This window comes from Alistipes sp. DJF_B185 (assembly GCF_964250025.1).
GTDB classification, from domain to species: domain Bacteria; phylum Bacteroidota; class Bacteroidia; order Bacteroidales; family Rikenellaceae; genus Alistipes; species Alistipes finegoldii.
On record NZ_CAXUDY010000013.1, the window covers coordinates 1 to 57,671 of the forward strand.

The 57,671-nt window shown below is 59.6% G+C and carries 40 protein-coding genes and 1 pseudogene (1 of these 41 running past the window's edge); 20 read left to right on the plus strand and 21 right to left on the minus strand.

What is annotated here, in order from left to right; genetic code table 11:
* Window positions 1-67 precede the first annotated feature (67 nt).
* The 7 genes from ACESTR_RS12940 (at window position 68) to ACESTR_RS12970 (ending at window position 10,282) form a co-directional block, all read left to right on the plus strand.
* Entirely contained in the window at window positions 68-574 is a 507-nt protein-coding gene (locus ACESTR_RS12940) for a mobilization protein (protein ID WP_337754440.1), read from the plus strand.
* Between the two features lie 100 nt (window positions 575-674).
* Window positions 675-1,877 carry a site-specific integrase gene (locus ACESTR_RS12945; RefSeq protein ID WP_026318416.1) on the plus strand — a complete coding sequence of 401 codons (1,203 nt, stop codon included), beginning with the start codon at window positions 675-677 and terminating at the stop codon, window positions 1,875-1,877.
* Window positions 1,878-2,952: 1,075 nt separating this feature from the next.
* Window positions 2,953-4,248, plus strand: a complete 1,296-nt coding sequence (locus ACESTR_RS12950) for a DUF3575 domain-containing protein (protein WP_373179355.1) — start codon at window positions 2,953-2,955, stop codon at window positions 4,246-4,248.
* Window positions 4,245-5,234, plus strand: coding sequence for a DUF5119 domain-containing protein (locus ACESTR_RS12955; protein WP_276770607.1), 990 nt, complete (start codon window positions 4,245-4,247; stop codon window positions 5,232-5,234). The genes ACESTR_RS12950 and ACESTR_RS12955 overlap by 4 nt, the downstream gene beginning before the upstream one ends.
* 44 nt (window positions 5,235-5,278) lie before the next feature.
* Window positions 5,279-6,361: a fimbrillin family protein gene (locus ACESTR_RS12960; RefSeq protein ID WP_015546456.1), complete on the plus strand. Its 1,083-nt coding sequence runs from the start codon at window positions 5,279-5,281 to the stop codon at window positions 6,359-6,361.
* Window positions 6,362-6,476: 115 nt separating this feature from the next.
* Entirely contained in the window at window positions 6,477-7,502 is a 1,026-nt protein-coding gene (locus tag ACESTR_RS12965) for a fimbrillin family protein (RefSeq protein WP_015546455.1), read from the plus strand.
* A gap of 5 nt (window positions 7,503-7,507) precedes the next feature.
* Window positions 7,508-10,282 carry a fimbrial protein gene (locus ACESTR_RS12970; RefSeq protein WP_276770609.1) on the plus strand — a complete coding sequence of 925 codons (2,775 nt, stop codon included), beginning with the start codon at window positions 7,508-7,510 and terminating at the stop codon, window positions 10,280-10,282.
* Between the two features lie 63 nt (window positions 10,283-10,345).
* Here the strand turns inward: ACESTR_RS12970 and ACESTR_RS12975 are convergent, their stop codons facing one another.
* Genes ACESTR_RS12975 through ACESTR_RS12985 form a run of 3 tightly spaced genes read right to left on the minus strand, consistent with a single transcriptional unit; the run spans window position 10,346 to window position 12,876 of the window.
* Window positions 10,346-11,125, minus strand: coding sequence for a metal ABC transporter ATP-binding protein (locus tag ACESTR_RS12975; protein WP_195636871.1), 780 nt, complete (start codon window positions 11,123-11,125; stop codon window positions 10,346-10,348).
* On the minus strand, window positions 11,122-11,973 hold the full coding sequence (locus ACESTR_RS12980; RefSeq protein WP_276770612.1) for a metal ABC transporter solute-binding protein, Zn/Mn family: 852 nt from the start codon (window positions 11,971-11,973) through the stop codon (window positions 11,122-11,124). The genes ACESTR_RS12975 and ACESTR_RS12980 overlap by 4 nt, the downstream gene beginning before the upstream one ends.
* 27 nt (window positions 11,974-12,000) lie before the next feature.
* Entirely contained in the window at window positions 12,001-12,876 is an 876-nt protein-coding gene (locus tag ACESTR_RS12985) for an IS982 family transposase (RefSeq protein ID WP_276770614.1), read from the minus strand.
* Window positions 12,877-12,952: 76 nt separating this feature from the next.
* Between ACESTR_RS12985 and ACESTR_RS12990 the strand changes: the two are divergent.
* From ACESTR_RS12990 to ACESTR_RS13035, 10 genes and pseudogenes are all read left to right on the plus strand, one after another.
* Window positions 12,953-13,867, plus strand: a pseudogene (locus tag ACESTR_RS12990) (relaxase/mobilization nuclease domain-containing protein); the annotation flags it as partial.
* Window positions 13,868-13,905: 38 nt separating this feature from the next.
* On the plus strand, window positions 13,906-14,103 hold the full coding sequence (locus ACESTR_RS12995) for a hypothetical protein (RefSeq protein ID WP_276770620.1): 198 nt from the start codon (window positions 13,906-13,908) through the stop codon (window positions 14,101-14,103).
* 174 nt (window positions 14,104-14,277) lie between these two features.
* Window positions 14,278-15,930: a DUF6377 domain-containing protein gene (locus ACESTR_RS13000; protein WP_276770622.1), complete on the plus strand. Its 1,653-nt coding sequence runs from the start codon at window positions 14,278-14,280 to the stop codon at window positions 15,928-15,930.
* A gap of 250 nt (window positions 15,931-16,180) precedes the next feature.
* Window positions 16,181-19,201, plus strand: coding sequence for a SusC/RagA family TonB-linked outer membrane protein (locus ACESTR_RS13005; protein WP_276770624.1), 3,021 nt, complete (start codon window positions 16,181-16,183; stop codon window positions 19,199-19,201).
* Between the two features lie 12 nt (window positions 19,202-19,213).
* Entirely contained in the window at window positions 19,214-21,079 is a 1,866-nt protein-coding gene (locus ACESTR_RS13010; protein ID WP_276770626.1) for a RagB/SusD family nutrient uptake outer membrane protein, read from the plus strand.
* A 10-nt stretch (window positions 21,080-21,089) separates the two neighbouring features.
* Window positions 21,090-22,205: a SusE domain-containing protein gene (locus tag ACESTR_RS13015; protein ID WP_276770628.1), complete on the plus strand. Its 1,116-nt coding sequence runs from the start codon at window positions 21,090-21,092 to the stop codon at window positions 22,203-22,205.
* Window positions 22,206-22,223: 18 nt separating this feature from the next.
* Window positions 22,224-24,437 carry a SusF/SusE family outer membrane protein gene (locus ACESTR_RS13020; protein ID WP_276770630.1) on the plus strand — a complete coding sequence of 738 codons (2,214 nt, stop codon included), beginning with the start codon at window positions 22,224-22,226 and terminating at the stop codon, window positions 24,435-24,437.
* Between the two features lie 11 nt (window positions 24,438-24,448).
* Window positions 24,449-26,203, plus strand: a complete 1,755-nt coding sequence (locus ACESTR_RS13025) for a SusE domain-containing protein (protein WP_276770632.1) — start codon at window positions 24,449-24,451, stop codon at window positions 26,201-26,203.
* A gap of 6 nt (window positions 26,204-26,209) precedes the next feature.
* Entirely contained in the window at window positions 26,210-28,231 is a 2,022-nt protein-coding gene (locus tag ACESTR_RS13030; protein WP_276770634.1) for a glycosyl hydrolase family 95 catalytic domain-containing protein, read from the plus strand.
* A gap of 5 nt (window positions 28,232-28,236) precedes the next feature.
* On the plus strand, window positions 28,237-30,402 hold the full coding sequence (locus ACESTR_RS13035; protein ID WP_373179356.1) for a glycoside hydrolase family 97 protein: 2,166 nt from the start codon (window positions 28,237-28,239) through the stop codon (window positions 30,400-30,402).
* A gap of 1,116 nt (window positions 30,403-31,518) precedes the next feature.
* Here ACESTR_RS13035 and ACESTR_RS13040 read toward each other — a convergent pair.
* The 4 genes from ACESTR_RS13040 to dnaX all read right to left on the minus strand — a co-directional run bounded on the left by ACESTR_RS13040 (window position 31,519) and on the right by dnaX (window position 36,981).
* The gene (locus ACESTR_RS13040; protein ID WP_009596751.1) at window positions 31,519-32,868 is read right to left on the minus strand and encodes a sodium-dependent transporter; all 1,350 of its coding nucleotides are present in this window, start codon (window positions 32,866-32,868) and stop codon (window positions 31,519-31,521) included.
* Between the two features lie 52 nt (window positions 32,869-32,920).
* On the minus strand, window positions 32,921-33,274 hold the full coding sequence (folB, locus tag ACESTR_RS13045; protein WP_009596750.1) for a dihydroneopterin aldolase: 354 nt from the start codon (window positions 33,272-33,274) through the stop codon (window positions 32,921-32,923).
* Between the two features lies 1 nt (window position 33,275).
* Window positions 33,276-34,574, minus strand: a complete 1,299-nt coding sequence (gene tyrS / locus ACESTR_RS13050; RefSeq protein ID WP_288489715.1) for a tyrosine--tRNA ligase — start codon at window positions 34,572-34,574, stop codon at window positions 33,276-33,278.
* A 130-nt stretch (window positions 34,575-34,704) separates the two neighbouring features.
* Window positions 34,705-36,981: a DNA polymerase III subunit gamma/tau gene (gene dnaX / locus ACESTR_RS13055; protein ID WP_373179357.1), complete on the minus strand. Its 2,277-nt coding sequence runs from the start codon at window positions 36,979-36,981 to the stop codon at window positions 34,705-34,707.
* Between the two features lie 339 nt (window positions 36,982-37,320).
* On the opposite strand from dnaX, the gene clpB reads away from it, so the two are divergent.
* The gene (gene clpB, locus ACESTR_RS13060; protein ID WP_022043702.1) at window positions 37,321-39,918 is read left to right on the plus strand and encodes an ATP-dependent chaperone ClpB; all 2,598 of its coding nucleotides are present in this window, start codon (window positions 37,321-37,323) and stop codon (window positions 39,916-39,918) included.
* A 143-nt stretch (window positions 39,919-40,061) separates the two neighbouring features.
* Here clpB and ACESTR_RS13065 read toward each other — a convergent pair whose 3' ends face one another.
* Window positions 40,062-40,958, minus strand: a complete 897-nt coding sequence (locus tag ACESTR_RS13065) for an alpha/beta hydrolase family esterase (RefSeq protein ID WP_130062940.1) — start codon at window positions 40,956-40,958, stop codon at window positions 40,062-40,064.
* Between the two features lie 17 nt (window positions 40,959-40,975).
* Complete coding sequence (locus ACESTR_RS13070; RefSeq protein WP_009596739.1) at window positions 40,976-41,905, minus strand: glycosyltransferase family 2 protein; 930 nt, start codon at window positions 41,903-41,905, stop codon at window positions 40,976-40,978.
* Window positions 41,906-42,091: 186 nt separating this feature from the next.
* Between ACESTR_RS13070 and ACESTR_RS13075 the strand changes: the two genes are divergently transcribed.
* A complete protein-coding gene (locus ACESTR_RS13075; protein WP_014775109.1) occupies window positions 42,092-42,976 on the plus strand; it encodes a hypothetical protein in 885 nt (294 codons plus the stop codon).
* 82 nt (window positions 42,977-43,058) lie between these two features.
* Here the strand turns inward: ACESTR_RS13075 and ACESTR_RS13080 are convergent, their stop codons facing one another.
* The 5 genes from ACESTR_RS13080 to pdxA form a co-directional block, all read right to left on the minus strand.
* Window positions 43,059-43,712, minus strand: a complete 654-nt coding sequence (locus ACESTR_RS13080; protein ID WP_237958683.1) for a cytidylyltransferase domain-containing protein — start codon at window positions 43,710-43,712, stop codon at window positions 43,059-43,061.
* 53 nt (window positions 43,713-43,765) lie between these two features.
* Window positions 43,766-44,731, minus strand: coding sequence for an acyltransferase (locus ACESTR_RS13085; protein ID WP_373179358.1), 966 nt, complete (start codon window positions 44,729-44,731; stop codon window positions 43,766-43,768).
* A 314-nt stretch (window positions 44,732-45,045) separates the two neighbouring features.
* Complete coding sequence (infC, locus tag ACESTR_RS13090) at window positions 45,046-45,669, minus strand: translation initiation factor IF-3 (RefSeq protein ID WP_081488085.1); 624 nt, start codon at window positions 45,667-45,669, stop codon at window positions 45,046-45,048.
* A 138-nt stretch (window positions 45,670-45,807) separates the two neighbouring features.
* Window positions 45,808-47,760 (minus strand): threonine--tRNA ligase, encoded by a 1,953-nt coding sequence (thrS, locus tag ACESTR_RS13095; protein ID WP_009596765.1) that lies wholly within the window; start codon window positions 47,758-47,760, stop codon window positions 45,808-45,810.
* A 210-nt stretch (window positions 47,761-47,970) separates the two neighbouring features.
* A complete protein-coding gene (gene pdxA, locus ACESTR_RS13100) occupies window positions 47,971-49,065 on the minus strand; it encodes a 4-hydroxythreonine-4-phosphate dehydrogenase PdxA (RefSeq protein WP_009596720.1) in 1,095 nt (364 codons plus the stop codon).
* Between the two features lie 357 nt (window positions 49,066-49,422).
* Between pdxA and ACESTR_RS13105 the strand changes: the two genes are divergently transcribed.
* Window positions 49,423-49,785 carry a hypothetical protein gene (locus tag ACESTR_RS13105; protein ID WP_014775106.1) on the plus strand — a complete coding sequence of 121 codons (363 nt, stop codon included), beginning with the start codon at window positions 49,423-49,425 and terminating at the stop codon, window positions 49,783-49,785.
* 305 nt (window positions 49,786-50,090) lie between these two features.
* Here ACESTR_RS13105 and ACESTR_RS13110 read toward each other — a convergent pair whose 3' ends face one another.
* The 7 genes in view from ACESTR_RS13110 to ACESTR_RS13140 are tightly spaced (at most 40 nt apart) and all read right to left on the minus strand, a layout consistent with a single transcriptional unit that may run on beyond the window.
* Window positions 50,091-50,846, minus strand: a complete 756-nt coding sequence (locus tag ACESTR_RS13110) for an RNA methyltransferase (RefSeq protein ID WP_014775105.1) — start codon at window positions 50,844-50,846, stop codon at window positions 50,091-50,093.
* Window positions 50,843-51,766 carry a ribonuclease Z gene (locus ACESTR_RS13115; protein ID WP_014775104.1) on the minus strand — a complete coding sequence of 308 codons (924 nt, stop codon included), beginning with the start codon at window positions 51,764-51,766 and terminating at the stop codon, window positions 50,843-50,845. The genes ACESTR_RS13110 and ACESTR_RS13115 overlap by 4 nt, the downstream gene beginning before the upstream one ends.
* A 38-nt stretch (window positions 51,767-51,804) precedes the next feature.
* On the minus strand, window positions 51,805-52,737 hold the full coding sequence (gene trxB / locus ACESTR_RS13120) for a thioredoxin-disulfide reductase (RefSeq protein ID WP_014775103.1): 933 nt from the start codon (window positions 52,735-52,737) through the stop codon (window positions 51,805-51,807).
* A gap of 22 nt (window positions 52,738-52,759) precedes the next feature.
* Window positions 52,760-53,782, minus strand: coding sequence for a WG repeat-containing protein (locus ACESTR_RS13125; RefSeq protein ID WP_014775102.1), 1,023 nt, complete (start codon window positions 53,780-53,782; stop codon window positions 52,760-52,762).
* Window positions 53,783-53,784: 2 nt separating this feature from the next.
* Window positions 53,785-54,642, minus strand: a complete 858-nt coding sequence (locus ACESTR_RS13130; RefSeq protein ID WP_130062932.1) for a vWA domain-containing protein — start codon at window positions 54,640-54,642, stop codon at window positions 53,785-53,787.
* A gap of 7 nt (window positions 54,643-54,649) precedes the next feature.
* Window positions 54,650-56,380: a DUF4954 family protein gene (locus ACESTR_RS13135; protein ID WP_373179359.1), complete on the minus strand. Its 1,731-nt coding sequence runs from the start codon at window positions 56,378-56,380 to the stop codon at window positions 54,650-54,652.
* Between the two features lie 40 nt (window positions 56,381-56,420).
* Window positions 56,421-57,671, minus strand: partial view of a WG repeat-containing protein gene (locus ACESTR_RS13140; RefSeq protein ID WP_373179360.1) — the 3' portion only. 144 nt of this gene lie beyond the right edge of the window; the window shows 1,251 of its 1,395 coding nt (coding positions 145-1,395); its start codon lies off the right edge, out of view; it ends in the stop codon at window positions 56,421-56,423.

Sequence of the window (57,671 nt, forward strand, 5' to 3'; positions counted from 1 at the left end):
TTTTCAGAAAAAATTTTTCCGGCGCGGCTTTTTGTTGTCGCCAGACAACAGCGAGCTGTACCTTTGTATGCCGAAAATTTTTTCGGCATACGAAAGGAGCTCGCTCTGCGAGGCCGGGCGTTCTCCCGAGTCGAACGCCTTTTTAACCGATATCATGAATACCGACCCAAAACAGACAAACAGAAATGCCCGGAAATCTGAAACACCAAGCTACAAGTACTCTTTCTGGTTCAATGAAGAGCACATCCGCTTCAAGAAGCTACTCTGCAAGTCCGGATTGGAGCATAACAGGAGCCAGTTTATCGTAAAACGCATTTTCGGAGAAGAGTTCGTCGTCATCAAACGCGACCCGTCAAAGACGCAGTTTATCGCCCGGCTGAACGACTTTTATTTTCAGTTTCAGAAACTCGGCAATAACTATAATCAGATTGTAAAGGCTGTCAATTCGCACTTTTCCAACGTCGCTATCCCGCATCAGATCGCTATGCTGGAGCAACGGACCCGCGAGCTGAAAGCCCTCAGTATCGAGATTCTGAATCTTGCAAAACGAGCTGCGGAATGGTTGCGAATATAAGATCGGGAGCATCGTCCAACCGACAACGCTATCGGAATCAAATATAGAATTGTACGCTTGCTCGTTACCTTGACCCGGCAACTTTAACAACAACAAACGTATGGCAAGCGTAAAAGTAAAATTCCGGGCCTCGTCCGTTGCGGATCGTGAAGGCCGACTGTATTATCAGATCATGCATAACCGTGTAACCCGACAGATCAACAGCGGCCATAAACTGTTACCGTCGGAATGGGCCGCTCTGCGTGCAGGATTGCTCCGGCCGGATTGCAAACCCCGACACGCTTACCTTGTCGCATTGAAAAGCCGGATTGCAGAAGACATCGCCCGCCTGGAGTGCATTATCTCCCGGTTGGAGCATACGGGCGAAAGTTATACGGCCGGGGATGTGGTCGCACGCTATCTTACGCCTTCGGATGCCGGAGGCTTTTTCTCTTTCGCTCGGAGTCTTGTCGGGCAGTTGAGACAGATCGGGAAAATCCGCACGGGCGAACGTTATACGACCGTCTTGAACAGCTTCGGGCGTTTCCGCAGGAATACCGAGGTGTCTTGGGATGAGATGGACTCCGACCTGATGATCGAATACGAGACTTATCTCAAATCGAGAGGTGTATGCCCGAATACCTCCTCCTACTATATGAGGGGACTGCGTGCCATTTATAACCGGGCCGTCGAGAAGAAAATGACCGTGCAGCGCGATCCGTTCAAGTATGTCTACACGGGCATTGGCAAAACGGTCAAGCGGGCTGTACCCTTGAAAGTCATCCGCCAGATCCGGGATCTGGATTTGGCGCTGTTTTCGGCGATGGATTTCGCCCGCGACATTTTCATGTTCTCATTCTATACCCGTGGAATGTCGTTCATCGACATGGCTTACCTGAAGAAGAAAGACCTGCAAAACGGCATACTCTCTTACCGCAGGCAGAAAACGGGACAGCAGTTGTTCGTCAAATGGGAAAAACCCATGCAGGAGATCGTCGATAAATATGATACGAACGCCACTCCTTATCTGCTGCCGGTAATTCGGGACATGCATGCCGACGCTCGCCGGCAGTACAAGAATGCGGCGCATCTGGTCAATGACAAATTGAAAAAATTAGGCGAGCGGTTGGGACTGGACATACCCTTGACCAGCTACGTCGCCCGCCACGGGTGGGCTTCCATCGCCAAGGACAGAAACATTCCGCTCGCGATCATCAGCGAGGCGATGGGACATGATTCGGAGAAGACCACGCGGATCTATCTCGCCTCTTTGGACACATCGGCTGTGGACAAGGCTAACAGCCGAATTCTGAAAGCATTGTAGTCGTACAAAGATTTTTGTTCAGCCGGCTTTCATTCGGAAATCTCTTTCAAGGCTTATTCTTGAAAGAGATATTTTTTCCGACAGATCAATCCACCGGAAAATCTCTCTCCGGAAGGAATAGGTGGTTCGGTAGTGATAATTGAAGAAATAAACGACGGCTAAATCCTCAAAATAGCATTTAACGGATTGACTGATAGATGCAACTTCTCTTCATGAGAGAAATATCTCACTGCCGCAAAGTTATGAAAAATATGAAATACGGCAACAGAATTCGGTGAAAAATAAAATTATCCCGGTCATTTCAATTCGAAATGTTAAGCAATCGGGAGAATTTGTTGAACTAATTCGGAGGCTTTCGTGCGTAGGGCGCTGGGAATAAACGCTAATCATTTCGCTATTTCTCTCATGAAGAGATGTATCGGCTGACGGAATCCTCCAAAGGAAATCGCAAACGGCTTGCAACCGGTAAAAATGGAGCAGAGAGACATTTTCGATGGATGATTCCGACTGATTGATAGGGAGAGTAGAAAGAAAAATGTTGTGAAACAGACTGCTTCTCTCCGCAAGAGAAATATTGACAAACACAAAGTTATGTAATTTAATGGAAATAACGGTATAAAACGGATGAAATTTTCGGCTGCTGAACTCGCCGAAAGGTTTTTATCCAACAATGTTATATAAATAAACCGCCCGTTGAGTGTGATTTCCGTTTGTTTACCAGATAGTTACAACCTATTATATCCATCGCTCTTTCTCTTGCGGAGAGAAAGAGCGTAAAACGAGCAGAATATCTGTTTACAGATTTACGGAATAGATGATTGATATTCCGGGAGGGGTGATATAAACGATTGTAATACATATTAATACACCTATTGGCATGAACTACGGGTATGCGCCCTGATTGATTGAAAAACAAGTATAAACATGTATAGATATCGTCTCGCCCAATACGGAAGGAATCGGAAACAGCCCGCTGGTTCGTCATGCGGGCCTACAAAAGCGAAAAGAGAGCGGAGGAAAAACTCAAAGGCAGAGATGGATTGGAATTTTTAGAAACTTTATCGAAACAGGTCCAATGGAGTTGCGACGGAAGATATTCTTATTGATGCTGGCGTGCGTTTGTTGTCTGAATGACAGCCATGCGCAACATGCCGTATCCGATTTATCCCTGCGGAGGGATACGAGCGCGATCATTCGTCTGTATTTCCGTTTCGACCGGTCTCTGCTCGAAAAGAAGTATCTGACAAACGAGGAGTCGCTCGCCAAACTCGACACCATGCTTAACAGACCGGAAGTCAGGGATAATCTCGATTCCATTGTCATCATCGCGTCGGCATCACCCGAGGGCATGTTGGAACGCAACATCAAACTCGCGGAAGAACGGGCTCGGGCTACGCGCACCTATGTGTATTGGAAGCATCCCGACATCGTGCGAGAGAAGGTGCAGATATATTCTATCGGCGAAGATTGGGCGGGCCTGGCCCAACGGATTGCCGATGACGACCGATGTCCCCATCGGGCTCGAGTCCTGGAGATCATCAATTCGGACGTCAATTCCGCGACCAAAGAGTGGCGGCTAAAACAGGTGGGCGACGGTGCGGCATGGCGGCACATCGTAAACAACCATCTGCGTTATCTGCGGGCCGGCGCAACCTGCATCATCGTGTTCCAGTCGGTTCCCCATGCGCCCGAACCGACGGTCGAGCCGGAACCCGAGTCAGAACCCGGACCGGTCGTAGAACCAGACACCGAGCAGATGCCGGCTCCGCAACCCGTTCCGGAGTCGCCGGCCATGGAACCGACGTTCGTCCGCAAGCCCCTGCTGGCCGTGAAGAGCAACCTGCTCTTCGACCTGGCCTCGGCGCTCAACGTCGAGCTCGAAGTCCCAATGGGCAAACGCTGGTCCGTTGCCGGGGAGTGGATGTTCCCGTGGTGGCGGAGCAACAAGTCGGACCTGACGATGCAGCTTCTGGCAGGACATGGCGAAATAAGATATTGGCTGGGCGACCGCGCCAAACGAGATGTCATGACGGGCTGGCACCTCGGCTTGTACGGCGGCGGCGGAAAATTCGACTTTCAGGTCTTCAACGACGACGGTTCCCAGGGCGACTTCTTCGATGCCGGGCTGAGCCTGGGCTATGCGCACCGCATCGGACGCAGCCGCAGCCTGCGTATGGAATACACGTTGGGAGTCGGTTACCTGCGTTCGAACTATGAGGCCTACGACCGAGTGCGCGACACGAAGTACGGCGACATCAAGGTCGTCCGTTACCCGTGGGAGACCCGTCGGCTGAACTGGATCGGTCCTACGAGGGCGCGGATTTCGCTGGTATGGCTGTTGCATTACAGAAAAAAGGAGGTTGCAAAATGAAAAACATACTGATTATATCGGCTCTTGCAGGCGTTCTGGCGCTCTCCTCCTGCTGGCGCGACGACCTTTATTATGCCACCGTCGACCGCGCCACCGTCCGTATCGAGGCCGACTGGACTCCGGCGCGGCTGACGCCCAACGGCGTTTCGGCATTCGTGTTCGACCGCAACGGCGCGGCTTTCGACGTGGTCCGGAGCAACGACTCCCGGAAAGTGGACCTCTCACTGCCCGAAGGCTCCTATAGTGTTGTCGTGCTGAACAATACGCTGGATGAATACAGGAATATCGAAAGCGCGGGAACCGACCGGCTGGAGACCTTCGCCCTGATGGGCAGGGCGGTGTCCCCCAACTTCACGTCGCTCGGCGGCGGCACCCGAGCGGAATCCTTCATCGGGGAGCCCGACACGGTGGCCGGAAGCGTAGTCCGAAATATCGAGGTGACCCGCAAGATGATCGAATATTTCCGGACCAAACCCCACGGCATGGAACCCGCCCCGGCGGCAGTCTATCAGACTGCTCCGACCCGCATCATCTCGGTGGCCGACATCAGGGTGCATGTCAAGGGGCTCAAATATGCCGCGGGGGCGCCCCGCACCCACCTGAAGAATCTTTCGGGCGGCTATTACCTCGATTCGGACAAGCCGCATTCGCTGCAGGTCTGCCACGAGTTCGTGCTGAACAACCGCTGCTTCGATGCGAAAGACCCGCGCAACGGCACCATCACCAGACAGCTGGCGACGTTCGGCCTGCACGATGAGACGGGCGTGCGCTACCTGATGGAGATGGAGTTCGTGCTGCTCAACGGCGAAAAACATCCCGTCTCGCTCGATGTCACCGATGCCATCCGCGTGACGCAGGGCGCGACGCACAAGATCATCCATATCGAGGTGGAGATCGAACTTCCCGAGGTGATCGGCAACGGCGACGGCGCCTTCGACCCCGACCTGGAGGAATGGGAGGACATCGATGTCGACATCCCGATGTAACCGACGAAACATGATTTTACAAACACCATAAAAAAAAGAAAAAAATGAAAAGATCTGTTCTCATCGCTCTGGCGGCCTTCGCACTGGCCGGCTGCGCAAAGGAAAGCGTGGTCGACTCCGCCCTGACCAATGCCGGCAACGCTATCGGCTTCAACACCTATTCGAACATCACCCGCGGCAATCCGTTCGACAACAACCCCGAGTTCGCCGCATCGGGCAACGTCTTCGGCGTAACGGCCTTTATTAGCACCTCGGACAGCCCCTACATGGGCAAGGCCGATGCCGGCACCGAGATCGTTTCCGACGGCACGAAATGGGACTACAAGAACACGAGCGACATCCGCTACTGGCCGACCCAGGGAGAAACCCTCAGTTTTTACGCCTATGCGCCCTACACCAAGAACGGCGTTGCGATTCCGGTTGCATATACGAAGGGCGACGGAATGATCATGACGGACTATACCGTTCCTGCCGACGATGCCGGCCAGGTGGACCTCATGTACGCCTCGGCGCTGAATGTCGCCAAGGCAAGTCCGGCCGTGAAGGTTCCCCTCCAGTTCAAACACGCGATGACGCAGGTGCGTTTCAAGGCCAAGGCCAAGGGCGACGGTGTCTTCATCGACGTGAAGGAGAACGGCATCAAGCTGAGCAACCTCAAGTCGAAGGGCACCTTCACCCTCTCGGCCGCCGGCGCTGCCAGCTGGAGCATTACTGAAGGCAACCTGACCGAATATACGGCAGTTTTCCCCGAGACCAAGGAAATCACCAATGTGGAAGCAAAAAATCTCTATGATGCGGACAAGGCACTGATACTGCTTCCGCAGGAGTTCGCTGCAAAAACCGGTGACGGAGACATGACCGGCGGCACCCTTACGATTTCCTGCAAGATCTATTACAAGGATAATAACGCAACCCCCCAGTATCTGTTCGGTTCGGCCGACACGTATGCCGACTACACGGTTCCGTTCAGCAGCAAGAAAGTTACCGGCGATACGGAGGGGGAAGAGATCTGGAAGATGAACAAGCGCATTACCTATACGCTGACCGTCACCGGCAACCTCGAACCTATCCTGTTCAAGACGTCGGTAGTGGATTGGGAGGATTCCAACGCAGACATGGAGATCTAAGACGCTCTGGCCGCACGCATGCGCCGGCCTCACGAAATTCCGGGAGGGTTGAATGTCCCTCCCGGAGTACAAACCGGACCGCCCGGCGGTCCGATACGATTTACAAGTTACGGATATGGAAACACGAAGATATTGGCTTTGGGCGGTTTTCAGCCTGACGACTCTTATATCGTGCGGCAGGGGAGGGGATGAAGCCCTGCAACCCGCGGACGACGCCATCCGGTTCGACGACCGGATAGGGGATTCGGCCGTTCCATGGACGAAAGGCGTACAGACCGACGACGGCAACTTTGCCGACTTCGGGGTTTTCGCCTACTATTCGCCCCAGGGCAGCTACGATGCCGCCGCTTCGAAGCCCGATTACATGTACAATGTCCGGGTGACACGCCCCGCCGGAGGGGACTGGACCTATTCTCCGACGAAATACTGGCCCCAGGGAAAGGTCAGCTTCTTCGCCTATGCTCCGTATGACACCGATGCGGCGGTCTCCGTCTCATGCGGGACAGGCGCTCCGCGCGTCACCTATGCCGTTCCCGACGCCGTGGCGGATCACCGCGACCTGCTGCTGAGCGCCCCGGCCCTCGACCGGACGAAAGAGGGCGGCAGGGTGCCGCTGACATTCCGCCATGCGTTGGCGGCCGTGGTCTTCGAAGCCAGCGTCGACGGCACGCTCTCCGAGGGACAGTCGATACGCATAACCGGAATCCGTCTCGGAAAGTTCCTGCATAAGGCCACCTGCCACCACGAACTGCCGGACGCCATCACGCAGACCTTAGCGACGGACGCCGCCGACAGGGAGTACGCTCTCTCGGAGGCGGACGGCACGTTGCAGGGCAATTCGCTGGTTGCCGTCTATCCCGTCTACCAGCCGGTCTCCTCCGCAACGGGCTGCGCGATGCTTTGGCCGCAACAGATCGATGACGACGACCTGCTCACCGTCACGGTCCGCTACACGTCGAACGGCGTGACGCGGGAATCTGCAATAGTTCGGAATATCGGCGATTTCGTCGTCTCCGGCAGCATCGAAGCCAGCAAGCGATATGTTTTCAGACTGAAGTTCACCCCGTTCGGCGAGATGGCGCTGACCTGTGTGGTGCAGGACTGGAACCAGGAAACCATTGATGTCCCCGATTTCGATTGACGATTATGAAACGATTATTCCATATAGCCTGGATGTGTCTGGCCGTCGCGGCGTGCTCGAAGGATGAATTGCCCGGAACGCATGGCGAGTTTGCCTCGCTGACGCTGAGCGTCGCCTCTTCGCAGAACGACGTGAAGACCCGCGCCGTGTCGGCCGATGCCGACGAACAGCGGATCAACAACCTCTACATCTTCATATTCAACCCGGACGGGTCGGTCGATTGCCGCAACTATATCTCCAGCCTGAGCGCATCGAGCTGGACCGGAACCATCGGCGGCCTGACGTGCGGCACGGGGAAAAGCGTGGCCGCCATTGCCAATACGGACAATACGGTCGTCGACATTACCCGCGAGATGCTCGACGGCATCGCCTCGCGTGCGGCGTTGGATTCGTGCGTGGTGAACCTCCGGGGCAAGTTCATCGAACGGGGCACCAACTTCCTGATGACGGGCGTCGCCGAGAATGTCACCGTCACGGCCGGCAGTCCCGTCTCGGCTACCGTGCCGCTGACACGCGTCGACTCCAAAATCCGCTTCCGCGTCACCGAGGCTTCGGGCGTCACCTTCACTTCCGACGACTGGCGCGTCGTGTCGGTTCCACGCAAGGCGGGGATGATGGCTTCGCGCACCGACCTGTGCACCGACCCCGCGGAGTGCTTCGATACGGAGTGGGCTCATTTCGAGGAGGACGGCAAGACCTTCGCCTTCTATTCGCTGGAGAGCGTCCTGACGCCCCGGGCCGAGATTCCCGTCACGGCGGGCACCTATGAGGAGCAGTATGCGCTGCGCGAGAAACAAGACAAGACCCCGACCGGCGCGGGAATCGAGGTCGCCAACGGCGACTATACCTATGCGCCGAAGACCGGAACCTGCGTCCAGTTGCGGGGTGACATACGCTACAAGGACGCGTCGTCGGGCGTGGAAATATCGACCGATGTGGTCTATACGATCCATCTCGGAGGCGTGGAAGGCGTCGACGACTACAACTTGCTCCGCAACACCTACTATACCTATAACGTGAAAATCGTGTCGGTGGACAAAATCATCATCGAGGTCGATTCGAGCAAGAAGACCGAGGAGGACGAGCAGCGTCCCGGCGCCGAGGGCGATGTCGTGATGGCGCTGCAGATCAAGGAGCTGGACGCGTACAACGAGGTGTTCACCCTGAGTTTCCACCAGAGCAACGTGGACGAGACCATGACCTGGGACGTCAACACCCCCTTCTCGCGGGGCGCCGCCGGCGAACATCCGGCCGACTACAAGTGGATAAAGTTCCGGATCAACAGCAAGAACAGCAGCAACTTCTACAGTAGCACCGATTTCCGCGCCTATCCGGGCAACGATGCGGTCTACACGGGGACGGTCTCGCTGGACACCTATATGACTGACGTGGCGAACGGGACGGACAAACTGCTGTATGTCGACCAGTTGGTGAATATCCTTCAGGCCTGCAAGGAGCGTTACCGTACCAGCGGAAGCGGGGGCTCCGACCACCTGTTCGACAGTAGCGACTACATGCGCTTCACGGCATTCGTCGACGAATACTATTACGAGACGAGCCCGACCGATCCTTCGGAAACGGCCGTGAACGGCTTGTGGAAGAAATTCGTCAACCAGCAGGCGCGGGTCATGAACATCCTTTCGAATCTGGCGTACAGCCCCGATCGCCAGAGCACGAAGACCAACGCCATCTATTCGATCCGCCAGTCCTCAATCCAGACCATGTATAACATCATGGACGAAGAGAATTTCACGGCCTGGGGCACGGAGATGATCCAGGAAGAAACGCCGGTCGCATTCGAAAAAAACACGAACGACGTTTCCAACCCGACATACAACGACTCGAACAACGGACGTGCGAATACGCTCCGGATGTGGCTGGGCGGCAGTACGACCAAACGCTGGAGCGATTACGTCACGACGTCGACCTGGACCCTGAAGTCCGATTACGAGGCTGCCAAATACAAATGTCTGCGGATGAACCGCGACAACGACGGCGACGGCACGATCGACGAGAACGAGGTGCAATGGTATCTGGCGGCCATCAACCAGTTGACGGATCTATGGATCGGCGAATGGTCCTTCGACCAGCGAGCCAGGCTTTACAGGAAAACGACCTGGACAGAGGGGCAGGAGCAGTATTTCGCCAGCAGTACGGTTCACGAGAAGTACCTTGGCTATGACAACCCCATAATCCTATGGTCATCCGAAGGCTCCTCGACCGGAAAACTTTCCCAAAATTATTCCAGTTCGATTTCTACTCCTGTTTATTATCGTTGTGTCCGTAATCTGGGAATTCCACGCACGGCCGCCGGAACCGTCAAGCCCGACGATATGGCCACCTACGATGCGATGACCCGCAGGATCTCGCTTGCCCGAATCGATCAGCAATCCATCCGCGGCTATTTCCAGACCGCCGAACTGCCCGAACACCACGAACGCGAGGCGGCCAACAAACCTTGGAGGATATTCGAAGTTCTAAACACGCCATCCGGAGGCCATGGATATAATTGGGAGTCGCTGAGGAGCGCGGCAAGCGCAGGCAACTCCCCGTGTCCGGCAGGATACCGTATCCCCAATCAGCGGGAACTGGCGCTGATGCACTCCCGAATCGGCAACGACGGAAACTGGACGCTCAACAACCATTTTTCGCGCACCCGTTTCCAGTTCGGCTCGAACCGCCCCGGATTCTCCGTCAGCCAAGGCAACAGTGTGCTGTATCTGTTGACCGGCACAGGCAATTATGGCGGCGTGCGCTGCGTGAAAGATATAAACGAATAACGCCGCAGGGAGGCATTCTCCGCCCTAATGCGCCCGGCTGTATGACCATTGTCGCGGTGGTCGTTATCGGACAGAATCGTGGTCGCAGCATCCGTCCCCCGGGTGGTGCTCCAGCACGGTGTGGGGAATGTGGCCGTGCGAAACGAGCTGGATAGGGCAGTCGTAGTTGCGCAGCTGCTCTTCGGTCAGCACGTTCGAGCGATGACGGTGCACGCGGCGGTTGACACAGACGATCTCTTTCACGACACTCGTGATCGTGCCGATGTCGTGCGACACCATGACGATTGCCATGCGCGTATTCAGTTCGTGCAGCGTGCGGTAAAGCTCTTTCTCGAACTTGTTGTCCACGAAATTCGCGGGTTCGTCCAAAATCAGCAGCTTCGGGTCCGAGATCACGGCCCGGGCCAGCAGTGCTCGCTGCATCTGGCCGCCCGACACCTCTCCGATCGGCTGGCGGGCCGTTTCGGCAATCCCCGATGAGGCTAGCAGCGCCATCGCCTTTTCGCGGTCCTCCCGGGTGTAGGGGGAGCGGAACCCGCGGCAGCCTTGCAATCCCGACAGCACGACTTCGAGCACCGAGATCGGAAACTCCCGGTCGAAATCCGACAGCTGCGGCATATAGCCGATCAGCCGCTCCTTGCCTCGGAACAACTCCGGCGCCAAACATATTTCGCCCGTATGGGGCACGGTTCCGAGTATGACTTTCACGAGCGTCGTCTTTCCGCCACCGTTGGGACCTATGACACCCAGGAAATCGTTGTCGCCGATTTCCAGATCGACATGCTGAATGGCTTCGTATCCGTCGTATGCGACGCTTACGTCGCGCATCGTTACCAGATTCATTTTGCGGTGATTAAGTCGGTTATCGTGTCGATGTTCACTATGGCGTCCCGGTCCAGCGGATCAATCGCTACGTATTCGGCGTCGATGTCTCGGGCTATGACCTCCACGGTCGATGCCGGGAATTGCTTTTGGTAGAATATCCGGCGGACTCCATCCTCCCGGGCTTGCCGGATGATCGCCGTCAACTGCTTGGCCGAGGGCTCCTTACCGTCAGCTTCGATGGCGACTTGCCGCAGTCCGTAGTCGCGGGCATAATAGGTGAGGGCGGGGTGGTAGACGATGAAATATTCGATGCCACTCCGTGCGATTTTCTCCGCCGTGCGAGCGTCCAATGCTTGTAACTCCTTCTGCAACCGGTTATAATTGGTTTCGTATTTCACCGAATCGGGATAGGCTTTGCGAATGGCTTCGAAAGCGTTTGCTGCCATCTTCTGCAACGCCTTCGGGGAGGTCCAGACATGGGGATCGACACCGTGCGTATGATTGTGTCCGTGACTGCTGTGCGAACAAGAGCCTTCGATCAGGTCGATTCCGCGGCTCAGGTCGATGACTTTCTCCTGTTGTTCGATTTTGCCCAACAGCGAGGTTTCGAAGTCGATAAGTCCCACATTGAAAATAAGTTGTGCTTTGTTTAGCTCCACAAATTGTCTGGGCGTAGGTTCGAACGTCTCGGGACTGGCTCCGGCGGGCACGAGTACTTCGACTTCGAAATCTCCGCCGACAATGCTGTCCACAAGGCTTTGCAGCGGTTGTATCGAAACGTATAAAATTCTGTTATTCTGCCGGTTATTCGTTATGCAGGCCGTCAGCAGCATGATTGCCGACAGGTATGTCGCAATTTTACGCATGATTGATAATCAAAACCCGTTGTGCATTTACGCGAGTGGTATCTTTAAGTTATTAATCTTCCGATTGTTTCTTTTGTTAATGAGTTGTATAGTAGTAAGAGCCATTATTTTAGCGGTTATTCTGGTTCTGAATCCGTCGAATGATTTGGCATAGTTTCGTCGGATCATAAACAGGTCGCAAAGTTGCGAAAAAAGAGTTTCGATCCTTTTTTGACAGCGTCGGAATACAGGATGTTGCGGCTTGTAATCGTTCTGATTTCGTCGCATGGGCACTTCCAATACAATTTGCCGGCTCTCGAACAGATCCAACTGGTAGTCAGCACTCGGATAGCCTCTGTCGCCCGACAGGACGCAGTCCCGATAAAGTTCCTTGACATCTTTCAGATAATGAATATCATGTACCGAAGCTTTCGGGAGGTCGAAACTGCGGATCACTCCATCCAACGAGCAGACGACATGCAGCTTATAGCCATAATAGTAAGTCTGTTGCGAAGCACAGAATCCCTTGTCGGGTGCAGCATAATATTCCTGCCTGCAGACCGTCGAGCGAGAACTACGGCTGATCCTGCATACCTCCAGCGGCATACTGTCTACAATCAGATAGTCTGGAGCCGTGGAGATGTTTTCGCCCATACGTTTGCGAAGGGCGGACAAATGGGGGGACAAGGCGCTGCGACGGCGGTTGCAGACGCTACGTTCAATTCGGGTTCGCAAACAATCGGGCAGCCTGCGGAACAATTGGCATTCCGAGTCTATGCCCATATATTCTGCAGTCAGAGAGAGGGCGAGAACCTCCATATCGCTCATACGGGGCTGACGATGCTGATTACGAAAATTCGATCTTGCCTCTATATTCTGTAATGTTGTCAAAATTTTTTCGTAACTTGCACTAAAGTTGTTCATGATATTTATCTGATTGGTAACCAGATAAATATACGGAATTTATCCAACATGAACAACTTTTTTATACGTTTATGCTAAATGCACAACGGGTATCTCCTTGTCTTTCTCACCCAAGGACGCCCCGCGGATGACCGACGCCCTGATGACGCAGATCGCAAAGGAGTATATGCAGAAGATGGGCATCACCGATACGCAGTATCTATTGGTGCGCCATCTCGACCAGCCCCATCCGCACTGCCATCTGGTCTACAACCGGGTCGGGAACAACGGGCAGACCATTTCGGACGAGAACATCAAGATTCGAAACGCCAAGGTCTGCCGGGAACTGACCGAGAAGTACGGATTGTATCTCGCACCGGGAAAGGACGACGTACGGCGGGAGCAATTGCGCGAACCCGACAAAACCAGATACGAAATCCACGATGCGATCAAAGGCTGTCTGTCCAAGTGCAAAAGTAGGAACGATCTGGAAGGCAAATTAAAGGAACAGGGCGTCAACGTACGCTATAAGTATTGCGGAAATACCGACCGGAAACAAGGTGTCTTGTTCTCGAAAAACGGCTTCGAGTTCTCCGGATCGAAGATCGACAGGGCTTTCAGCTTTACGAAACTCGACAACCAGTTCAACCATATTCAACAGCAGACCCAACACCGGGCAACGCTTGTCGGGAACCTCTCGGCGGCGGCAAGCAATTACCGTTCGGCATTTGCAGCGCTGTTCGGCAACACGGGCAGAGGCGGGGGTAGTACACGCGAAGAACCGCCTTCGGTCAACCTTGGAAAAGCCGGGGGCATCCCGCTGCCGCCGGCCGGTTCGCCCGTCGGAGTGTCCGCCGAGCAGTTACAGCGCAAGCCGGGAGAAAGCCCCGAAGAGCATATCGCACGAATCACGGCGCTGCTCGATGCCGCGGCCGAAGCAATGGCGATAGCCGCCGCGGAACGCCGCCGCAGGATGGAAGAACAGAAAAGAAGAGCCAAAATAAAACTGTAACCAAATTTGACTGTGATATAGCTATCTGTTTCCAGCCTTTGAAAGAGAAGGAAATTTTCAAGGTGATGCAGGAGACCGTTTTCATGCGCAACGATCTGTTTGCCAATGCGATGAATCCCGCCGAGCCGCGCAACACGTCGCTCGTCCGCAAGCACTACGCTGCCTTGCGTACCGAGATTGACGACGCTTTCGGCAAGCTCTTCGAAAAACAGAGCAAGATCAGCGACCAGAAGTAATTCACGAGTCCTTTCCCGCACGGAAACGGGATAACGTCTTGACGAGGTGGCGGTTTTCGGATTGCTGCCCCGTTTTTTTTGCAATCCTGCGACTAGGGCACCGCGATTTTGCATATCCGGGAATTTATGTCTATTTTTACTCGGGATTCCGGTAGTACCTCTTTAAAATCGATCATGAAAATTCGTTTGCTGCTTTCTCTGATGCTCTTACTGCCTGCAGCCCTTCCGGCCGGGGCGCAGCCGGCCGAAAATCTCGGAAAACAATTCCGGGAACTCGACCGGGTCATTGCCAACCGGGAGGTCTATGCGGCGCGGCGCGAAGGGCAGTTCGAAGAGATCAAATACCGGCTCGCTCACGGCAGCCTCTCCCCCGAGGAACGTTTCTACGATTACGGGCGGCTGTTTAACGAGTATCTTTCGTATCAAGTCGATACGGCCATCCATTACGCCCTGCTGAAAAAGGAGCTGGCGCTCAGGAGCGGCGACAGTCTGAAGATACTCGAAACGGACCTCAACCTCGCGCAGATCTATGCCATTGCCGGACTGAATCAAGATGCGTTCGAGATACTCAATGCCATGTCGACCCGCCATTTCACTCCGTTCTTGCACAGTTATTACCACAATATCTATAGCTTGCTTTACGAGGACGTCTACCAGTCGATCGACAATCCCGAACTCAAGCGGCACCACTACGAACTCCTGCACGATGCCTATACGACGTTGCTCGGATCGCAGTCGCCTAACGAGGACGGCAGCAGCTACTACTATACGAAAGCCAACCTGCTGAATCTCGAGAACCGCCATTCCGAAGCGCGTGAATGGCTGGAGACGAATGCCGAACGCATGAAGACCAATATGCGCGAGGAGGCCATCTATTACTACCTGCTGGCCGAAACCTGCATCCACGGCGGCGGGACGCGCGGCGAGGCCGAACGTTTCTATGTCCGTTCGGCCATCATCGACTTGAAGACCGGCATCAAGGAGTATGTTTCGCTCCACCGGTTGGCGCAGATGCTCTATGCCGACGGCGAGATCAACCGGGCTTACCGCTATCTGAAGGTGGCCCTCGAGGATGCCAACTACTGCAATTCGCAGAAACGGCTGGTCAAGGTGTCGCAGTTGCTGCCGATTATTGACAACGACTATCAGATACGCCGCAACCGCCAGCAGCGCAATCTTTACATCAGCCTTTCCTTTCTGGCCCTGCTGGTGGTGCTGCTCATTGCGGCACTTACCTATATTAATAAACTCTACCGGAACAACCGCCGGGTGGGGCTCCGGCTGGCGGCCCTGAATAACGAACTGAAAGAGCTGAACAGCCATCTGAGCGAGTCGAACCTCATCAAGCAGACCTATATCGTGCGGTATATGGATTTCTGCCTGAACTATATCGACCAGATGGATTCGCGCCTCAAGCGCATCGCACGTCTGCTCGACGGCAATAACCGCGACGCGCTGCGCAAGGCGCTGGACCCGGCGGCGTTCGCCCGCGAGAACCTCGAGCTGTTCTACAACAATTTCGATATCACCTTTCTGAAACTCTTTCCGTCGTTCGTGGAGGAGTACAATAAACTGCTGAAGCCCTCCGAACGCATCGTGCTGAAGGCTCCCGACGCACTTACCACCGAACTGCGCATCTATGCGCTCGTCCGGCTGGGTATCACCGACAGCGTGCAGATCGCGCAGTTCCTGCATTGTTCGCTCTCGACGGTCTATAACAACCGGACCTCGGCCCGCAACAAGGCTTGTGTGGATCGCAGCCGCTTCGAACATTTCGTCGCCCGCATCGGCATAGCCGAGGAGATCGGCAGCGACGGGCTGAAATAGCCCGGAGGCGATTCCCTCCACTACCGGGAGCGCTACCGATATAAATCGGTTGTGTTTATTCATATCGTTGATTATTAGCTGAATTCTTCGAAAAAACCACTACTTTTTAGCTCCCTGCTCTTGCAGGAGGCTCGGCGGCGGTATAAATTTGTCTTCAGAGCGGCAGGTTCGTTTGCCGCCGGCTAATCTAATAACAATAACCTAAACCAACCGGAGTATGCGAAAAACTCTACCTTGTTGTATACGCGCAATGCTGTCTGTCCTCGCCCTGTTTCTGTCTGCGGCGGCGGCTTCGGCGGGAACGATCCCGATTAACGGCCTGGTCGTTAATAAGGGAAAAGAGCCGATGGTCGGCGTTACGGTCCTGCTCAAAGGCACCTCGCAGGGCGTTACGACCGATGCTGAAGGCCGTTTCTTCATCGATGTCCCCGACAAGAAAAGCGTTCTGAGCTTCGGCTTCGTCGGCTACCAGATGCAGGAAATCGTGGTCGGCAGCCGGATCAATCTCCATGTCATCCTCGAAGAGCAGGTTTCGGAACTCGACGAGGTGGTCGTTGTGGGCTACGGTACGCAGCGGAAGCTGAGCGTCGTGGGGGCCGTCGAGGGCCTCGCCCCGAAGGACCTGCAGATCGGTACTAACCGCTCGCTGAGCAACAACCTTGCGGGGCAGCTTTCGGGCGTGATCGCCGTGCAGCGCACGGGCGAGCCGGGCAAGGACAATTCAGACTTTTGGATTCGCGGCATCAGCACCTTCGCCGGAGGCTCCACGCCGCTGGTGCTGGTCGACGGCGTCGAGCGTTCGCTCAACGACATGGACCCGGCCGAGATCGAGTCGTTCTCGATCCTGAAGGATGCCGCCGCGAGTGCCGTCTACGGCGTGCGGGGTGCCAACGGTGTGATCCTGATCAACACCAAACGCGGCGAGGTGGGACCTCCGAAAGTCTCGCTGCGTTACGAGGTCGCCATGAGCGAGCCGACGAAGCTCCCGGAATTCGTCGATGCGACCACCTATATGGAGGTCATGAACGCTATCGCGTCGGACAGCCGCATCACGCTGCCGTTCTCTCAAAAGCAGATCGGCCTCACGAAATCCCGGTACGATACGGACCTCTATCCCGATGTCGACTGGATCGACGCCATCACGAAGAAACATGCCTGGAACCAGCGCGTGAACGTCAATGTCAACGGCGGTTCGCCCGTGCTGCGCTACAATGTCACGGCCTCGGTCTACAACGAGCGGGGCATCATGGAGCGCGACGACAGCCAGTCGTGGGACGGTTCGACCAAGCTGACCCGTTACAACGTCCGTTCGAACGTCGATGTGGACATCACCAAAACCACGCTGCTGAAAATCAACATCGGCGGCTACCTGCAGCGGCAGAACAAGGTCAACCACGACATCGAGGACCTGTTCAACGTAGCCTTCAACACGCCGCCGTTCGTCCATCCGACCATCTATTCCAACGGAAAGGTCGCCCGCAAGGACGGCAACCAGAATCCCTGGGCGCTGGCCACGCAGACCGGCTACCAGCGTCTCTCCAACTCCAAGATCGAGAGTCAGGCTTCGCTCGAGCAGAACCTGAAATTCATCACCCCGGGTCTGCGGGCCCGTGTGACCTTCGCTTTCGACAGTTCGAACGCCAGCCTCGTGCGGCGCGGAAAGACGCCCGATTACTACAATCCGGCCACGGGGCGCGACGACGACGGCAACCTGATTATGAACATCGCCAGCTACGGACAGGAGTTTCTCGACCATGCCTCGTCGGGTGAATTCGGCGAGCAGACGACCTATCTCGAAGGCGCCGTGAGCTATTCGCGCGAGTTCGGCAAACACTATGTCGATGCCATGCTGCTCTACAACCAGCGCAGTTACGACACCGGCGAGAAGCTGCCTTACCGCAACCAGGGCTTCGCGGGGCGTTTCTCCTACTCCTACGACCGCCGTTATGTCGCCGAGTTCAATTTCGGATACAACGGTTCGGAGAATTTCGCCCGCGATCACCGCTTCGGCTTCTTTCCTTCGGTGGCCGTCGGCTGGCTGATCTCCGAGGAACACTTTATGGAGCCGGCCCGCGACGTGCTGTCGAAGCTCAAGCTGCGCGGTTCCTACGGCATCGTCGGTAACGACCGCATCAACGGACTGCGCTTCGCCTATATCACCACGCTGGGAACCAACAATGGCTATTCGTGGGGTACGGACGGCAGCGGCGGCCACACGACCCAGGGCAATGTCGCCCATACGGGCCGCTGGGAGGGACACCAGGGAGTCGCCGACCTCACTTGGGAGGAGTCCGCGAAATTCGACATCGGCCTGGAACTGGGGCTCTGGAATGCCCTGAACCTGCAGGCGGACTATTTCTTCGAGCGCCGTAGCAACATCTTCATGCAGCGCACCAATATCCCCGGCTCGGCAGGCTTCATCGACTCCCCGTGGGCCAACTACGGCATCGTCGAAAACCGGGGTGTCGATCTGGCGCTGGAGTTCAACAAGCAGTTCGGCCGCGACTGGTTCCTTTCGCTCAAGGGCACGTTCACCTTCGCCCGCAACAAGACCATCGAGAAAGACGAGGCCCCGACCGTCGTCGGCACCTACCGCTCCTATACCGGACAGTCGGTCTCGACACTCTACGGCCTGACGGCGCTCGGGCTCTTCACCGAGGCTGATTTCGCCGACGTTGAAAAAGGTATCCTGCGCGAGGGGCTTCCCACGCAGTCATACAGTTCGGTCCGTCCGGGCGACATCCGCTACAAGGACCTGAATGGCGACGGGGTGATCGACGATCAGGACATGGGGCCCATCGGCGGCACCGAGACCCCGGAGATCGTCTATGGATTCGGGGCCAGTGCCCGCTGGAAGAACCTCGATGTCAGTGTTTTCCTGCAGGGGACGGCCAATACGTGGCGCATCGTCGGCAGCGATGTCTTCATTCCCGGCAGCGGTTCGGGCGTGCTGGGCAACATCCTGACCAACTATGCCGACAGCTGGAGCCCCGACAGTCCGCGTCAGGATGTCTTCTACCCGCGTTTTTCCTACGGTTCGAGCCTCAATAACCGGCAGCCGTCGACCTGGTGGAAGAAGAGCATGAGCTTTCTGCGCGTGAAGACCGTCGAGATCGGCTATACCTATAAGAAATGCCGGTTCTTCGTGAGCGGCAACAACCTCTTCTGTTTTTCGAATTTCAAACTCTGGGACCCCGAGGTCGGAGCCAACGACGGACTGATCTATCCGACGATGCGCAGTTACTCGCTGGGAGCTTCCGTAACCTTCTAAAACCGTTCTGCCATGAAAATACGCATATACCTGACTATCGTGCTGGCGGGCTTTTCGCTGCTCGCATCGTGCTCCTACCTCGATCAGGTGCCCGAGGACGAGCTGACGCTCGAAATGGTCTTCAACGACAAGACCCGCACCGAAGACTGGCTGGCCGGCATCTACGCGGGCATCGCCGATCCCTATTGGGACTATATGAACAAGGCCGGTTACGACACGCTGGGCGACGACATGACGCTGCCCACGGCCTGGACGACCTTCGACTGGACGGTGCTCCACATGGTCGCCGGCAACTGGTCGCCGGCCACCGAATGGAAGATGTACTACTGGTCGGAACTGCCCAAATACATCCGTTCGGCCTATATCTTCCTCGACCATGTGAAACCCCTGCCGCAGGACGGTGTGACCGCCTCGGAGGTGGCCCTGATGAAGAACGAGGCCCGGTTCATGATCGCTTACTACTACTGGCTGCTGATCGAGACCTACGGCCCGATCCCGTTCTCGCCGGGGCTGGTCGATGCCGGGGCGAGCAACGAGGAGCTGCTGATCGGCCAGACGCCGTTCTACACGATTGTCGATTGGATCGACAAGGAGCTGACCGAAGCGGCCAAGGGGCTGCCGGCCTACTATACCAACAACAACAAGTTCGGCCGTGCCACGTCGGTCATGTGCCATGCCGTCCGGGCCCGCATGCTGCTCTTTGCCGCCAGCGACCTCGTGAACGGCAATCCGGACTATGCCGGGCACGTAAACAAGAAGGGCGAGGCGCTTTTCAGCACGCAGCACGACCCTTCGAAATGGACGAAAGCCGCCGAAGCATGCCGGGAGCTGATCGAGCTGGCCGAAGGCAATGGTTACAGGCTTTACACCGAACTGACGGCCGACGGCAAGATCGATCCTTTCCTGTCGTACCAGAACATGATGTTCACACGCTGGACCGACGGCAACAAGGAGATTCTTTTCGCACGCCCCGGAGGGTGTAACATCTGGGATTACGAGAAGCACGCTACGCCGCGCGGCAGCGGCGGCAACGGCGGTCTGGGTGTGAGCCAGTCGCTGGTCGACGCCTTCTTCATGAAAAACGGCCTGCCGATCGACGACTCCGCCTCGGGCTATTCCGACGTCGGTTACTCGACGGCCTCCGACCGTCGCAACACGGAGTGGATCGAGGGAAGCCCCACGGAGACCCCCGGCGAAATCACCACCGCAGGAACCTATAATATGTACTGCAACCGCGAGGCGCGTTTCTACGTCACGGTGCTTTACAACGATGCATGGTTCCGCGAGTCGAACCGCCGCACGGAGTTCCACAACCCTGACATGGACGGTGGCGGCTACAACTCCCCGCAGGCGGGCTACCTGCTGCGCAAGAAGGTGCATCCCGACCACAACGAGCTGAACGACAATTATATCTACCGTCCGGGAATCCTCTACCGGCTGGGCGAGGCTTACCTCAACTACGCCGAGGCGCTGAACGAGTGCGACCCGGGCAATGCGGACATCCTCGTCTACCTGAACAAGATCCGCGAACGCGCCGGCATTCCGACCTACGGGTCCGGTCCCGACCAGATTGCGGTCGATGCTTCGGACCAGATCGCCATGCGCAAACTGATCCGCATGGAACGCCGTGTCGAACTCTGCGTCGAGGGCGTCCGCTACAACGACCTGCGCCGCTGGAAGGAGGCCGGGAACGTGCTCAACGAGCCGGTTTATGGCATGAACGTCAACGCCACGACCCGCGACGGCTATTTCCGCCGCACGCAGCTCGACTACAAGCACGTCTACCGCAAGGCGTTCTATTTCATGCCCGTACCGAGCTGGGAGATGGACAAGAATCCCAACCTCGTGCAGAATCCCTATTGGTCAACCCAGGAATAACACGCAACCGATGAAAAAACAGCATTTTATCTGGATACTGGCTTCGCTCCTTGCATTCGCCGGATGCGACGAGGACAAAAGCCCCTATGCTCCGACCGGCGGCGAAGCGCTCCGCATCGACGCCTCCGTGGAGGAGATCGTGCTCGACCCCGCGAACAATGCCCAAACGGCCGTTACGTTCACCTGGAACCGGGGCTATACCTATGGCAGCGCCGTTTCGGTGGAGTATTGCTTCAAGATGGACATTGCCGACAACAATTTCGCCACGGCGACCGACCTCGAGGTGTTGGGACCGGATGTCTTCGAGCGCAGCTTCACGGTCGAGGAACTCAACGACCTTTGCCTCGAACGGTGGGGGATCACCCCGGGCGAATCCGCCCGGCTCGAGGGCAAGGTGATCGCCCGCCTCACGGCCGACAAATTCCTCATGCCCGGAGTCGCTACGACGGCTTTCGACGTGCAGACCTACGAACTGCCCTCCGCGCCGCTCTACCTGCTGGGCGATGCCGTCGAGGTCGACGGCGCCGCGCTGGGCTGGGAACCTTCGAAAGCCGTGGCCATGACCGAGGAGGTCCTCTCGCGCCAGTACAGCTACAAAGGCCGTTTCCGCACCGGCGAATACATCCTGCCGCGACAGCGCACGAGCCTGCTTCCTGCCTTCTTCCGCGGGGCGGACGCTTCCTCGATGGAGCTCTGCACCGATGCGGAGGGCACGCGCCTGCGGATCGACCGTTCGGCCACCTACCGGCTGGTCGTGAACACCAAGCGCCTGACCCATACGCTGGTATATTATCCGGAATACGAGTTCGTCTATATGGTCGGGGGTGCCACTCCGGGTAACTGGGCCATCGAAAAAGCCACTCCGCTAACCTGGGTCGAGGGTACCGCGCAGTTTGTTTACGAGGGCCCCTTAGTGGTCGGAGAACTGAAATTCCCGGCCGGAAAGACCAGCTGGGACGCTCCCTTCTTCATGCCCGTCGTCGAGGACTGCACCGACCTGACGATGACGGGGGTGCAGTTGGTGCAGCCCGGCGGCGTGGACTATAAATGGCGCGTCACCGAGGCCGGAAACTATCGGATCACGCTCGATATCGACGCGCTGACGATCAGTTTTGAAAAACGCTAACCCTTAAAATTTCTGAAAATGAACCGTATAAAAAATCTATTCATCCTCTTGTCGGGGCTGCTTCTCTGGACGGGATGCAGCGACGACAAGGAGGTCGGCGGAGCGGACATCCGTCCCATCACGCTCTCCCCGGAGCAGGACGCCGTGACCATCACGCGCGAAAATGCCGCACAGACGGCCCTGACTCTCACGTGGAACGACGGGAGCCGCTATGCCGGCAAAACGGCCTATACGCTCGAACTCGCCCTCAAGGACGCTCCCGTTGCGAAGGTGCATAAAGTCGGGGAAATCGCCGCGAACAGCCATTCGTTCACCGGAGCCCAACTGCAGGAGCTGATCGTCGGCGAGTGGGGTGCTGAGGCGGGCGACCCGGTGATCCTCACGGCTCGTGTCGCGGCAGTCACCGGCTCCGAATCGGTCAACCTTTCGGCGGTCGTGCAGGTCGGTGTGACGACTTATGCGACGCTGTTGCCGCTGACGCTGTCGGCCGATCCGCAGACCCTCATTCTCGACGAGGCTCAGGCTGCTGAAACGGCTGTGGCTTTCGCGTGGAGCGATGCGAACGACTATGCCGCTGACGCTATCTATCGTTTCTCGCTCGGAATTTCGGGCGACGAAACGGCCGTGGAGACCGCCGATGCCGCCGGTATGGGAAAAACCTATACGGTGGGTGCGCTCAATGAGCTGCTCACCGAGACCTGGCGGCAGGAACCCGGCCGCCGCATCACGCTCGAAGCGCGTGTCGCCGCTTATGTCGGCGGGGAACAGCAGGCGGTGTCGGCCATCTCCTATGTCGATGTGACGCCCTACGGAGCGACGCCGGTCTTCGCGTCGCTCGCGCTCTTCGGTGATGCGACTCCCGGCGGTACGGACCCGGTGCAGGCCGTGGCCATGACCCGTTCCGGGAGCGACAGCCCGGAATTCACGTGGAAGGGTGCGCTGGAGGCCGGAAACCTGCGTGTGCTATGCAATCCCGACGGTACGCTCGGTGTCGATCAGTTCATCGCCTCCGAGGCCGACAGGGAGATCGTTTCGGGACGCAGCGAGACCATGACCCTCACCCGGGCCTCCGATCCTGCCCGGAATGCGTATATGTGGAAAATCGCGCAGGCGGGCGAATACACCGTCACCGTGGATACCGAGCAGCGCACGATTCTCTTCACGCTCGAACGGCGCTTCTACACCTCCCTCGCGATGGTAGGTCCCGCGACTCCCGGCGATTGGGCGATCACGGAGGCGACGCCGCTGACGCGCAGCGGACGTGTCTTTACGTGGGAAGGCGACCTGAAGGTCGGTACGCTGCGCTTTGCGTGCGATCCCGACGGCACCTGGGAGACCGACCAGTATATCGCTTCGGAGCGGGACAAACCCGTGGTCCCGGGTGTCAGCGAGGAGCTGGTGCTGGCGGCCGTGTCGGAGCCGAACCGCGGCGACTTCATGTGGAAGATCGGCGTTCCGGGAACCTGGGCCGTCTCGGTCGATACGGGGGCGGGAACGGTCGTGTTCACCCTCAAACGGAGCCTGCTGGAGAACTGCACGGCGATGCACATGGTGGGTGATGCCGCACCCAACGGCTGGGATGCCGGGAACATGACTCCGCTTGCGTCCGAAGGCACGACGTGGAAATGGTCGGGACACCTGAACCGCGGCGAACTGAAATTCGTCTGCAACCGGACTGCGGGTAACGACTGGGGAGAGTACCAGTTGCTTGCGACGGTCGCAAGCGACCCGGTCACTCCGGATGCTACGGTCAAACCTTTTGCCTGCACCCCCGCCGACGACAACAAGTGGGACATCCGCACGCCCGGCAATTATGAAATAGCGGTCGATATGCAGGCCCAGACCGTCACCTTCCGCCTGGTGCGGAGCGATGCCGAGGAGACGGCCTATCCGTCGCTCGGGCTGATCGGAGGCGCGGCGCCCCAGGGCTGGGGATTCGATTACAGTCAATCGACGCTCCTTCCGGAAGACGGCAACCGCTATTACACCTGGACTGGACACCTGAACGAGGGCGGTCTCAATATCATGTGCGACATCTCCGATACGGCGTGGGGGAGTCCCCGGCTGACGGCGCTCGAGCCGGACACGCAGGTCGTGCCGGGTGAAGCTTGCGGCATGCACTACAAACAGGACGATAATGCCTGGCTCATCGCCACGCCCGGACGTTACACGATACGCGTGGACATACACGCTATGCAGGTGATCTTTACGCTCGAACAAGCTGACGAATAAAATAAACTGTTATGAAAATGATCGGATATTTATATGCAATAAGCCTCATGGGGTCGCTGTGCGTTTCGTCGTGTGAAAGCGACGATGCGCGGTCGGATGCCGGTCCCCTTTCGGATTTCTACCTCACGGTGTCGGCCGATGCCGTGCAGCTTTCGCAGCAGAACGCCGCGCGTCAGGCGCTGGAGATCGCTTGGAGCGGCGGTGCCGACGACAGATCGACCCGCTATACGCTCGAAATCGGCATCGACGACGAAGCACTGGCTGATGCCGGAAGCTGGTCGAAGAGCTTCGCCCGGGGCGAGCGTGCCTGTGTGCTGACGCAGGAGGAACTGAACCGGATCGTCGTCGACGAATGCAACGTCCGCGAATCGGCCTCCGTGCGGCTGAAAGTGAAACTGACGATGAACACCTCGGTCCACTGGAAACTTTACAGCGTCGCCGACAGCGCCTATGTGAATTGTAGTCTCTACACGCCCGTCTATCCCGAGCAGCGCCACAAGGCTCCGATGTACTGGAGTCCTTATGAGTACAACTACGAGAAGAACAGTTATATGCCCGAGGACGAGTGGCAGGCCAACATCGACTGGGTGGCCGCCAACCTGAAGAATTACGGCTATACGCTGGTCTCGACCGACGGCTGGATGACCGAACACGACCTGCGTGTCTGCAACGAGTACGGCTATGTCTCTCGGGCGTCGATCAACTGGCAGCACGATTATGCCTACTGGGCCGATTACTGCCGTTCGAAGGGGCTGCAACTGGGTATCTACGGCAATCCGCTCTGGGTTCCCCGCGAGGTGGCCCAGTCGGGCCTCAAAATCAAGGGTACGGACATCCCGGTCGCCAACATCGTTGACCTGAACGAATACCGCAACGGGCACCAGTACAACTGGGTGCAGCTGGACCGGGAGGGTGCCGAAGCGTGGGTGAGGGGCTATGTCGACCACTACGCCGAGATGGGTGCCGTCTTCCTGCGTGTCGATTTCCTCTCGTTTTACGAGGACGGCAAGGATCGCTTTCGTCCCGAGGGTGTGGGGCCCGACCGTCCGGACTGGATGTATGAAACCGCTCTGCGGTGGATGCGCGAGCAGTGCGACAAGCACGATATGTTCCTTTCGGTGGCCATGAACCACGCCTATGGCGACGCCGCCGTCGAACGCAACTATGCGCACTCGATCCGCGTCAGCGTTGATACCGAGGCCGGGGGCTGGGAACGCTTTTCCGCGCTGGAACGGGGCGTGCACTATCCGATGTGGATGCAGTGGATGAACCCGTTCGACGGCCTTGTCTATTTCTCCCGCATTTCGGGCCGGGGCCGCGTGATGCTCGACGGCGATTTCATCCGTCTGAACACGATGGCTTCGGACGGCGAATGCCGCTCGGTCGTTTCGCTCAACGTGATAGCCGGAGGGCTCGTGGCCGTTGCCGACCGTCACGACACGGCGGGCGACCGGCTCCGGTTCTACCAGAACCGCGAACTGACGGCCCTCGTGCAGGACGGTTTCACGGGCAAACCCCTCTCGGACGACCCGAACGATCCGCAGAGCTCCGTCTGGACGGGCGAGCTGACCGACGGCAGCCGGATCGTGGCGGTGTTCAACCGCGAGTCCCAGCCCCTCGAGTATACGCTCACGCCCTCTGAACTGGGCTTCACGAGTGGGGTAGTGCGCGACCTCTGGGAGCACCGGAATCTGCCGCAGCAATCCTCCTACGAATTCGACATTCCGGTGCACGACTGCGTCGTCCTGAAAATATCCAAGCCCTAATTCGCCATGAGAACACGCATGATCCGCCTCGTCGGAACCGCCGTCCTGCTGTGGGTAGCCTCGCTCCCTGCGGCGGCCGACGGCTGGAAGCTCGAAGCTGACGACTATACCGCCGATTATACCGGAGCCTCGACGGCCAACGGCATGCTGGGCATCCTGCCGTGGAAAGAACCTTTCTCCATCCGTCATGTGGTGCTGAATCACGTCTTCGAACTGAACGACCGCACGGGTGTCAACTGTGCCGTCCGGGGTATCGATCCCTTTTCGATGACGATGCGCGTCGACGGCCGCGAGATCGACGGAGACGCGATTTCCGGATGGCGGCAGACGATCGACATGCGCCGGGCCGAGCATACGACGACGTTCGTCGCCGACGGCAAGCTTCGCGTCGCCTATTCGGTCATCGCCCTGCGCAATATGCCCTATGCAGCGCTGATTGATGTCGAAGTGACGGCCCTGCAGGATGCCGAGGCCGATTTCCGCACCGCGATGCAGGTTCCCGAGGGTGAATACCGCACATCCCGCCGCACGCATAGGTCGTTCCTTGTAGACGGCCATCCGACGAACATTCTCCGGACCGATGCCCGGACCGCGCACGGCCGTTACGATGTTTCGGCTTCGTCGATGTTCATTCCTGCGTGCGAAGGGTTCGGATACGAGGGACGGGATGATGCCGCGAGGCTCCGCCTGCGCCTGAAAGCGGGCGAAACAAAGCGTTTCACGCTTGCCGGGGCCGTCTGCACGACCCGCGATTTCAGCGATCCTTACAGCGAATCGGAACGTCAGGTCATCTACATCGCCCATGAGTCGGTCGACCGAGTCCTGGCCGGTCACCGTAGACTCTGGGATGAGATGTGGCAGGGCGACATCGAGATAGAGGGCGACGACGAGGCCCAGCGCGTCGTGCGTTTCGCGCTCTACAACCTCTACGCTTCGTGCCGTGCCGGTTCGCGGTTGAGCATTCCGCCGATGGGACTTTCGTCACAGGGGTACAACGGCCATATTTTCTGGGACGCGGAGCTGTGGATGTACCCGCCCATGCTGCTGCTGAACGAGGGTATTGCCCGTTCGATGGTCGACTACCGCACCGACCGCCTCGCCGCCGCTCGCCGCCGTGCCTCGGCCTACGGATATCGGGGCGTGATGTTTCCCTGGGAGTCGGACTGGTTCGGCGAGGAGTCTACCCCGACGTGGGCCATCACGGGCCCGATGGAGCACCATATCACGGCCGATGTGGGCATCGCCGCCTGGAACTACTACTGCGTGACCCGCGACCGGGAGTGGCTCCGCACCACGGGATGGCCGCTGCTGAAGGAGATCGCCGCATTCTGGGTGAGCCGTGTCGTGCGCAACGACGACGGCAGCTATTCGATCGCGGGGGTGGTCGGCGCCGACGAATACGCCATGAATGTCACCGACAATGCCTTCACCAATGGCGCCGCGAAGGTCGTTCTGTGCAATGCCGTGGAGGCTGCCCGGGCGTGCGGGGAGAAAGCTCCCGTTCTTTGGAGCGACATTGCCGACGGACTACGCATCCTTCGGGACGACGCCGGCGTGACGCTCGAATACGCAGGTTATGCAGGCCAGCAGATCAAGCAGGCCGATGTCAACCTGCTGGGCTATCCGCTCGGTGTCGTCACCGACCGCGGGCTGCTGCTGCGCGATCTGGCCTACTACGATGCGAAGATCGACCGCGTGAACGGTCCCGCCATGGCATTCAGCGTCTTCTGCGTGCAGTATGCCTGGCTGGGCGACGCCGCGAAGGCCGAGGAGATGTTCCGCCGCTGTTACCGGCCCAACCTGCGGCCCCCGTTCGGGGTGCTGGCCGAGACTCCGACCTCGCACAACCCCTATTTCACCACCTGCGCCGGAGGAATGCTCCAGGCCGTTATGAACGGCTTCGGCGGACTGGAGATCACCGACAAGGGGATCGTGTGCCGGGAAACGGCCCTGCCTGCCTCTTGGAAGCGGTTGACCATCAAAGGAGTAGGCCCCGAACGCCGTACTTATGTCATAAATAACCCATAGAAATGATGATGAAACGAATTTTCTTGTTTTATGCCCTTTTGACGGGCTCCGTCGCTGCGGCGCAGACCTTGACCTCTCCCGACGGGAACCTGACGATGACCTTCGGGCTGTCCGATGGGGGAGTGCCGCAATACGTTCTGACCTGTAAGGGACACGAGGTGATCCGGCCCAGCCGCCTGGGCTTCGAACTGAAGGGCGGGGGAACGAAGGCCGATTTCTCGATGGACGTCACGCAGGTTCCCGCCAATCCCGGGACCTCGCTTTACAACGGCTTCGAGGTGGCCGACACGGAGCGCTCGTCCTTCGACGAGACATGGCGTCCCGTGTGGGGCGAGGAGTCCGAGATCCGCAACCGCTACAACGAACTCGCCGTGACACTCCGCCAGCCCTCCACCGACCGGGCGATGATCGTGCGGTTCCGTCTTTACGACGACGGGCTGGGCTTCCGCTACGAATTTCCCCGGCAGCGGAACCTGATTTATTTCGTGATCCGCGAGGAGCGCACGCAGTTCGCCATGCCGGGCGACATGACGGCGTGGTGGATTCCCGGCGACTACGATACGCAGGAGTACGACTACACCCGCTCACGGCTGTCGGAGATTCGCTCCCGGATGAAGGATGCCATCACGGGCAACCTCTCGCAGACCTCGTTTTCGCCGACAGGCGTGCAGACAGCCCTGCAGCTGAAAACCGACGACGGTCTCTACATCAACCTCCACGAAGCGGCGCTGGTGGACTATCCCTGCATGCACCTAAACCTCGACGACAAAAATTTTGTTTTCGAGTCGTGGCTGACGCCCGATTCGCAGGGCGACAAGGGCTACATGCAGGCGCCCTGCACGACGCCGTGGCGCACGGTGATCGTCTCCGACGATGCCCGCGGCATTTTGGCTTCGCGCCTGACGCTCAACCTGAACGAACCCTGCAAAATCGCCGATACGTCGTGGATCAAACCTTGCAAATACGTCGGGGTGTGGTGGGAGATGATCACCGGCAAAAGCGCCTGGTCTTATACCGACGACGTACCCTCGGTCCAGCTGGGTGTTACCGATTACACGAAACTCCGTCCCCACGGACGCCACGGTGCCACGACCGCCAACGTCCGGCGTTATATCGACTTTGCGGCCGACAACGGACTCGATGCCGTGCTGGTCGAAGGCTGGAATACCGGCTGGGAGGATTGGTTCGGCAATTCGAAAGACTATGTGTTCGATTTCGTGACCCCTTATCCCGATTTTGATGTCGAGGGGCTCCGCGACTACGCCAGGGAGCGGGGCGTGAAACTCATCATGCACCACGAGACCTCGGCCTCGGTGCGCAACTACGAACGCCATATCGACCGTGCCTACCGCTTCATGCAGGAGAACGGTTATGACGCCGTGAAATCGGGCTATGTGGGCAACATCATTCCCCGCGGTGAGAATCATTACAGCCAGTGGATGGTCAACCACTACCAGTATGCGCTGGAGAAAGCCGCCGACTACCGCATTATGGTCAACGCCCACGAAGCCGTGCGTCCGACGGGACTGTGCCGCACATGGCCCAACCTGATTGGCAACGAGTCAGCCCGCGGCACGGAGTATCAGGCCGGCAACGGATCGAAATCCTCCCACGTCTGCGTGCTTCCGTTCACGCGGCTCATCGGCGGTCCGATGGACTATACGCCCGGTATTTTCGAAATGGATATTTCCAAAGTGAATCCCGGCAATCGGGCACACGGTAATTTCACGCTGGCCAATCAGCTGGCGCTCTACGTCACGATGGCCTCGCCGCTGCAGATGGCCGCCGACCTTCCGGAAAACTACGAACGTTTCCCCGATGCCTTCCGGTTTATCCGCGACGTGCCCCTCGACTGGTCCGAAAGCCGTTATCTGGAGGCCGAGCCGGGCGAATACATCACCGTGGCCCGGCGGGCGAAGCATACTGGCGAATGGTTCATCGGCTCGACGGCAGGGGAGGAGGGACACCTGTCGAAGATTGCGTTCGATTTTCTGGAGCCCGGCAAAAAGTACGTCGCTACGATCTACGCCGATGCGCCCGACGCCCACTACCGGACCAATCCGCAGGCCTACACCATCCAGCAGACGGTCGTGACCTCCCGGTCGAAGTTCACGCAGCGGGTGGCTCCCGGCGGCGGCTATGCCGTCAGCATCCGCGAGGCTTCGCGGTAATCCTGCGGCGTATTAACCGCACTATTCCCGGACGGTCGTATGCGGAACCGTCCGGGATTTTTTTGTCGTTTGATGACGGACGCTTGGACAAGTGTTTGTTCTTTATTTGTGGGTTGCAGTATCCGTCGCTTAGATGGTGCTTCAACACGGTGTGGGGAATATGACTGTGCATGTAAATATGGCAAAGAACCAAAAAACATTACTTTTCAGAACGATTTCGGGATTTTTGCCCCCCCCCAGGTCGTCCGAGAACGGCATTAGAGCGCATATCACAGTGTACGGAGCCGCAATTGCGGCTCCACATAGGTCTATCTTTATGTTAAGCGATTCTCGATCAAGGCTCAAAAAACGATATGAGCCTTGATAATGCGTGTTTTTCAATGGTGTCCCCCCCCAAAGGTCATTGTTGGAGAGCGGCAACAAGAGAAGGTACACCTTTGAGTTTTATAGCACGTCGTAGATTGTAAGACGGACAGAACAAGCCCATCTCGGCTCCTACTTTGGCAAATCCTTTTAATAAGAAAACCCATGGTAGGGTTAAATATGCGCTAATTTAATTCCGCCAACGGGTATAAATTAATTTTTACGACTTACTTATTTTATCTTGTCATTGTAAAATCACACTATAAAACGAGACAATTTGAAATGCTATATTTAGGCTGGAATTTTAACCATACTTTTAGTGCTTACTATGAATGCATTACTTTATTTTACGACCAATTTTAATCCCGCAAAGGTATTAGGCTGAGCAACATATCATTCGAAGTTCGTATCTACCTACGTATCCGGATTGCGGAAAATCTGTCGAAGGTCTGATCCGAAAAACAAGCTTTTTACCAGGTTCCAGAGTAAATAACTCCGGGACTCGACATTGGTAAGGGCAGACCCTAAATTTGCCCGGTTGAAAATTTTTTCGTATTTTGCATCTAGTTATTTGAAATGCGGTATTTGAGCGCAAGACGCTGAAAACAAATCGTTGTTTTCTCATTACCTATTATCCTATATAAAAATGTAACGACCCGAATATCGAATCGTTACATCACTTTAATCCAGGACCGATGATTCGGTTCGGGTTGTTATTGGTTTCAGGTTTTTGCTATTGCCGTCGGCCCGGCGTTAAAATACGCCGAGGTTGTCGAGGAAGATCAGCAGCAGCACGGCGGGGCAGACGTAGCGCAGCAGGAAGATGAAGACGCCGTAAATGCGGAATTTCAGCTCCCCGTTGTTGGTGATCTGGTCCCTGAGTATCTGCCGGTCGAGTTTCCAGCCGACGAAGACGCAGGTGAAGAATCCGCCCGCGGGCAGCAGGATGTTGGCAGTCAGGAAGTCGAGCGAGTCGAAAAGCGAAAGTCCGCAGATCGTCCAGCCGCTCAGCACTCCCAGCGACAGCGACGCCAGCGATGCGAGCGCGGCCGTTGCGGCGGTCGTCAGCCATGCCGCGGTCTTGCGGCTCAGGTGCCACTCTTCATGCAGGTAGACCGTCACCACTTCGTGCAGCGAGATCGTCGAGGTGAGCGCCGCCACGACCAGCAGCAGGAAGAATACCGACGACCAGACCATGCTCAGGGGCATGTCGTTGAAGATGCTCGGCAGGGTGATGAACACCAGCGAAGGACCCGACGAAGGCTCGATGCCCACGCTGAATACCGCCGGGAAGATCACCACGCCGGCCAGAACGGCTACCAGCGTGTCGAGGATCGTGACGTTGAGCGCCGTATGGCGCAGGTTGGTGTCGGGCTTGAAATACGAGGCGTAGGTGACCATCGTCCCGATGCCGATCGAGAGCGAGAAGAACGCCTGCCCCAGCGCGACGAGCACCGTCGTGGGCGTCACTTTCGAGAAATCCGGAGCGAAAAGGAATTTCAGTCCCGCTTCGCCGCCCGGCATCAGCAGCGAGTGGACCGACAGGATGATCAGGATGACGAAGAGCAGCGGCATCAGAATCTTGGCCGAACGCTCGATGCCCTTCTGCACGCCGAGCGCGATCACGAAGTGGGTCGCCAGCACGAACAGACAGGTGTAGAGAACCGGCCGCCACGGATTGCTGATGAAGGTTTCGAAGAGGTTTTTGTACTCCTCGGCCGTAGAGTAGCGGGCGATCTCGCCCGTGGCGGAGTGCACCATGTATTCGGCCGTCCATCCCGAAACCACGAAGTAGAATCCCAGAATCAGAAATGCCGCCAGCACGCCGTTGTAGCCCAGAAAACTCCATCGGCGGTTCAGCTTCCGGTAGGCGCCCACCGCATTGAGGTGCGACGCCCGTCCCACGGAGAATTCCGCGATCATCAGCGGCAGCCCCAGCAGCAGTACGCAGAGGATGTAGATGATCAGAAAGGCTCCGCCGCCGTTGTCTCCGGCGACGTACGGAAACCGCCAGATGTTGCCCAGCCCCACGGAGCTGCCCGCCGCGACGAGCACGGCGCTCAATTTGCCACCCAGCGTGGCGCGACTCTCCTTATGATGCATAACCTAACCTGTTTATTATCGGAAACGGGTGCGCGCATGGCGCACACCCGTCCTATTTCTCCAGCACGACGCTCACTTTCTCAAGCTTTCCGCCCAGCGGCGGCGCCAGTTTCGATACGGTGCATTTTACATGCCGTACCTGCGCGAAGGCGGCGTAAATCGCTTCGATGATGTTCATCGCCACCCGTTCGATGGTGTGCTGCGTGATGCGCATCTGCATCCGCACCACTTCGTAGACCGTCAGGTAATTGACCGTCTTGCGCACGTCGTCCTGCACGGCGGCGTCGCCCAGCTCTGCCGTCAGTTCCAGATCGACCGTGAAACGGTTGCCGACCTTGCGTTCCAGTTCGTAGCAGCCGTGCAGCGCCCGGAACTCCATCCGCGAGAGAACGATGCGATACTCCATCTTATTCGGCGATCAGGAGGAAGTAATTCTTCTTGCCCTTCTGCACCAGCAGGTACTTGCCGGCGATCAGGTCCGCTTCGGTCACCTCGCGCGCCGCGTCGGCGACCTTCTCCTTGTTGAGCGACACGCCGCCGCCCTGCACCATCTTGCGGCATTCGCCCTTCGAGGGGAAGACCTGCGCCTTTTCGGTGCAGAGGTCCACGAACGGCAGCCCCAGCTCGGCGCGGGCGATGCGGAACTGCGGCACGCCCTCGAACACCTGCAGCAGCGTCTCTTCGTCGAGTTTGCGCAGCGCCTCCGAGGTCGATCCGCCGAAGAGGATCGCCGAAGCCTCGACGGCCTTTTCGTACTCCTCCTTGGAGTGGATCATCGTGGTGATCTCCTGCGCCAGCCGCTTCTGCAGTATGCGCAGGTGGGGCGCCGCCTCATGCTCGGCGGTCAGCGCCTCGACGGTCTCGCGGTCCAGCAGCGTGAAGATGCGGATGTAACGCTTGGCGTCCTCGTCGCTGACGTTGAGCCAGAACTGGTAGAACTTGTAGGGCGAGGTGTAGCGCGGGTCGAGCCATACGTTGCCGCTCTCGGTCTTGCCGAACTTCGTGCCGTCGGCCTTGGTGATGAGCGGGCAGGTGATGGCGAACGCCTCGGCTTCGCTGCCCAGCTTGCGGCGGATCAGCTCCGTGCCGGTGGTGATGTTGCCCCACTGGTCGGCGCCGCCCAGCTGCACCTTGCAGTTCATCGTCTGGTAGAGGTGCAGGAAGTCGAAGCCCTGTACCAGCTGGTAGGTGAATTCGGTGAACGACATGCCGTCGCCCTCGCCGCTGAAACGCTTCTTGACCGAGTCTTTGGCCATCATATAATTGACGGTGATGCACTTGCCGATGTCGCGGATGAATTCGAGGAACGAGATGTCCTTCATCCAGTCGTAGTTGTTGACCAGCACGGCGGCATTCGGCGCGTCCGACTCGAAGTCGAGCAGTTTGGCGAGCTGCCGTTTGATCGCCTCCTGATTGTGGCGGAGCGTCGGCTCGTCGAGCAGGTTGCGCTCCTGCGACTTGCCGCTGGGGTCGCCGATCATGCCCGTCGCGCCGCCTATGAGCGCCAGCGGACGGTGGCCGCACATCTGGAAATGCTTGAGGATCATCACGCCTACCAGATGTCCGATATGCAGCGAGTCGGCCGTGGGGTCGATGCCCAGATAGGCCGTCGTCATCTCTTTTTCGAGTTGTTCCTTTGCGCCGGGCATGATCGTGTGGATCATGCCGCGCCATTCGAGTTCTTCGATGAAATTCTTTGTTGCCATTTTATTGTTTCTTTGTCTTGATTATCAATATTGTCCGGCGTCCGGCGGTCGTGCCGGCGGTCTGCATGCGCCTCCGTCTGCGGCCGTTCGCCTGAACCGGTCCTGCGGCGTGCGCCGTAAATCGGGTGCGTTATTCCACTTCCAGATCCAGCGCCTTGCGAAGCTCCGCCACCAGCGGGTTTTTCTCCGTAATGTACCGTACCCGGTCTTCGAGTTTGATCGGACGCACCGCCCGTATCTCTTCGTTTACGATGACCTCCAATTCGATCATTCCCTCTATTTCGGCCAGTTCGGCGATGCGCATCAGCATTCCCGTCTTGCTGCGCAGAATCTCTTCGCGCAGTTCGGTCGTCGGCACGCTCACCGAGATCGTGTTGTCGCGGAACGTCATCAGCTCGAAGGCCGGCACGAAGCGCGGGCGTTTCTCCTTGATGAGGTTCAGTATCCTGCTACGGGCGTGCTCCAGCTTTTCGGCGCACTCCGGATCGACGGTTGCGGCTTCGGCTTCGTCGGGCGTTTCGCCGTCCGAAAGCTCTTCGTCGGGATCGCTGCCCGCCGAGGCGAGCAGTTCCGAGAGCGAAGCGCCCGATATGAGCGGACGCCGTGCCGGAGCCGGTGCGGTCTGCACTGCGGGCTTTGCCGGTGCGGGCTGCGGAGCCGTTTCAGCGGTTGTTCCGCCTGCGGTTTGCGCTGCCGGGACGGCCGCTCCGCCTTGTGCCGTCGGATGCGGTGTTCCGCCCAGTACCGTCGGTCCCGCAGTTCCTCCTTGCGCTGCCGGATTTGCCGCTCCGCCCTGCGCGGTCGGGTTTGGGGTCCCGCTCTGCATCGCCGGATTCGCCATTCCTCCTTGCGCCGCGGGATTCGCCGCTCCGCCCGGTATCGTTTGTCCGGCTGCCGCAGCCTGCGGAGCGTTGTCCTGAGCGGAAACTTCCGCTGCCTGCCGACCCGCCGTCTGCATCGCGGCTCCGCGTACGGAAAATCCGGATACCTGCGGTATGCCGGCCGATGCCGTCGGTCCGGCTTCCGGCCGAACAGTGCCTTGCCCCGTTTGTCCTGCTCCCGGCTGAACTGCGGACGGTGCCGTTTGTCCTGCCGCCGGTGGAGTTGCGGCCTGCACCGTTGCTCCCGCACCCGACTGGGACGTACCCGGCGTCGTTTGTCCTGCCGCGGAAACTGTCTGCGCCTGAACTGTAGACGCGCTCTGCTGCGGCGCGGGTCGTGCCGCAGCCGTCGGAGTCGCCGCCGCGCCTGCGGCCGTACGGGGTGAGAGGGCGGGGAGGGAATACTCCCCGGAGGAGGTCAGATCGTCATTTTTTTTTTGGCCGAGTCCTGCGATCTTCATCAGGCCCAGCTCGACGAGCAATCGCTGGTTCGACGATTGCCGGATCTTCCCGTCGAGCTCCGTCAGAATGGAGATGGCTCCGAACAGGAACTCGACATTGCAGGCGCCCGCCTGCGTCCGGTATCGTTCGAGCAGCGTTCCGGTCATTTCGATCAGCCGCAGCGTTTCGGGGCGCTTGGCCATCAGCAGGTCGCGCATGTGGCGGTTGAGTCCCGCCGTGAAGGTCTGCCCCGAAAAGCCTTTCGAGAGCACCGTGTCGAACGTGACCAGCACATCGACGTAGTTGCCTGCGAGCAGCATCTCCGTAACGCTGAAATAGGTGTCGTAATCCAGCACGTTGAGCGTCTGGGCCACGTTGCGGTAGTCGAGCGTCGTGCCGCAGAACGACACGGCCTTGTCGAACATCGACAGGGCGTCGCGCATGCCGCCGTCGGCTTTCTGCGCGATGAGGTTCAGCGACTCTTCGTCGGCCGAGATGTTCTCCTGCCCGGCGATGTATTTGAGGTATTCGACGCTGTCCTCGACGCGGATGCGGTTGAAGTCGTAAATCTGGCACCGCGAGAGGATGGTCGGAATGATCTTGTGTTTCTCGGTCGTCGCGAGGATGAAGATGGCGTGTGCGGGCGGCTCTTCGAGCGTCTTGAGGAAGGCGTTGAAGGCTGCGGCCGAGAGCATGTGGACCTCGTCGATGATGAATACCGAGTAACGGCCCACCTGCGGGATGATGCGCACCTGCTCGATCAGCGTGCGGATGTCCTCCACCGAGTTGTTCGATGCGGCGTCCAGCTCGTGGATGTTCAGCGAGCGGCCCTCGTTGAACGAGCGGCACGATTCGCACTCGTTGCAGGCTTCTGCGCCGTTGGGGCTCAGGCAGTTGATGGCCTTTGCAAAGATGCGGGCGCAGGTGGTCTTTCCCACGCCGCGGGGACCGCAGAAGAGGTAGGCATGGGCCAGCTGGGCGCGCTCGATGGCGTTTTTGAGCGTCGAGGTAATATGTTTCTGCCCGACGACCGAGGCGAAGGTCGCGGGGCGGTATTTGCGTGCGCTGACGATAAAATCACTCATAGTTCCGCAAAGATAAGAAATATGAGCGAAGATTTGAAAATTCGGGATTAAAAATTGTCCCCTCCGCCGTCCCTGCGCGCCCGTCCGCCGTTGCGCCAAATTGGCGCATTTTGACAGCGTGTTGTGACAAAAGATGACACAATGACCGAAAAATGAGGTTGGCAGGTGTTTTGCGGATGTTGATGACGAATGGTTTGCGTCTGCGATCCGGTCGCAATGCGACGAGTCCCCGCCGGGCGGGGATTTGAGGGGGAGTCGGACTTGCATGCGCGGCGGTAAGCCGCGGGTTGCGGCCCCGGACGCGAACCATCGGACCGTGTGAAATTTAACTTTGCGATTATGAATATAAACACATTGACCATCAAGGCGCAGGAGGCGTTGCAGGCAGCGCTCAACCTTGCGCGGGAGCGCGGACAGCAGGCTGTCGAGCCGCTCCATCTGCTCGCGGTGCTGATCCGCGAGGACGATTCGCTGGCCACGTTCCTGCTGGGACGCGTCGGCGTGAACGTGCGCGGACTGCGCGACGAAACCCAGCGCGCCGTCGGCTCCCTGCCGCGGGTCGAGGGCGGCGGCGAGCAGTTCTTTGCGCAGGAAACCTCGAAGGTGATCCAGCGCGCCGTGGACTTCACCAAGAACTTCGGCGACAAATACGCTTCGGTCGAACACCTTCTGCTGGGTCTCGTGGCCGAACGCGGACAGGCGGCCGACATCCTCAAGCGCAGCGGCGCCACCGAGAAGGAGCTTCTCGAAGCGATCCGTATCTTCCGCAAGGGTGCGACGGTCGATTCGCAGACCTCCGAACAGCAGTTCGACGCGCTGGGCAAGTACGCCGTCAACCTCAACGAACAGGCCCGTTCGGGCAAGCTCGACCCGGTGATCGGCCGCGACGAGGAGATCCGGCGCGTGTTGCAGATTCTCTCGCGCCGCACCAAGAACAACCCGATTCTGGTCGGCGAAGCCGGCGTGGGCAAGACTGCCATCGCCGAGGGCATCGCCCACCGTATCGTGGACGGCGACGTGCCCGAAAACCTGAAATCGAAGGTGATCTACTCGCTCGACATGGGCGCCCTTATCGCGGGCGCCAAGTATCAGGGCGAGTTCGAGGAGCGGCTCAAGGCCGTCGTGCAGGAGGTCGTCGCCAGCGAAGGCGAAATACTGCTGTTCATCGACGAGATCCACACCCTCGTCGGCGCCGGCAAGTCGTCGGGCGCGATGGACGCCGCCAATATCCTCAAACCCGCGCTTGCGCGCGGCGACCTGCGGACCATCGGCGCCACGACGCTCGACGAGTATCAGAAATACTTCGAGCAGGACAAGGCCCTCGAACGCCGTTTCCAGAAGGTGATGGTCGACGAGCCGACGCAGGAGGACGCCATTTCGATCCTCCGCGGACTGAAAGACCGTTACGAGAACCACCATCAGGTCCGCATCAAGGACGAGGCGATCGTCGCCGCCGTCGAACTTTCGACGCGCTACATCACCTCGCGTTTCCTGCCCGACAAGGCGATCGACCTCGTGGACGAGGCGGCTTCGCGCCTGCGTCTGGAGATGAACTCCGTGCCTGAGGAGATCGACACCCTCGATCGGCGTGTGCGCCAGCTCGAAATCGAGCGTGAGGCGATCCGCCGCGAGAAGGACAGGGAGCGTGTGGAGCAGCTCACCAAGGAGATCGAGGAACTGAAGTCCAGAGACGCCGAGATGCGTGCCAAATGGCAGGGCCAGCGCGATCTGCTGAAGAGGATTCAGGAGAACAAGGACCGGATCGAGCAGCTGAAGATCGAGGCCCAGCAGGCCGAGCGGCAGGGCGACTACGGCAAGGTGGCCGAAATCCGCTACGGCAAGATTCAGGAGGCCGAAAAGGAGATCGCCGCCTTTCAGGAGGAGTACAAGCTGGCGTCGGCCAACGGCTCGATGATCAAGGAGGAGGTCGATGCGCAGGACGTCGCCGAGGTGGTGTCGCGCTGGACGGGTATCCCCGTGACGCGCATGCTGGCTTCCGAACGCGAGAAACTGCTGCACATGGAGGACGAGCTGCACCGGCGCGTCATCGGTCAGGAGCAGGCCATCGCCGCCATTTCCGACGCCGTGCGCCGTTCGCGCGCCGGGTTGAACGACCCCCGCAAGCCGATCGGCTCGTTCATCTTCCTCGGCACCACGGGCGTCGGCAAGACCGAGCTGGCCAAAGCGCTGGCCGAATTCCTCTTCAACGACGACTCGATGATGACGCGTATCGACATGAGCGAGTATCAGGAGCGCCACAGCGTGTCGCGTCTGGTGGGAGCGCCTCCGGGATACGTCGGTTACGACGAGGGCGGCCAGCTTACCGAAGCCGTGCGCCGCAAGCCCTATTCGGTCGTGCTGCTCGACGAGATCGAGAAAGCGCACCCCGACGTCTTCAACATTCTTCTGCAGGTGCTCGACGACGGCCGTCTGACCGACAACAAGGGCCGCACGGTGGACTTCCGCAATACGATCATCATCATGACTTCGAACATGGGATCGCATATCATTCAGGAGAATTTCGCGGCGGCGTTCAGCGGCGAGAAGCTCGCGCCCGAAGTGGTCGAGAAGACCCGGATGGACGTCATCGACCTTTTGAAACAGCAGCTGAAGCCCGAATTCCTGAACCGTATCGACGAGATCGTGATGTTCGAGCCGCTGACGCGCCGGGATATCGAGCGCATCGTGGACATCCAGCTGGGCGCCGTGCGCCGGATGCTGGCCGAGAACGGCATCCGCCTCGAATACAGCGACAAGGCGCGCGAATGGATCGCCGCCGCCGGCTACGACCCGCTCTACGGCGCGCGTCCGGTCAAACGTACGATCCAGCGTTACATCGTCAACGAACTCTCGAAACGGATTCTGGCCGGCGACGTCAACCGCGAAAAACCGATCAAGATCGGCGCCGACGACAAGGGCCTGACCTTCGCCAACTGAGAGCGGCCGCAAGACCGCCGGAGCGGAGGCTCGGATGCGCCGCTTCCTGAAAACGAAATGGTTCCGGATTTTTTCCGGAACCATTTTTTATTGCCGCCCGCGTTCGGAGCACTCCTCTTTCGGCCCTGCGGGGGCCGTTCCGCCTACTTTACGAACCTGCTGAAGAATTTCCACAGCTCCTCGCCCGTGTCGATGTCCTGCTCGCCCCACGAGTGTTTGCCGCCGACGATTTCGTAAAGCCACACCTCGCTGCCCCCGGTGCCGCCCGTGAAGCGGTGCGCGATCACCGTGCGGCCGCCGGGTGCCTTTGCCGGCAGCATGTCGGTCTGCATGACGGTGCAGCGGTTCTTCGCCGCCCAGTAATGTACGGCCAGCGGCACGGGCAGATAAGCTCCCCAGCCGCCTTTGTTTTGCGGATCGCCCAGCCATGCCGAGGTCTTGTCCTCCGTGCCGTGGATTTCGAAGAGCGGAACCGGCGCCGTACTCCGGTCCGCTTTGTAGAGCCAGTCGAGCATCAGTCCCGAAACCGGCGCCACGGCGGCGAACAGGCGGGGACGCTGCGCCGCCAGCTGGTAACACATCTCTCCGCCGTTCGACATGCCCGTGCAGAAGACGTTGTGCCGGCTCAGTCCGTGCTTTTTCTGCAAATGGCGCACCAGCTCGGTCAGGAACCGCACGTCGTCGACGGTCATGTCGGCCTGAAAGGGGTATCCCACGTTCCAGCAGCTCTTGCCGCGTCCGTCTTTCGCGCCCTGCGGGTAGCAGACGGCGAAACCGTGGCGGTCGGCCGTGGCGTTCATGGCGAAACGGTCGGGATTGTTGTTGCCGCCGTAGCCGTGCAGGACGACGACCAGCGGGGCGTTCTCCGGCAGGCCGGCGGGCAGGTGCAGTTTGTAGGTGCGCTCCATGCCGCCCGAACGCAGGATGTAATCCGGGGTCTCCGGCGCCACGGACTGCGCCCGGCAGATGCTTGCCGCGAAGAGCAGAAGGGCCGTAAGAAGAAAACCCTTTGCCGCGGCGGATTTCAGCAGGTGTCTCATTTTCAGCAGTATTCGATTTACAGACCCTTGCGGGCGATGCGCCATGCCAGACTGTTGTATAGCCCGATCAGCGGAGCGCGCCAGCTGCGGGGCAGGGCGTTGAGGACGCGGACCTTGCGCAGCGTGCGGCGGTAGGTCTTGGTGTAGCCGAAAAACTCCGCCGCGCGCGCCGCCTCTTTTGTGCCGCCCTTGGCGCTGATGATGAGCGCTTTGCCCAATGCCGCGCGGGCCACGAATTCGTTGTATTCCTCAGGCGCCGACGGGTCGTAAAGTTCCTCGAACGAATAGCGCGTCCGTTCGGGCGTGTAGCTCGACGCCGAGCGGTTCGATGCGACCTTCGAGTAGTTCGCCAGCGGCTTGGGCGAGAAGCAGACCGCGTAGCGGCGGGCGATCTTGATCCACATATACATGTCGCCGCCGATCTTCATCCCTTCGGGGAATCCGCCCACCGCCTCGAAGACCGCGCGCGGTACTGCGCTGGCCGACGGGATCGAGATGTACCGGTGCGCCGAGTCGCGGAAGAAGTTGGCGACCACACCGCGTTCCGAAGGGGTGCGGGCCGGGAAACGCCCGTCGTGGCTGACGATGTTGAAGGCCGTCGAGTAGACCCCGCAGCCCGGAAACTCCGCGATCATCGCGGCGATCTCCTCCAGAAATCCCGGCTCCCACGTGTCGTCGGCGTCCAGCAGGGCGATGTAGTCGCCCGTCGATTCGGCGATGGCGCGGTTGCGGGCCGCGCATTCGCCGGCGTTGGGCTGCGTGACGAGTTTCACGAGCGGCGAGCGGATGCCGCGCACGATTTCTGCGCTGCGGTCCGTCGAACCGTCGTCCACGACGACGATCTCTGCCGGGGGCAGCGTCTGGGCTAGCACCGAACGCAGGGTGTCGCCGATTTCGCGTTCCTTGTTGTAGAGGGGTATGATGACCGAGATGGTTGCGGATGCCATTTTTAGCGGTTTGATTTATTGCGAAGATACCGATCTTTTGCTACATTTGCAAATAATTAACGGGTGCGCGGCACTCTTCAGGCGACCTTCCGGGCTGAAACCGGCCGGCCCTATGCGCGCGGAGTCCCTCCCGCCGCTCCCGTTCCGCTCTTCCCGTTCCGGACGGGAATTAACGAATAACGCACTATGACCGCAGCCGAGAAACTCATCGCTTTCATCCGCAACTCGTTCGACACGGCGTTGTATTTCGCCGTGATGGCAGTCAAGGAGAATTTCCGCAACTACGTCGGGCGTGCCGGAACGGTCGGCCGGCCGGCGCAGTCGATGGTGATTCTGGGCAACGGCCCCTCGCTGGCCGGTGACCTGCCGCGGCTGATCGAACGCCGCGAATACGAAACCGAAGATTTCCTTGCTGTCAATTTTTTCGCCGAAGACGACCGCTTCGAGGTCGTGAAGCCGAAGTATTACGTCCTTTCCGACCCGATGTTCTTCCGTGACAGCGCATGCCGCGACCGCGTCCGGGCGCTTTACGCGACGCTCGCCCGCAAGGTTGCGTGGCCGATGAACCTCTACGTGCAGTACTATAACCCCGAAGGCTTCGACTACCGCGCCGCGCTGCCCAATTCCAATATCCGCATCGTCCGCTTCCATACCCAGATGTACCGCGGTTTCAGAAGTCTCGAATTTTGGCTTTTCCGCCGCGGGCTGGGAAGCGCCAATTTCGGAACGGTGGTGCAGGTCGGCGAATACGTCGCTCTGCTGCTGGGGTATAAGCGGATCGAGCTTTACGGCGTGGACCATACGCTGTTGGACGGACTCTGCGTGGACGATGGGAACCGGCTCTGCCGCATCGACCGCCACTATTACGACGGAGCGGAAGCCGCCGCGCCGCAGCCTATTTACAAGAAGGTTCCCCATGTGCCCTATACGATGGCGGACTATCTGGCCGAAGTCGCCGAACTGTTCCGCGGCCACGAAGTCCTGCGCGACTATGCCGCCGCGCTCGGTGCGCGGATCGTCAACCGCACCCGCGGTTCGATGATCGACGCCTACGAACGGAACCCGGAGTGAGCTGCCCGATGAAAACGAAAAAGGAGGAATCGAAATTTCTCCTTCTTCGTATCGCCTGATGTGCCGGTAGATGCGCCGGAATTTATTTGGGCAGGTTGCGGCTTGCGGCGATGATCTCGGCCATTGTGAAATCCTCCGGATAGTCGATGTCCAGCCCCTCGATGCGGTCCACAACCGCCATGTAGGGTCTGTCTCCGATCCTGCGGTGCCGTCCGGTCCACAAGGCCCGCGGGAAGATGAAGAACGCGCTGGTTTCGATATACACCGGCTCGATGGTCTGCGTGCGGGGGATGTTTTCGGGCGAATAGTTGAGCGGCCGTCCCTCGTACCACGCGAACGTCTGTATCTTTTCGGCGCTGAATGCCGAGTCGTATTCGCCCGAAAACACTTTCCGAAGCGCATCCGCGACGGTCTCGGCGCGGATAAAGGGCGACGTGGCGTGCGCCAGCACATAGAGGTCGGCTTCGACCTCGGCGGTGAAGCTGTCGTAAATCTCCCGTCCCAGCGTCGTGTCGCGGTCCAGCTCCTCGCTGCGGCGCAGGAACCGCACCCCTTCGGGCAGGAATTCGCGGATCCGCTCGTCGCTGCAATAGACGTAAACCTCGTCGATTCCCTCGACCTCGGTCAGCGTCCGGAGTATGTGGCACATGAGCGGCGACCCGCTCAGCGGACGCAGGTTCTTGCCGCTGACGCGCTGGCTGTTGAGCCGTATGGGGACGAATGCTGCTGTTTTCATAATTCGGTTTTATATCGGGGCCTGCCCGCCTTGCGGCGGAAACCCGTTTAGGTTCACTGTACCAGTAAGTTGCATCCTCTGATGTCGCTGTGGTCGATGCGCCCCTCGACGACGAACGTTCCGCGGGCATCGACCCGGCCCACGTCCTGCGTCTGGATGAACGCGCACGACCACCAGTTCGCCAGATCGGCGATGTTCAGCCCTCCGCGCGTTCCCGCGGGCTGGGGGTCGAACGGATCGTTCACGTCGCGGGTCGTGACGCGCATCCACGGCGGACAGCGAAAGAGGTTGCCGCCCTGCGAATAGGCCTGCGAAGTCAGCTCGGCCATGCCGTATTCGGAGTGTATCGCGCCGACGCCGAATGCGCCGCACAGGATTTTGTGGAACTCCTCCTTGGGAATCTCTTCGCGGTAACCCTTCATGCCGCCCGTCTCCATTATGACCGTATTTTCGAGCTTCGGGGCGTAACGCTCCGCCAGATCCCACAGCGCATAGCTTACGCCCAGCAGGATTTTGGGCTTCGGATCGGCCTGCATGGCCGCCAGCAGCGCGTCGTAGTCGTCCAAGTAGAAGCCGCCCGAACCGCAGTCGGCGATCAGCCGGTCGGCCATGTAGACCAGCGACGACCCCTTGCGGCGCAGGTAATTGGGCAGCAGGGCATAGAGGCTCCACTGCCCCGGTTCGCCGTAGAACGTGCCGAATGCTGCGCGGAACGTCCGTTCGTACAGCGCCAGCGAACGCATCGGGTGGCGCGACGGCGTCATGCCCGTTGTTGCCGACGAGGTGAAGACCGCCTCCGGCTCCGTGCCGCCGCAGTAGACGTCGTGGGTCTTGAAGATTTCGATCGGCAGGAACGGAATTTCGCGGGCCGCTCGCACCTCTTCGGGCCGCACTCCGGCCAGCGCGAGATACTCGCGGTAGGGCGGGCATTCGGCCGCCTGCCGCCTGAATACCTCCAGTGCGGCGGCTTCGAACGCCGCGTCGTCCGTGATCCCGAATATGTCGTCCTGCGTAATCATTTCATTGCAAAGGTAAATATATTTCGAAATTCGGCAAAATCCCTTTTCTGCGGACGGAATAAGTCCGGCAGGGCGGTTCCCTGCGTAGCGCTTCCGAAAGTCTGTCCCCCGCGTCGTTCCTGAAAGCCCGTTCCCGAAAGCTCGTTCCCGCAGGTGCATGCCTGCAGGTCCGCTTCCGCAGGTGTGTGAAAGGCCGCCGCCTCTCTGCCGCTTGCGTCGGTCATGAAATAAAAATCCACAATCGGACTCCCTTCCGGGACCCCGATTATGGATCGGATATAGTCGCTTCGCGCGGTGTCGGAACCGCTCGGCCGCTACTTCTTGTTGGTTTTGGGCGCCAGCATCATGTTCATCTTCTTGCCGTCGAGCTTGGGCATCATCTCCACTTTGGCGACCTCTTCGAGGTCGGTGGCGAAGCGGAGCAGCAGGATTTCGCCCTGCTCCTTGAAGACGATCGAACGGCCGCGGAAGAAGACGTACGCCTTGACCTTGCAGCCCTCCTTCAGGAAGTTGGTGGCGTGCTTGAGCTTGAAGTTGTAGTCGTGGTCGTCGGTCTGCGGACCGAAGCGGATCTCCTTGATCACGACTTTCACCTGATTGGCTTTCAGCTCCTTGGCCTTTTTCTTCTGCTGGTAGAGGAATTTCTGGTAATCGGCGATGCGGCATACGGGCGGCTCGGCCTTGGGCGAGATCTCGATCAGGTCGAGTTCCATGCTGTCGGCGAGCTTCAGCGCTTCGCGTATGGGTAAAACCAGCGGTTGTTCGACGTTGTCGCCCACGACGCGCACTTCGGGAGCCGTTATCTGCTCGTTGATGCGGTGCGGATTCTCCTTTTCGGGCGGGCGGCGCCCGTACCGGTTGTTGGTGCCGGCTGCCGGTTTCGGCCGGTTATTCCCGGGGTTGAATGGCCTCGGCGGGAATGGTTTCGGTGCTGCGATAATCGTAAAGTATTAAAGTGGTTAATTACTTTTGTTTTTCATTGTCCGGCTGCCGGGGCGTGACCTGCGGCGTGCCGTAAACCCCGCCGTCCGGAATTTCCCCCGAAAGGGGGAAGTCCCGGATGCGGACCGGAGTCGTTATTTCTTTTCCATTTTGTTGGCCTCGATCTCCTCCTTCACCAGTCCGGCGATGAAGTCGCGGAAGCCTTCGAGCGTCATCTGACCCTTGTCGCCTTCGCCCTGCGCGCGTACCGACACGAGTCCTTCGGCCTCCTCCTTCTCGCCGACGATCAGCAGGTAGGGGATGCGCTTGAGTTCGTTGTCGCGGATCTTGCGGCCGATTTTCTCGTTGCGGTCGTCCACCTCGGTCCTCACGTCGCTGCGGTTGAGGTACTCCGCAACCTGCTGGGCGTAGTCGTTGAACTTCTCCGAAATGGGGAGCACCACGACCTGCTGGGGCGAGAGCCACAACGGGAATTTGCCGCCCGTATGCTCCAGCAATACAGCCACGAAACGCTCCATCGAGCCGAACGGTGCGCGGTGAATCATGATCGGGCGGTGCAGTTTGTCGTCCGCGCCCTTGTACGTCAGGTCGAACCGCTCCGGCAGGTTGTAGTCCACCTGAATGGTTCCCAACTGCCACTTGCGGCCGATGGCGTCCTTGACCATGAAGTCGAGCTTGGGACCGTAGAACGCGGCTTCGCCGTACTCCACGACCGTATTGAGTCCCTTCTCCTCAGCGGCCTGCATGATGGCGCTTTCGGCCTTCTCCCAGTTTTCGTCCGAGCCGATGTACTTCTCCTTGTTGTTGGGGTCGCGCAGCGAAATCTGTGCCGTATAGTTGTCGAACTTCAGCGTCTTGAAGATGTAGAGCACGATGTCGATCACCCGCTCGAACTCTTCGAGCAGCTGGTCGGGGCGTACGAACAGGTGGGCGTCGTCCTGCGTGAATCCGCGCACGCGGGTCAGTCCGTGCAGTTCGCCCGACTGCTCGTAGCGGTACACGGTGCCGAACTCCGCCAGACGGACGGGCAGCTCCTTGTACGAACGGGGCTTCGAACGGTAAATCTCGCAGTGGTGCGGGCAGTTCATCGGCTTCAGGAGATACTCCTCGCCCTCGATCGGGGTGTGAATCGGCTGGAACGAATCCTTGCCGTACTTGGCGTAGTGTCCCGAAGTCACGTACAGCTCCTTGTTGCCGATATGCGGGGTGATGACCTGCTGGTAGCCGTATTCTTTCTGCACGTTGCGCAGGAACTGTTCGAGCCGGTCCCTGAGCGCGGCGCCTTTCGGCAGCCACAAGGGCAGACCCTGTCCTACGCGCTGCGAGAAACAGAACAGTTCGAGGTCCTTGCCCAGCTTGCGGTGGTCGCGTTTCTTGGCCTCCTCCATCATCACGAGGTATTCGTCGAGCATCGACTTCTTGGGGAACGAGATGCCGTAGATGCGCGTCAGCATCTTGTTCTTCTCGTTGCCGCGCCAGTAGGCACCTGCCACCGAAGTCAGCTTGAGGGCCTTGATGTAACCCGTGTTGGGGATGTGCGGCCCCCGGCAGAGGTCGGTGAACGCACCGTTGGTATAGAATGAGATGGTTCCGTCCTGCAGGTCCGAGATCAGTTCGACCTTGTACTGGTCGCCCTTCTCGGTGAAGGTCTTGAGCGCTTCGGCCTTGGGGACCTCGCGGCGGACGAGCTGCTCTTTGTTGCGGGACAGCTCCTGCATCTTCTGTTCGATCTTCGGAAGGTCGGCCTCGGTGATCGGCGTCGGCGAATCGACGTCGTAGTAGAAGCCGTTTTCGATGGCGGGGCCGATGCCGAACTTGATGCCCGGATAGAGGGCTTCGAGGGCTTCGGCCAGCAGGTGCGACGAGGTGTGCCAGAAGGCGTGCTTGCCCTCTTCGTCGTCCCATTTGTAGAATTTGACCGAGGCGTCTTCCCCGATCGGGCGCGTCATGTCTACCGTTGCGCCGTTTACCGAAGCGGCCAGTGAGTCAGCAGCTAAACGAGGGCTGATGCTCTCTGCGATCTGGTAAGCAGTAGTCCCTTCGGCGTATTCTCTGACCGAGCCGTCGGGAAAAGTGATTTTGATCATAAAATATAAATTAAGTTTTCGGGGCCTTCGGCGCTTCCACAATTACGAGACGGAATACGCCTCCGGTTTGCCCGGTGTGTTGTTTCTGTTCTTGCTGCGCCCTGCCCGCAATCTTTGGGCGGATACGGCGGATGTCGTTTGCTCTTCCTTTTCTTCCTCTTCCTCTTCCTCTTCCTCCGGCCCAGATCCCGGTTTTTCGTCGCTCCTGCGCTAATCCTCCTTTTCGGTCTGCGGCAGGTCCTTGACCGAGACGTCGCGGCCGCCCTTCTCGCGTTCGGCGCGTTGCAGCGGGTTGCGGCTCCATTCGGCCCATGCGCGGCGGTGCTCGACGATGTCGATCGCGGCGTAAATCGCCGAGCGCATCGACTGCGGGTCGGCTTTGTCCTGCCCGGCGATGTCGTAGGCCGTGCCGTGGTCGGGCGAGGTGCGGACCTTCGAGAGTCCGGCCGTGAAGTTCACGCCGTCGGGCGAAAGCGTCTTGAACGGCGCCAGCCCCTGATCGTGGTACATGGCCAGTATGCCGTCGTATTTTGCGTATCCTCCGCCTGCGAAAAGCCCGTCGGCGGCAAACGGTCCGAACGCCAGCACGCCCTGATTGAACGCCTCGACGACGGCCGGGCGGATGATCTCCTGCTCCTCGCGTCCCAGCAGTCCTCCGTCCCCGGCATGCGGGTTGAGAGCCATCACGGCGATGCGCGGCTCGACGATGCCGAAGTCCTCTTTCAGCGTGCGGCGGAGCGTATGCAGGTCGCGCACGATCTTCTCCCCGGTGATGCTGCCGCTGATCTCCGACACCGGAATGTGCTTGGTGACCAGCCCCACGCGCAGAATCTCGCTGCACATGATCATCATCGGCTCCCCGCCCAGTTCGGCCCCGATGAATTCGGTATGGCCCGTGAAGTGGAACCCGTCGCCCTGCACGCTCTCCTTGTTGAAGGGGGCTGTGACGATGGCGTCGAGCAGCCCCTCCTTCAGCTCCTGCGTCGCGCGGCGCAGCGCCTCGACGGCGGCGCGCCCGGCCTCGGCCGAAGCTTTGCCCGGTTCGATCTGCTCCGTGTCGCCGCATGCGACGAGGTTCACTTTGCCGCGGCGGGCGTCGCGGGCCGACGTTACGGCGTTGAACTGCACCGGTTCGGTCTGTGCGAGCGTATTTCGGTAATAGGCCGCGGCCTTGGGCGAGCCGTATACGACGGGCGTGAAAAGCTCCGTCATGCGCGGATCGGCCAGCGCCTTGAGGATGACCTCCCAGCCGATGCCGTTCGTGTCGCCCTGCGTGATGCCTATTTTAAGTTTCTGTTCTGACATGGATACAAGTATTTCAATCTACAAAGATACATATTATTCAGAATCTGCAATAGGCCGGATGCAATTAAAATGTTTTTTTGCACTGCGGCGATCCGTAATGTTTTGCGGATGGACTATTTTTTCCTACCTTTGTTTTATGCAGCCTGTTAGGGCTGATGACATATTCGGATTAAAGCGCATCGGCTTTTTTCTTACCGTCGAAAATTGGACACTTTCGCGTAACGTAAGGAACAAAGGTTGATGCTCTCGCTGTTTTCGGCGTGGGCATTTACCGTATTCTACGTTACAGGTCGTCCAATACCTCGATGGTGGATTCGGTGATACTGCCCGCGCTTTTTTCGATAAACCGCCCGAAAGATGGAACCTTGCGCACAAAAGACGACTAAAAAACACAATCCGGAACTGGTCGATACGGTTTTCCGGCTGATGTTCGAAATATTATGGGTGGCTCCCTACGACCGGCGCCGGAGCAATGCGGCGCTTTCGGAGTTCGAACGCCGCGGCCGGGAGACTGCCGTGCTGCTGGCCGCCACCGACTTGCGCTCGGCCTCGCCCGGCGAACTGCAGACGCTCTTGCAGGCCGTCGGCCGGCTCGTGCAGACCATAGGCCGGCTCGAATCGGAGGCGCTTTTCTCCCGCTGGCAGTGTGCCGAAGCGCTGGCGCAGGTGCGGCGGATCGCCGCCATCGTGCAGGAGCATGCCGCCGTTGCCGTGGGCTGAGCCTTTTGCCGGCGCCTGTCTGTTGCGGGGCTTTGTCGGTTTGTTCGCGGTTTGTTATCGGTTTGCCGCCGGGCGGCATGCGCTGAATCGGTTTTGCGTTGCGCCGGACTTGTGTCTAATCTGCCTTGTGCCGACCTGCCTTGTGCCGACCTGCCTTGTGCTGAATCTGCTTTGCGTCGCGCCTGCCTTTGCCGAACCTCCCTTGTGCCGCAGTCGGTTCCCGCGCCGCGGGCCTTGCCGGATGTCGCAAAAAAAATAACTGCCGGGAGCAATCCCGGCAGTCTTTTATTTGTGGTGCGGCGGGCCTATTTCCCGCTTCCCATGCCTGCCCGACGCCGGAATTCCGAGCATACGATGCCCGTGGCCATCGCCACGTTGAGCGACTCCGACCCGCGGCGGTCGGCGGGGTAGGGCGGGATGAAGAGCTTGTGCGTCACGGCGCGCGCCGCGGCCTGCGAGATGCCGCGGCCTTCGTTGCCCATGACGACGACGCCCTCTTCCGTAAGCGTCGTGCCGTAGATATTCTCCCCTTCCAGAAACGTGCCGTAAACGGGCAGCCCGGCGGCTCCCGCGTCGTGCAGAAACGCTCCCAGATCGGTGTAGTGAACCCGCACCCGCAGAATCGCGCCCATCGTGGCCTGCACGACCTTCGGGTTGAAGCAGTCGGCCGAAGCCTCCGAGCAGACGATGTCGGCGATGCCGAACCAGTCGGCCAGCCGGACGATCGTGCCGAGGTTGCCGGGGTTCTGCACGTCGTCGAGCGCCAGCGTCAGCCGCCCCGCGAGCGACCGCATGTCCAGCCCGTAGCGGGGCGTCTCGACGATTGCCAGCGAGTTGGCGGCGGTTTTGAGCAGCGACAGCCGCTCCATGTCGCGCGGGGCGACGGTCTCGACCTCCGGCCCTGCGAACACGCCCTCCAGCGCGAAGATCTTGCGGACCTTCAGGTGCGAGCCGCGCAGTTCGCCGATGAGTTTCTCCCCTTCGGCCACGAACAGTCCGTGTTCCGTGCGTCCGCGTTTGTCGGCCAGCGCGCGGACGAGTTGTATTTCGGCTTTCGTCATCGTTGTTTCTCTATGGTGAAGGTGACGCCTTCGGTGGCCGGATAGGTCTCCGGGAAGATCGCGCGGGCCTCTTCGACCAATATGTTTTCGTTCTTGTAGCGGGACGAATAGTGTCCGATTATCAGCCGCTTGGCTCCGGCCTTTAGGGCGGCTTTGGCCGCGTCGGCGCTTGTCGAGTGGCCCCGCTCCTTGGCCGTTTTCTGTTCGGCGGCGGCGTAGGTCGCCTCGTGGTACATCAGGTCCGCGCCCTTGGCCAGCGTCGCGGCCTTCGCCGAGAAGTTGGTGTCCGAGAGGTAGGCGTACGACCGGGGCGCATAGGGGCGGTAGGTCAGCTCCGCGTTGGGTATGACCTCGCCCGTCGGGAGCGCGATCTCCTCGCCCCGCTTGGCGGCGGTGATCTGCGCGACCGTAAGGCCGTATTTCGCGATCTTGAACTTCTCGACGTTCAGCGGCGGCTCCTTCTCGCGGAAGAGGAATCCCGCCGTCGGCACCCGGTGGCGCAGCGGAATGCTCCACACTTCGAGCGTGCGGTTTTCCAGCAGCAGCGCGTGCTTGGTCGTGTCCACCTCGGTCCAGACCACCGGATAGGGCAGCTCGCTGTCAAAAAACCGCAGGTGGCAGGCCAGTATCTCGCCGAAAGGCGCCGGGGCGAATACCCGCAGCGGGGTTTTGCGCCCGTAGAGCGCCAGCGTCGAGATCAGCGGAAAGAGTCCGAAGACATGGTCGCCGTGCAGGTGCGAGATGAACACGGCGCGCAGTTTCAGCGGGGTGATCCCGCAGCGGATCAGCTGCTGCTGCACTCCCTCGCCCGCATCGACCAGATAGTACTGCTCGTGCACATTGACCGCTTGGGCCGACGGATGGCGGCTCAGAGTGGGCTTGGCGGAGGACGATCCGAGTATGGTGACGCTGAAACTCATGCGGGGTGCCTGTTTTTGTTCGCTCTGCGTGATTCGGTTTACTCTGCGCGGTTCAGGATGAAGCGTTCGCAGTCGATCGCCGCGATGCAGCCCGACGCCGCGGCCGTTATGGCCTGCCGGTAATGCGGGTCGCGCACGTCGCCCGCGGCAAAGACCCCTTCGATATTGGTCTTCGAGGTGCCCGCTTCCGTTTTGATGTACCCTTCCGCGTCGAGCGTCAGCTGGTCGGCGAAAAGCTCCGTATTGGGATGGTGGCCGATGGCGAGGAAGAATCCCGCTATGTCGATCCTGACCTCCTTGCCGTCGTTGCAGCGCAGCAGCGCGCCCGTCACGCCCGATTCGTCGCCCAGCACCTCGGCGGTGTTGTGGTTGAACATCACTTCGATATTGGTGGTGTTGAACACCCGCTCCTGCATGGCCTTCGAAGCGCGCAGGTGGGGCTTGCGCACGATCATGTAGACCTTGCGGCAGATCGAGGCCAGATAGGTGGCCTCCTCGCAGGCCGTGTCGCCGCCGCCGACCACGGCCACGTCCTTCTTGCGGTAGAAGAATCCGTCGCACGTGGCGCACGCGCTGACGCCCATGCCGCGGAATTTCGTTTCCGAAGGCAGGCCGAGGTATTTTGCCGATGCTCCCGTGGCGATGATGAGCGTCTCGGCCTTGATCTGCGTCGTGCCGTCGATCACCACGTGGAACGGACGCGACGAGAGGTCCACGCTCGTCACGGTTCCGATGCGGATGTCGGCTCCGAAGCGTTCGGCCTGACGGCGCATGTCGGCCATCATCTGCTGGCCGCTGACGCCGTCGGGATAGCCCGGAAAATTCTCCACGTCGGTCGTGGTCGTGAGCTGCCCGCCCGGCTCGATACCCTCGTAGAGTACGGGCCGGAGGTTGGCGCGCGAAGTATAGATAGCTGCGGTGTACCCTGCGGGGCCGCTGCCGATAATCAGGCATTTGATCGTTTCTTCCATTGTCGTATGTTTTGTGACGTTGTTATCTGCAAATTTCGGACCTGCACGGCTCCTGCCGGACAGGCTCCTGCATATCCTCCCGGCCGAACTCCGTCAGGCGGCGGCCCAGATAGTCGAACAGCGCCCAGCGTCCGCCGTGGCGGACGTGCACGATGCTGACCGCCGGGTCGTAATCGACGATTTCGTATTCGGGCGGGATGACGTAGCCTCCTTCGCGGTCGATCAGTCCCATGCCGGTCCGCGTCTGAACCTCGGCGCGGCCTTCGTGGAAGTCGCCCGCCCAGAGGAACTGCGACGGAATCACCGGGTTGTTGTCCGTATCGACGAATCCGAATCCGCCTTCGTCCTCGACGCATACCAGCCCTTCGAATACGTGGCTCGTCCAGCGGTGCCCGGTCAGCTTCCGCACCGGATTGTAGACCGCTTCGACGTCGTTTACCGACTGCCGGGGCATGGGCGCCTCGGCGATCCGGCGTTTCAGGGCCTCGAACGCCTCCGCATCGGCCCCGCCGTTTTCCGCCGCGCCTATGCGGGCGTCGTAATAACGGATCGGTATGATTCGTCCCCGGTGCCAGCGGAGGTTGCTTTCCCGGAGGTTGTTGTGCGTGAATTCCAGCTCCCGCAGGGCTTCGCGCAGCGTGTCGAGCGCCGCGAGCAGAACCGTTTTGTCCTCCGTGAGCAGCGCCTCGGCGAATTCCCGGCCCGGAAGCTGCTGCAGGACGAGTCCCGTGCGCCGCTCGTTGCCCAGCGCGTCGGTCCAGCGCATTTCCTCCGGCAGAATGCGGAATTGCGTCAGGTGTTCGGTGTTCATGCGCCGCAGGACCGAAGCCGTGCGTTCGATGCGGGGCAGTGCTGCAGGCGTCAGGGGCATGGCGGCGAGCCACCGCTCGCCGCGCCATTCGATTTCGGCTTCGGCGAACCGCGTGGTGCGTACCATGCGCGGCATGCCGTTGCAGTCGGTGACGGCGCGGGCGTCGGAGAGCGTCGCCAGCGACAGGTCGGGCGTCAGCAGCGCACGGGTGAAGTGTTGGATGGTCGCTGTCATGGCTATTCGGTTTTGACGCTGATGGAACCTATGTTGAGCATGGTGACCAGCTGGGCCGCCGATGCGTTGTAGCTCATGCCCCGGAACGGGGGCACCGCGCCGGGGCCTTTGGCTTCGCGTATGGCTTCGTTGAATACCGCCGGCATTTCGCTCGAACAGTCGTACAGCAGCGCCGCATAGCGGTTCGTGTAGTTGGCTTCGTCGGCTTCGGGAAAGAATACGTGCCGTCCGGCGTCGCCTGCGGCGATGTGGATGTTTATCAGCAGCACGTTGCCGTCGGCGGTCTCCAGCGCCTTGATCTGGTTGCATACCGCACGCAGCTCCTCGTCGTCGCAGTCGGTCGCCTCGCCGTCGGTGATGTTGAATACCACGGGCGGGAAACTCTCGGCGTTGGCCGCGCGTGCTGTCCATTCGGCGGCGATGTCGCGCACTCGGCGCAGCGCTTCGCACATGGGCGTCTGTCCTGCCGCCTGCGGCTCGATCCACGACGGTGCGGGAATCTCGCGCAGGGCGATGCTGCCGTCGGGAAGACGGTGTTCGATCACCTCCGTACGCACCGGCATCTCCCGCGCCGCGAGGGCGCTCACCGGCACCAGCTCTTCGCCGTCGGGCAGCAGCGAGCGCACCTCGTCGTCGCCCGAATAGCCGATCACGGCGATGTCGTAATAGTCGCGTATGCCGTCGCTGCGGCGGGCGCGTTCTACCAGCTCGAACAGCAGGTCGTTGGTGATGCCTGCCACCGCCTCGGCCTTGGTGAGCCTGCGTCCCCGGAAGAGGATGCTTTCGGCCATCGATCCCGAACAGTCTATGGCCAGTATGAATGCCGTGCGGTGGTTGCGTGTGATGCTTTGTGTATACATGTTGCGTCTATTTTAATCCCCGGACCGAGTAATAGTCGTCGCGTACTTCGCGCTCGTCGTCGCTGTCCAGACCGTAGCTGACGGCCATGTCGAGCGAACAGTCGCGCTCGCGGTCGGCGTCGGTCGTGCGGCGCATCGCCTCCCTTGCGTTGCGCCCCGCCTCGATCGCGTCGCCGATCTCTGCCGCGGTGGGCACGCGCCCCAGCAGCGAGGCGTAAATCCCTTCGGCCCAGCTGTGGGCGTAGTCGTCGTAATGCACGAAAAAGACCCTGAAACGGTTGTCCACCTCTTCGGGCGTTGTCAGCTCGCCGCGGTCCACGGCGTCGAGGATCGCTTCGACCTCGCGTTTGGTGACGTACTGCCCCGCCACGTCGAGCCAGCGGCCGCTGCCGTCGTAGCGTGCGGCCGATTCGCCGCGGTCGAGCATGGCGCCCAGCGCCGCGACGACGAATTTGTTGTAAAGGCCGATGCCCCGTTTGAGGGCCGCGGCGCGGATGACCGCCTTGCGGTAGACGTACGACGGCGCGTCGGGGTCCTCTTCGGCCAGCGTGTGGAGCGTGTCCACGGCCCTGAGCATCGCTTCGGTTATGTAGGGGTTGTATTCTTCGAAGTTGATGACGTCGCGTTTGCGTTCGCGGCGGTCGCGCGCCGGCCACTTCTCGATGTCGCGCACGGCGCCGTAGCTGGTGAGGTTCGCCCCCGGCATGAGCGTCGTGCGGCCCTCCTTCTCGATCAGGTAGGAGTAGGGAAACGCCGACGTGTCGTGGTGGTACGAGTGGTGCCCCATGATCATCGTGAAGGCCCCTTCGAGCGCCGGCGACATGATGTAGGCCCCGCTGGCGAACTTGCAGCCGCGCAGATGCACCGACTGGTGTACGGCGCCGCTCTTGAAGAGGTGGTTGCTCTGGTTGGAGCCGCTCCCGGCGTTGAAGAACGAGAACATGCCGGCGATCAGCAGCGACGATTTGTGGTGCGAGACGGTGTAGGGACCCGCGAAGATCGAGGCCGCCTCCCCGTTTTCGCAGTGCGAGTTTGCGAAAAAGAGCGACTCGGCTGCCGTGAAGGCCTTGTCCAGCCGGCAGCTCTCGCCCACGAAGCAGCGTTCGACGATCGACCCGTTGTCGATGTGCGCCTTCTCGGCGGCGATGAAGTCGTAGGCCTTGACGTCCACGCCGATATGCGCCCCGTCGCAGACGGTGCCGTTTTCGAGCATCGAGGCCCCGTCGATGCACACTTCGTCGCCGATGCGGACTTCGCGGATGAATTTCGCGCCTACGATGCGGGTGTTGCGGCCTACGCTGCCCATCTCTGACGCACCCGCTTCGGCATACGCCTCCACCATGCGCTCCAGCGCCGCAACGGTCTGCGGCCGGTGGCGGTAGACGGCCATCAGATAGGCTACCTGCGCCGACATCCGGTCGAATATCCTGACCGTGCGGCCCCCGCACTCGTTCATCGTCGCTACGCCCACGCCGTTGCCGAACGTGCTCCGGCGGCGGCATTCGAGAGCCATGACGCCCTCTATGAGCGCGCCCTCGCCGATCCGGTAGTTGCATACGCGCGATCGGATGATGCGCGCGCCGGAGCCGATCTCGACCGTCCCCTCCAGATGGCTTTGCAGCAGCTGGAAGGGCGTGAAATCTTCGGAGACCCTCACCTGCGACCATGCTTCGGCCGAAGATCCGAGGGATTCGGCGGCGGAAATCTCCGCCGGAGTCATATATCTGAGTTGAGGCATCGGTGTCGTATTAAGCAAATGCAAATATAACGATTTAAGGCTAAATATCAAACTCGCGGCCCTCCCGGTCGATCTCCAGCCGCCTTCCGCCGCATACGACCGGGGCGCGTCCGTTGCGGAACGGCTTCACGGCTTCGCACCCCGGACAGCTGATCCGGGTCCGGCCCGCGCCGTCGATATAGTGCCATGTCGCTCCGAGCCGTACCGCCGCCAGCCCTTCGGTGAAGTCGAATCCGCAGTCGTAGAGCGGCGGCACGACGACCTGTTCCGGCGTGCGGTAGCCCCACAGGCCGTTTTCGACGAAAAGCTCGGCCGCTTCGGCGACGGCGCCGTCCGTTGGGTCCTCTGTTGGGGCGCCTGTTGTGCTTTCTGCCGAGTCGCCCGCTGGGGCCTCTGCCGAGCCATCCGCTGGGGCGCCTGTTGGGCCGTCCGCGGAGCCGGAATTTCCGCCTGCCGTTTCTTCCGCTCCCATTGCCCGCTTTGGTCCTGTTGATCCGGCTGTTTCCCCGGATCCGGTTGTCCCTGTCGTTGCCGTATTCACTGCATTCTTCGTTTCCTCAGGTCCCGTTCTTTCATCCGTTTCCGTCGTTTCCGCCGCCAGTGCCAGCAGTTGCGGCAGCCCCGGCAGCCGGAGCGAAGGCGAACGGAGCAACCGTGCAATCCGGTACTGCGCCGCGAGTCCCCTGCGCTCGAAGAGTGCGAGCACCTCGCAGAGCGCCGCGTCGGTCCCGATCTTCTGCGGCGTGAAGAGCAGCCCGTCGGCCTCGGAATAGCGGGCGTACAGCGTCGGGTCGAGCGCCAGCGCATGCAGTGCCGTGGAGATCAGGGCCGCCGGATAGTCGTCGAGCGAAGCGTCGAAATCCCGCACCGTGCGCGCGGGATGCTGGAAAGCCGCCGTGCCCAGCTCCGGGCTGTGCCGGCCTGCGAAAGCGGGCAGAAACATGGCGTCGAAATCGATCAGGTGGAGCCGTCCCCGGTTGTCCGCGACGATGTTTTCGGGTTTCAGGTCGCCGTGCGCCCAGTCGTCCGCCGTGAGCGCCGCGGCCATGCGGTCGAATGCGGCGGCAAATCTCCTCAGCCGCGCCGTGTCGCCCGTCTCGGCGGCTGCGGCGACCGCTTCGTGAAGCGTCACGCCTTCGATCCAGTCGCTCAGCACCACATCCACCCAGACGCCGCCTGCGGGCGAGGTGTAGATGAAAAGCTCCTGCGGCAGCAGCTTCTCGCCGTAGATTTCCGCCAGATGGCGCGGATGGTGCATGTAACAGCGCAGCGAGCGGACGCGGCCTTCGCA

Coding starts and splice junctions, on each gene's coding strand:
- ACESTR_RS12940 (WP_337754440.1), top strand. CDS start 68: ATGCCGAAAATTTTTTCGGCATACGAAAGGAGCTCGCTCTGCGAGGCC.
- ACESTR_RS12945 (WP_026318416.1), top strand. CDS start 675: ATGGCAAGCGTAAAAGTAAAATTCCGGGCCTCGTCCGTTGCGGATCGT.
- ACESTR_RS12950 (WP_373179355.1), top strand. CDS start 2,953: ATGGAGTTGCGACGGAAGATATTCTTATTGATGCTGGCGTGCGTTTGT.
- ACESTR_RS12955 (WP_276770607.1), top strand. CDS start 4,245: ATGAAAAACATACTGATTATATCGGCTCTTGCAGGCGTTCTGGCGCTC.
- ACESTR_RS12960 (WP_015546456.1), top strand. CDS start 5,279: ATGAAAAGATCTGTTCTCATCGCTCTGGCGGCCTTCGCACTGGCCGGC.
- ACESTR_RS12965 (WP_015546455.1), top strand. CDS start 6,477: ATGGAAACACGAAGATATTGGCTTTGGGCGGTTTTCAGCCTGACGACT.
- ACESTR_RS12970 (WP_276770609.1), top strand. CDS start 7,508: ATGAAACGATTATTCCATATAGCCTGGATGTGTCTGGCCGTCGCGGCG.
- ACESTR_RS12975 (WP_195636871.1), bottom strand. CDS start 11,125: ATGAATCTGGTAACGATGCGCGACGTAAGCGTCGCATACGACGGATAC.
- ACESTR_RS12980 (WP_276770612.1), bottom strand. CDS start 11,973: ATGCGTAAAATTGCGACATACCTGTCGGCAATCATGCTGCTGACGGCC.
- ACESTR_RS12985 (WP_276770614.1), bottom strand. CDS start 12,876: ATGAACAACTTTAGTGCAAGTTACGAAAAAATTTTGACAACATTACAG.
- ACESTR_RS13000 (WP_276770622.1), top strand. CDS start 14,278: ATGAAAATTCGTTTGCTGCTTTCTCTGATGCTCTTACTGCCTGCAGCC.
- ACESTR_RS13005 (WP_276770624.1), top strand. CDS start 16,181: ATGCTGTCTGTCCTCGCCCTGTTTCTGTCTGCGGCGGCGGCTTCGGCG.
- ACESTR_RS13010 (WP_276770626.1), top strand. CDS start 19,214: ATGAAAATACGCATATACCTGACTATCGTGCTGGCGGGCTTTTCGCTG.
- ACESTR_RS13015 (WP_276770628.1), top strand. CDS start 21,090: ATGAAAAAACAGCATTTTATCTGGATACTGGCTTCGCTCCTTGCATTC.
- ACESTR_RS13020 (WP_276770630.1), top strand. CDS start 22,224: ATGAACCGTATAAAAAATCTATTCATCCTCTTGTCGGGGCTGCTTCTC.
- ACESTR_RS13025 (WP_276770632.1), top strand. CDS start 24,449: ATGAAAATGATCGGATATTTATATGCAATAAGCCTCATGGGGTCGCTG.
- ACESTR_RS13030 (WP_276770634.1), top strand. CDS start 26,210: ATGAGAACACGCATGATCCGCCTCGTCGGAACCGCCGTCCTGCTGTGG.
- ACESTR_RS13035 (WP_373179356.1), top strand. CDS start 28,237: ATGATGAAACGAATTTTCTTGTTTTATGCCCTTTTGACGGGCTCCGTC.
- ACESTR_RS13040 (WP_009596751.1), bottom strand. CDS start 32,868: ATGCATCATAAGGAGAGTCGCGCCACGCTGGGTGGCAAATTGAGCGCC.
- folB (WP_009596750.1), bottom strand. CDS start 33,274: ATGGAGTATCGCATCGTTCTCTCGCGGATGGAGTTCCGGGCGCTGCAC.
- tyrS (WP_288489715.1), bottom strand. CDS start 34,574: ATGGCAACAAAGAATTTCATCGAAGAACTCGAATGGCGCGGCATGATC.
- dnaX (WP_373179357.1), bottom strand. CDS start 36,981: ATGAGTGATTTTATCGTCAGCGCACGCAAATACCGCCCCGCGACCTTC.
- clpB (WP_022043702.1), top strand. CDS start 37,321: ATGAATATAAACACATTGACCATCAAGGCGCAGGAGGCGTTGCAGGCA.
- ACESTR_RS13065 (WP_130062940.1), bottom strand. CDS start 40,958: ATGAGACACCTGCTGAAATCCGCCGCGGCAAAGGGTTTTCTTCTTACG.
- ACESTR_RS13070 (WP_009596739.1), bottom strand. CDS start 41,905: ATGGCATCCGCAACCATCTCGGTCATCATACCCCTCTACAACAAGGAA.
- ACESTR_RS13075 (WP_014775109.1), top strand. CDS start 42,092: ATGACCGCAGCCGAGAAACTCATCGCTTTCATCCGCAACTCGTTCGAC.
- ACESTR_RS13080 (WP_237958683.1), bottom strand. CDS start 43,712: ATGAAAACAGCAGCATTCGTCCCCATACGGCTCAACAGCCAGCGCGTC.
- ACESTR_RS13085 (WP_373179358.1), bottom strand. CDS start 44,731: ATGATTACGCAGGACGACATATTCGGGATCACGGACGACGCGGCGTTC.
- thrS (WP_009596765.1), bottom strand. CDS start 47,760: ATGATCAAAATCACTTTTCCCGACGGCTCGGTCAGAGAATACGCCGAA.
- pdxA (WP_009596720.1), bottom strand. CDS start 49,065: ATGTCAGAACAGAAACTTAAAATAGGCATCACGCAGGGCGACACGAAC.
- ACESTR_RS13105 (WP_014775106.1), top strand. CDS start 49,423: ATGGAACCTTGCGCACAAAAGACGACTAAAAAACACAATCCGGAACTG.
- ACESTR_RS13110 (WP_014775105.1), bottom strand. CDS start 50,846: ATGACGAAAGCCGAAATACAACTCGTCCGCGCGCTGGCCGACAAACGC.
- ACESTR_RS13115 (WP_014775104.1), bottom strand. CDS start 51,766: ATGAGTTTCAGCGTCACCATACTCGGATCGTCCTCCGCCAAGCCCACT.
- trxB (WP_014775103.1), bottom strand. CDS start 52,737: ATGGAAGAAACGATCAAATGCCTGATTATCGGCAGCGGCCCCGCAGGG.
- ACESTR_RS13125 (WP_014775102.1), bottom strand. CDS start 53,782: ATGACAGCGACCATCCAACACTTCACCCGTGCGCTGCTGACGCCCGAC.
- ACESTR_RS13130 (WP_130062932.1), bottom strand. CDS start 54,642: ATGTATACACAAAGCATCACACGCAACCACCGCACGGCATTCATACTG.
- ACESTR_RS13135 (WP_373179359.1), bottom strand. CDS start 56,380: ATGCCTCAACTCAGATATATGACTCCGGCGGAGATTTCCGCCGCCGAA.